The 57,671-nt window shown below is 69.3% G+C and carries 36 protein-coding genes (1 of these 36 running past the window's edge); 6 read left to right on the plus strand and 30 right to left on the minus strand.

Translation table 11 applies throughout. The features are described from left to right. Positions 1 to 322: 322 nt before the first annotated feature. Positions 323 to 754 (minus strand): Lrp/AsnC family transcriptional regulator, encoded by a 432-nt coding sequence (locus VDQ83_RS15200; RefSeq protein ID WP_263397930.1) that lies wholly within the window; start codon positions 752 to 754, stop codon positions 323 to 325. Between the two features lie 128 nt (positions 755 to 882). On the opposite strand from VDQ83_RS15200, the gene VDQ83_RS15205 reads away from it, so the two are divergent. Beyond that, positions 883 to 2,379 carry an aminotransferase class III-fold pyridoxal phosphate-dependent enzyme gene (locus tag VDQ83_RS15205; protein ID WP_455435575.1) on the plus strand — a complete coding sequence of 499 codons (1,497 nt, stop codon included), beginning with the start codon at positions 883 to 885 and terminating at the stop codon, positions 2,377 to 2,379. Positions 2,380 to 2,386: 7 nt separating this feature from the next. Continuing rightward, positions 2,387 to 2,686 carry a hypothetical protein gene (locus tag VDQ83_RS15210; RefSeq protein ID WP_455435576.1) on the plus strand — a complete coding sequence of 100 codons (300 nt, stop codon included), beginning with the start codon at positions 2,387 to 2,389 and terminating at the stop codon, positions 2,684 to 2,686. Between the two features lie 43 nt (positions 2,687 to 2,729). On the opposite strand, the gene VDQ83_RS15215 is transcribed toward VDQ83_RS15210, so the two are convergent. Together VDQ83_RS15215 and VDQ83_RS15220 are read right to left on the minus strand one after the other, a co-directional pair. Then, positions 2,730 to 3,878 carry a phytase gene (locus tag VDQ83_RS15215; RefSeq protein WP_455435577.1) on the minus strand — a complete coding sequence of 383 codons (1,149 nt, stop codon included), beginning with the start codon at positions 3,876 to 3,878 and terminating at the stop codon, positions 2,730 to 2,732. Then, positions 3,875 to 6,394 (minus strand): TonB-dependent receptor, encoded by a 2,520-nt coding sequence (locus VDQ83_RS15220; protein WP_455435578.1) that lies wholly within the window; start codon positions 6,392 to 6,394, stop codon positions 3,875 to 3,877. Before VDQ83_RS15220 ends, VDQ83_RS15215 begins: the two co-directional genes overlap by 4 nt. 137 nt (positions 6,395 to 6,531) lie before the next feature. On the opposite strand from VDQ83_RS15220, the gene upp reads away from it, so the two are divergent. Then, positions 6,532 to 7,164, plus strand: coding sequence for a uracil phosphoribosyltransferase (upp, locus tag VDQ83_RS15225; RefSeq protein ID WP_263397926.1), 633 nt, complete (start codon positions 6,532 to 6,534; stop codon positions 7,162 to 7,164). A gap of 558 nt (positions 7,165 to 7,722) precedes the next feature. Here upp and VDQ83_RS15230 read toward each other — a convergent pair. The 7 genes from VDQ83_RS15230 to rsmD form a co-directional block, all read right to left on the minus strand. Further along, positions 7,723 to 9,456: a glycoside hydrolase family 9 protein gene (locus tag VDQ83_RS15230; RefSeq protein ID WP_455435579.1), complete on the minus strand. Its 1,734-nt coding sequence runs from the start codon at positions 9,454 to 9,456 to the stop codon at positions 7,723 to 7,725. Positions 9,457 to 9,789: 333 nt separating this feature from the next. Then, positions 9,790 to 10,680 carry an MBL fold metallo-hydrolase gene (locus tag VDQ83_RS15235; RefSeq protein WP_455435580.1) on the minus strand — a complete coding sequence of 297 codons (891 nt, stop codon included), beginning with the start codon at positions 10,678 to 10,680 and terminating at the stop codon, positions 9,790 to 9,792. Between the two features lie 97 nt (positions 10,681 to 10,777). Further along, positions 10,778 to 12,517: a gamma-glutamyltransferase gene (gene ggt / locus VDQ83_RS15240; RefSeq protein WP_455435581.1), complete on the minus strand. Its 1,740-nt coding sequence runs from the start codon at positions 12,515 to 12,517 to the stop codon at positions 10,778 to 10,780. Then, positions 12,514 to 12,798 (minus strand): YfhL family 4Fe-4S dicluster ferredoxin, encoded by a 285-nt coding sequence (locus tag VDQ83_RS15245; RefSeq protein ID WP_455435582.1) that lies wholly within the window; start codon positions 12,796 to 12,798, stop codon positions 12,514 to 12,516. The genes ggt and VDQ83_RS15245 overlap by 4 nt, the downstream gene beginning before the upstream one ends. 350 nt (positions 12,799 to 13,148) lie before the next feature. Further along, positions 13,149 to 13,643 (minus strand): hypothetical protein, encoded by a 495-nt coding sequence (locus tag VDQ83_RS15250; RefSeq protein WP_263397923.1) that lies wholly within the window; start codon positions 13,641 to 13,643, stop codon positions 13,149 to 13,151. A gap of 36 nt (positions 13,644 to 13,679) precedes the next feature. Then, positions 13,680 to 14,186, minus strand: coding sequence for a pantetheine-phosphate adenylyltransferase (coaD, locus tag VDQ83_RS15255; RefSeq protein ID WP_184411109.1), 507 nt, complete (start codon positions 14,184 to 14,186; stop codon positions 13,680 to 13,682). Further along, complete coding sequence (gene rsmD, locus VDQ83_RS15260; protein WP_455435583.1) at positions 14,183 to 14,788, minus strand: 16S rRNA (guanine(966)-N(2))-methyltransferase RsmD; 606 nt, start codon at positions 14,786 to 14,788, stop codon at positions 14,183 to 14,185. Before rsmD ends, coaD begins: the two co-directional genes overlap by 4 nt. A 202-nt stretch (positions 14,789 to 14,990) precedes the next feature. On the opposite strand from rsmD, the gene htpG reads away from it, so the two are divergent. Next, positions 14,991 to 16,895, plus strand: coding sequence for a molecular chaperone HtpG (htpG, locus tag VDQ83_RS15265; RefSeq protein WP_455435584.1), 1,905 nt, complete (start codon positions 14,991 to 14,993; stop codon positions 16,893 to 16,895). Between the two features lie 169 nt (positions 16,896 to 17,064). On the opposite strand, the gene VDQ83_RS15270 is transcribed toward htpG, so the two are convergent. Both VDQ83_RS15270 and VDQ83_RS15275 read right to left on the minus strand, forming a co-directional pair. Continuing rightward, entirely contained in the window at positions 17,065 to 17,412 is a 348-nt protein-coding gene (locus VDQ83_RS15270) for a hypothetical protein (RefSeq protein WP_455435585.1), read from the minus strand. Next, entirely contained in the window at positions 17,409 to 17,687 is a 279-nt protein-coding gene (locus tag VDQ83_RS15275) for a hypothetical protein (protein ID WP_455435586.1), read from the minus strand. Before VDQ83_RS15275 ends, VDQ83_RS15270 begins: the two co-directional genes overlap by 4 nt. 344 nt (positions 17,688 to 18,031) lie before the next feature. Between VDQ83_RS15275 and VDQ83_RS15280 the strand changes: the two genes are divergently transcribed. Then, positions 18,032 to 19,057, plus strand: a complete 1,026-nt coding sequence (locus VDQ83_RS15280) for an Ldh family oxidoreductase (protein ID WP_455435587.1) — start codon at positions 18,032 to 18,034, stop codon at positions 19,055 to 19,057. Between the two features lie 415 nt (positions 19,058 to 19,472). Here VDQ83_RS15280 and VDQ83_RS15285 read toward each other — a convergent pair whose 3' ends face one another. The 10 genes from VDQ83_RS15285 to VDQ83_RS15330 form a co-directional block, all read right to left on the minus strand. Beyond that, positions 19,473 to 22,361, minus strand: a complete 2,889-nt coding sequence (locus VDQ83_RS15285; RefSeq protein WP_455435588.1) for a TonB-dependent receptor — start codon at positions 22,359 to 22,361, stop codon at positions 19,473 to 19,475. Positions 22,362 to 22,996: 635 nt separating this feature from the next. Beyond that, positions 22,997 to 24,583: a glycoside hydrolase family 27 protein gene (locus VDQ83_RS15290; protein ID WP_455435589.1), complete on the minus strand. Its 1,587-nt coding sequence runs from the start codon at positions 24,581 to 24,583 to the stop codon at positions 22,997 to 22,999. A 56-nt stretch (positions 24,584 to 24,639) separates the two neighbouring features. Beyond that, a complete protein-coding gene (locus tag VDQ83_RS15295) occupies positions 24,640 to 27,057 on the minus strand; it encodes a beta-L-arabinofuranosidase domain-containing protein (protein ID WP_455435590.1) in 2,418 nt (805 codons plus the stop codon). A 216-nt stretch (positions 27,058 to 27,273) separates the two neighbouring features. Then, positions 27,274 to 30,183 (minus strand): TonB-dependent receptor plug domain-containing protein, encoded by a 2,910-nt coding sequence (locus VDQ83_RS15300; RefSeq protein ID WP_455435591.1) that lies wholly within the window; start codon positions 30,181 to 30,183, stop codon positions 27,274 to 27,276. A gap of 381 nt (positions 30,184 to 30,564) precedes the next feature. Then, entirely contained in the window at positions 30,565 to 32,904 is a 2,340-nt protein-coding gene (locus tag VDQ83_RS15305) for a prolyl oligopeptidase family serine peptidase (protein WP_455435592.1), read from the minus strand. 14 nt (positions 32,905 to 32,918) lie between these two features. Continuing rightward, positions 32,919 to 34,508: a family 43 glycosylhydrolase gene (locus VDQ83_RS15310; RefSeq protein ID WP_455435593.1), complete on the minus strand. Its 1,590-nt coding sequence runs from the start codon at positions 34,506 to 34,508 to the stop codon at positions 32,919 to 32,921. Beyond that, a complete protein-coding gene (locus tag VDQ83_RS15315; protein ID WP_455435594.1) occupies positions 34,505 to 38,836 on the minus strand; it encodes an Ig-like domain-containing protein in 4,332 nt (1,443 codons plus the stop codon). Before VDQ83_RS15315 ends, VDQ83_RS15310 begins: the two co-directional genes overlap by 4 nt. Continuing rightward, positions 38,833 to 41,667 carry a TonB-dependent receptor domain-containing protein gene (locus VDQ83_RS15320; RefSeq protein WP_455435595.1) on the minus strand — a complete coding sequence of 945 codons (2,835 nt, stop codon included), beginning with the start codon at positions 41,665 to 41,667 and terminating at the stop codon, positions 38,833 to 38,835. The genes VDQ83_RS15315 and VDQ83_RS15320 overlap by 4 nt, the downstream gene beginning before the upstream one ends. A gap of 333 nt (positions 41,668 to 42,000) precedes the next feature. After that, positions 42,001 to 44,370 carry a Tat pathway signal protein gene (locus VDQ83_RS15325; protein ID WP_455435596.1) on the minus strand — a complete coding sequence of 790 codons (2,370 nt, stop codon included), beginning with the start codon at positions 44,368 to 44,370 and terminating at the stop codon, positions 42,001 to 42,003. Positions 44,371 to 44,629: 259 nt separating this feature from the next. Further along, a complete protein-coding gene (locus VDQ83_RS15330; protein ID WP_455435597.1) occupies positions 44,630 to 44,935 on the minus strand; it encodes a hypothetical protein in 306 nt (101 codons plus the stop codon). Between the two features lie 152 nt (positions 44,936 to 45,087). Between VDQ83_RS15330 and VDQ83_RS15335 the strand changes: the two genes are divergently transcribed. Further along, positions 45,088 to 45,345, plus strand: coding sequence for a hypothetical protein (locus tag VDQ83_RS15335; protein ID WP_455435598.1), 258 nt, complete (start codon positions 45,088 to 45,090; stop codon positions 45,343 to 45,345). Positions 45,346 to 45,482: 137 nt separating this feature from the next. On the opposite strand, the gene VDQ83_RS15340 is transcribed toward VDQ83_RS15335, so the two are convergent. The 8 genes from VDQ83_RS15340 to VDQ83_RS15375 form a co-directional block, all read right to left on the minus strand. After that, the gene (locus VDQ83_RS15340; protein WP_455435599.1) at positions 45,483 to 47,816 is read right to left on the minus strand and encodes a DPP IV N-terminal domain-containing protein; all 2,334 of its coding nucleotides are present in this window, start codon (positions 47,814 to 47,816) and stop codon (positions 45,483 to 45,485) included. Between the two features lie 132 nt (positions 47,817 to 47,948). Continuing rightward, positions 47,949 to 49,520: an APC family permease gene (locus VDQ83_RS15345; protein ID WP_455435600.1), complete on the minus strand. Its 1,572-nt coding sequence runs from the start codon at positions 49,518 to 49,520 to the stop codon at positions 47,949 to 47,951. A 444-nt stretch (positions 49,521 to 49,964) separates the two neighbouring features. Continuing rightward, positions 49,965 to 51,788 carry a DUF885 domain-containing protein gene (locus VDQ83_RS15350; protein WP_455435601.1) on the minus strand — a complete coding sequence of 608 codons (1,824 nt, stop codon included), beginning with the start codon at positions 51,786 to 51,788 and terminating at the stop codon, positions 49,965 to 49,967. Then, positions 51,785 to 53,611: a DUF885 domain-containing protein gene (locus VDQ83_RS15355; protein ID WP_455435602.1), complete on the minus strand. Its 1,827-nt coding sequence runs from the start codon at positions 53,609 to 53,611 to the stop codon at positions 51,785 to 51,787. Before VDQ83_RS15355 ends, VDQ83_RS15350 begins: the two co-directional genes overlap by 4 nt. Positions 53,612 to 53,690: 79 nt before the next feature. Beyond that, positions 53,691 to 54,896, minus strand: a complete 1,206-nt coding sequence (locus tag VDQ83_RS15360; RefSeq protein ID WP_455435603.1) for a M24 family metallopeptidase — start codon at positions 54,894 to 54,896, stop codon at positions 53,691 to 53,693. Then, positions 54,893 to 56,485, minus strand: a complete 1,593-nt coding sequence (locus VDQ83_RS15365; RefSeq protein ID WP_455435604.1) for an aldehyde dehydrogenase family protein — start codon at positions 56,483 to 56,485, stop codon at positions 54,893 to 54,895. Before VDQ83_RS15365 ends, VDQ83_RS15360 begins: the two co-directional genes overlap by 4 nt. A gap of 1 nt (position 56,486) precedes the next feature. Next, complete coding sequence (locus VDQ83_RS15370) at positions 56,487 to 57,392, minus strand: dihydrodipicolinate synthase family protein (RefSeq protein WP_185813247.1); 906 nt, start codon at positions 57,390 to 57,392, stop codon at positions 56,487 to 56,489. 4 nt (positions 57,393 to 57,396) lie between these two features. Further along, positions 57,397 to 57,671: the 3' portion of an FAD-dependent oxidoreductase gene (locus VDQ83_RS15375; protein ID WP_455435605.1), read on the minus strand. It continues 1,066 nt past the right edge of the window; only the last 275 of its 1,341 coding nucleotides appear in the window; its start codon lies off the right edge, out of view — the gene reads right to left on this strand; its stop codon occupies positions 57,397 to 57,399.

Below are 57,671 nucleotides of genomic sequence, written 5' to 3' on the forward strand. Positions count from 1 at the left end.
CGGGACTCGGGACTCGGGACTCGGGACTCGGGACTCGGGACTCGGGACTCGGGACTCGGGACTCGGGACTCGGGACTGCAGGATGATGTTCCGGGGCAAATCGCTGTCAAGCGATTTGATGAAAAAAGCGCGTTTTTTTGCACAAAAAGTGGCTTTTTGCGGCTCCGGCGTAACCGCTTTTCTGTGGGAGGGGCTTCAGCCCCGACGCATTATCGGTAAAGCGTCGCGGCTGAAGCCCCTCCCACAGAAAGCGCAAATGCGCCGAACTCGCGAAATCCCGAGTCCCGAGTCCCGAGTCCCGAGTCCCCAGTCCCGCCCCCCCTCACCTCTCGAACTTCGTCGAAAGAATGATCGACGAGGTCGTGCGCTCCACGCCGTCCACCGCGCCGATACGGTCGGTCAGCACGTCCATGTCGTTGACGCCCGGCACCACGCCCAGCGCGATCAGGTCGTAGGAGCCGCTGACCGAATGCAGCACGCGGACCTCGTCGATCTCGCGCAGCGCCTTGACCACCGAGGTCATCTTCTTCGGCAGCACGGTGATCAGGATGTGCGCGCGCAGATGGCCCTGCTCGAAGTCGTCGCGGGTGCGCACCGTGTAGCCGCAGATCACGCCCTCACGCTCCAGCCGCTCGATCCGGCTCTGCACGGTGGTGCGCGACAGGCCGAGCTTGCGCGCGATCTGCGCGGTGGAGGCGCGGGCGTCCTCGCGCAGCAGCGAGAGCAGGCGTTCGTCGGAGGGGGTGATCTTCATGCGCGGCCGGATTTCGTCGAATCGACGAAATTATCCGATTTCCTGCACAAATCAACTCTGCCAATCGACGATCCGGTCCCGATAATAGAAGGTCTATCGCTGAACGACCCGCCTCCAGGAGATCCCGCATGACCGTACTCGGCCCCCTCGCCCCGCTGCGCGCCCATGCCGGCGACCGCCTGACCGCCGGTCTGGACGATGCCAGCATCGAGCGCCTGGCCGCCTCGCACCCGCAGCTGGGCGCCGCGATCGACGCCGCCGCGGCCGAGCATGCGCGCCTGGCGCAGGAGTTCGCCGAGCTGCTGGAGCTGGACGAGGCCGAGCAGATCCGCACGCTGCAGGCCGGCTTCGTCAATTTCTACGCCGACGACGCGGTGACCCCGTACGTGGCGCTGGCCGCGCGCGGCCCGTGGGTGGTGACGCTGAAGGGCGCGGTGCTATACGACGCCGGCGGCTACGGCATGCTCGGCTTCGGCCACACCCCGGACGCGGTGCTGGAGGCTATGGCGCGGCCGCAGGCGATGGCCAACGTGATGACCCCGAGCGTGTCGCAGCTGCGCTTCGACCGCGCGCTGCGCGCCGAGATCGGTCAGCGCCGCGGCGGCTGCCCGTACAGCAAGTTCATGTGCCTCAACTCCGGCTCCGAAGCGGTGGGCCTGGCCGCGCGCATCGCCGACATCAACGCCAAGCTGCAGACCGACCCGGGCGCGCGCCATGCCGGCGCGAAGATCAAGCGCCTGGTGGTCAAGGGCAGCTTCCACGGCCGCACCGACCGTCCCGGGCTGTATTCCGATTCCAGCCGCAAGGCGTACGTGCAGCACCTGGCCAGCTATCGCGGCGAGGACTCGGTGATCGCGATCGCGCCCTACGACGTGGATGCGTTGCGGCGCGCGTTCGCCGAGGCCGAGCAGCACGGCTGGTTCATCGAGGCGGTGTTCCTGGAGCCGGTGATGGGCGAAGGCGACCCGGGCCGCGCGCTGCCGCCGGCGTTCTACGCCGCCGCGCGCGAACTCACCCGCGCCCACGGCAGCCTGCTGCTGGTCGATTCGATCCAGGCCGGCCTGCGCGCCCACGGCGTGCTGTCGGTGGTCGACTACCCCGGCTTCGAGCAGCTCGATCCGCCGGACATGGAAACCTATTCCAAGGCGCTCAACGCCGCGCAGTACCCGCTGTCGCTGCTGGCGGTGACCGAGCACGCCGCGCAGCTGTACCGCAAGGGCACCTACGGCAACACCATGACCAGCAACCCGCGCGCGCTGGACGTGGCCAGCGCCACGCTGGCGCAGCTGACCCCGCAGGTGCGCGACAACATCCGCGCGCGCGGCGCCGAGGCGGTGCAGAAACTGGAGAAGCTCAAGGCCGAACTCGGCGGGCTGATCACCCAGGTGCAGGGCACCGGCCTGCTGTTCTCCTGCGCGCTGGCGCCGCAGTTCAAGTGCTACGGCGCAGGTTCCACCGAGGAATGGCTGCGCCAGCACGGGGTCAATGTGATCCACGGCGGCGAGAACTCGCTGCGCTTCACGCCGCATTTCGGCATGGACAGCGACGAGCTGGACCTGCTGGTCGGACTGATCGGCCGTGCGCTACGCGAGGGTCCCCGGCTGGCGCAGGCCGCGGCGGCCTGACCGAGGCATGCTGCAAGCACTGGCCGAGGCGATCGCCCGGCCGCTGTTCGAACTCGTTGCGCAAGTGTTCGGCTACTGGAGCGGCCGGCTGTTGCTGCCGGTGCTGTCGCTGGGCTGGATCCGTGCCGAGACCCGGCGCGACCAGCCACGGCGCCCGCCCGGCAAGCGCCATCACGACAACCCGCTGTTCTACCGCAACGCCAGCGGCAGCCTGGTCGCCAGCGACGATGCGGTGATGGCGCTGGGCCTGGGCTGCTGGGCGTTGCTGGCGCTGGCGGTGTTCCTGCTCTACCGCTTGGCGTCCTGAGTCCGTGCCGGCGCGAGGCGCTACCCTGCGCCGGCATCGCCGCTCACCGCGCGCACTCCTTCAAGCGCAGGCTGCGCGCGATGTCGCGCCAATCGAACGCGGCCACCGCCTGATCGTCGTGCAGGGCGTAGAACACGCCCTGCGGGAAGCGCGCGTCGCCGCGCTGATCCAGCCACACACCGTCGGTGTTGGCGGTGACCTTGCCGGCGAAGGCGCCGACGTGCGCCAGCGTCTGCCGGTCGTACACGTGGAACAGGCTGCGGTCCTTGAACTGGTCGGTGCCGATCCAGTAGCCGCTGCCGTCGGCGCAGCTCAGCAAGGCGATGCCCTCGGCCTGCGCCTTGTACAGGTCCGCGCCGATGTCGCGCCCGCGATACCTGCCGTCGGCCAAGCCGTATTCGCGCAGGCGGGTGCCCGTGGCTACGTCTTCCTCGGCCAGCAGCAGGCGGTCGTGCGCCGGATCGGCGAACACCGATTCGGCGATGCGGATCGCGCCGGCGGCCGAGGTCTCGCCGAAGGTCTGGATCAGCGTCGCGCTCCAGATGCCGCCTTGCTTGCGCAACTGGTAGCGGCGGAAGCGCTGCCCCAGTTCGGCCAGCGGCGGCACGGTTTCCTCGTCGGCGCCGAGCATGTAGTTGTCGCTGACGATGACCTCGATACCGCCGTCCTTCGGCCGCGCCCACAGCCCATACGGCTTCTTCAGGTACTCGGCGCCGAACAGCGCGACGGAGGCGAAACCGGGCAACGCGAACGCCTGTACGCGATGGTTGTCGCGCTCGACCACCAGCGCCAGATCGCCGACCACGGCGATGCCGTTGGGCCGGTCCATCTGCCCCGGCGCGACGCCCTGGCCGCCCACGGTGCGCAGGCGCTGCCCGCTGGCGCCATCGAACACCACCAGCTCGCCGCTCTTCTTGGCGGTGGTGATGACCCAACGCTGGCCCTGCGGCGTGGTCCAGCTGGCCGGCGAATCGAGGTTGTCGGCCGGGGTGGACGCGGTGAGGAAGGCTTCGGCAATCACGGTGTGCGGCAAATTGGCCGCGCTCAGCAACGGGTCGTGTTGCGCGCCCTCGTCCGGCTCGCGGTCGGCCGCCGGCGCGGTGCCGGCCGGCGGCGTATTGGCGCAGGCCGCGACCAGCCCGCAGATCAGCGCGATCGCCGCCAGGCGCAGCGTCGGCTGCGCGCCCGTCACAGCTTCACCCGCAGGCCGACGGCGAAGGTGCGGCCGTATTCCTCGTACTGCTGGGTATGCGTGCGCGTGCCCTGGTAGCGTTCCAGCGGCTTGTCGAGCAGGTTGGAGGCGTCGAAGTACAGCTGCACGGTGTCGGTCACCTGATAGTCGAGACTGAAGTCGAGCTGGGTGTTGGGGGCCACGAAGATATCGTAGTCGCGGGCCTTGCCCAGTTCGTCGAGGTATTCGCTGCGGTACACCGCCGAGAGCCTAGTCGAGAAGCCGTCGCGTTCGTAGCCGAGGAAGGCGCTGTAGACGTTCTTGGAGGCGCGCGGCAGCGCGAAGTCCTCGCCCTGCCGATCCTCCAGGCCCGGATCGAACTCGGTATGCAGCCAGGTGCCGCTGACCCCGCCGAGCAGCCCGTTCCAGCCGTCCGGCAGGAACGCGAACTGCTGCTGCCAGTTGAACTCGGCGCCGTAGACCTTGGCGCTCTTGCCGTTGATCGCCATCGCGACGTCGTAGCCGGCGAAGGCAGGATCGTCGTCGATCACCGTGTCCACGATGTAGCCATCGATCGACTTGTGGAACAGGCCCAGCGAGACGATGCCGGTCTTGCCCAGGTAGCGCTCGAACGACAGGTCGAGGTTGGTCGATTCGTAGGGATCCAGGTTCGGATTGCCCAACTCCACTTCCTCGTCGTCGTTGTTGATCGTCGCGTGCGGCGCGATCTGGCCGAAGCCGGGGCGCGAGACGGTCTTGTTGAGCGCCGCGCGCAGCGACCAGTCGTCGCCGCCGTTCCAGCGCAGGTGCAGGCCCGGCAACACGTTGGTGTAGCTGCTGCTGGCCTGCAATGCGCTGGCCGCGAACGATTCGCCGTCGTCGGCGAGGTCGACCTGGTTGCCGCTGGCCTTGAACTGGGTGTTCTCCACGCGCACGCCGGCGATCACCCGCACCGCGCCGATGTCCCAGGTGCCCATCGCGTAGGCGGCCAGCACGTCTTCCTTGGCGACGTAATCCTCCGCCAGCGCGCCAACCGCGTTGCTGCCGACATCGCCATCGTCGGCGCTGTACTGGCTGCCGTCCTGCGCCCAGTAGCGGCGCAGCGCCGAGGAACTCAGCGCTTGGCCCAGGCTGTTGCGCCGGTGTTGCGGCGGCGCCACGGTCCAGTCGGCCAGGTCGATGGCGGGTCCCTCGGACAGCTCGCGCTCGTCCTTGTCGACGTCGCGGTCGCGCCAGCGCCCGAGCAGGCCGAATTTGTAGCTGGCGTTGTCGCCGTCGAAGCGCACGTTGAGCTTGGCGCTGTACTCGTCGTCGTCGGTGCGGCCGGGCGAGAGCACGAACTTGTCGAAGGCGTAGTCGTCGTTGGACACCCAGTCGTCGCTGGACAAGCCGATGGCGGGCATCCGCTTGTTCTGGTCGATGGTCGCGTCGAGATCGTCGCCGTCGTACTCGAAGCGCGCTTCCTTCTCGTCGTTCACCCGCTCGCGGGTCTTGGTGTAGCCGGCCTGGTAGTCCAGCACCGCGCCGCTCAGGCGGTTCTCGCCGCCGAAACTCGCCGCCAGCGTGTCCTGTTGCTTGGTGCGGTAGCGCACCCGCTTGGAGATCTCGTCGACCGGCGCCGCGTAGGTGCCGTCGCCGTTGCCCTGGATGTCGTCGGCATCGAAGGCGATCACCGTGTTCTGCCGGGTCTCGGCGTCCTCGAAGCTGCTGAACAGCGTGCGCAGGTAGTAGCGGTTGTCCTGGTCCGGATGCCAGTCCAGATTGAGGTTGGCGCCGATGCGCTTGCGGTCGATGTGGTACTTGCGGCGCTGCTGCTCGACCATGACCAGGTCGCCGCCGTCGATCGCGTCGTACTCGCCTTCGGTGTTGTCGGACTGGAACTGGCGGTCCTGGTAGTTCAGCCCCAGCGCCAGGCCGAACGTGTCGTCGGCGAACAGGTCGCTGTAGTTGAACGAGGCCTTGGGGCTGGTCTTGTCGCTGAGCTGCTGGTGGTTGGCCTCGAGCTTGGCGCGGATGCTGCGGCCGTCGCGGTCGAACGCCGAGGCCGACTCGACCAGGATCGCGCCGCCGATCGCATCGCCCGGCATGTCCGGAGTCGGCGACTTGACCACCTTCAGCCGCTCGGTGGATTCGGACGGGATCACGTCCATCGGCGCGGCGCGGTTATCGCTCTCCGGCGTGCCGATGGCGATGCCGTCGACGCTGACGCTGTTGAGCGCGGCGTCCAGCCCGCGCACCACCACGAAGCGGCCTTCGCCCTGGTCGCGGGTGACGCTGACCCCGGGCAGGCGCTGCAGCGACTCGGCCACGTTCTGGTCCGGATAGTCGCCGACCTCGTCGGCCGAGACCGCGTCCAGGATCGCATCGGACTCGCGCTTGAGGTCCACCGCGCGGGCCTGGGCCTCCAGTTGCGGGCGGACCTCGACCCGATCGAGGTCGGTCGCCGCATCGGCGGCGGCGGCCTGTGCGCCGGGAGCGGCGCAGGCCGCGCTGAGGCCGAACGCGATCGCCACGAACAGCGGAGTCTTGGTATGCACGGAAGCCGATCCCCATTTCACGTTAAGAATGGGGAAACAACATATTTCCGACACGTTGCGTGCTAGTGACACGCAGCCGCTGGCGGCCGCCAAGCCCGCTGCGGCACACTGTGCGCAACCCCGTCGCGAGCGCCCCCATGAAGATCGTCGAAGTCCGCCATCCCCTGGTGCAGCACAAGATCGGCCTGCTGCGCGACGCCGCGCTGAGCACCAAGGGCTTCCGCGAACTGGTCACCGAGCTGGGCACCCTGCTCGGCTACGAGGCCACCGCCGACCTGGAGACGGAGACGCATACCATGGAGGGCTGGGCCGGCCCCACCCAGGTGCAGCGCATCGCCGGCGCCAAGATCACCCTGGTGCCGATCCTGCGCGCAGGGCTGGGCATGCTGCCCGGCGTGCTGGCGCTGATCCCGGCGGCGCGGGTCAGCGTGGTCGGCCTGCAGCGCGACGAGGAGACGCTGCAGCCGGTGCCGTACTTCGAACGCCTCACCGGCCGCCTGGAGGAACGCGACGCGCTGATCCTGGACCCGATGCTGGCCACCGGCGGCACCCTGATCGCCACCGTGGACATGCTCAAGCGCGCCGGCGCGCGGCGGATCAAGGGCATCTTCCTGGTCGCCGCGCCGGAAGGGCTGAAGGCGCTGGAGGCGGCGCACCCGGACGTGGAGGTCTACACCGCCGCGATCGACGACCACCTCAACGACAAGGGCTACATCCTGCCCGGCCTGGGCGACGCCGGCGACCGCATCTTCGGCACCCGGGTGGGCTGAGCTCGGGCGGTCGCGCCCGGGACCAAGTGCGGGCGCTTCTGCATTGGCGTTGGCGTTGGCGCGGCATGGCGTGCCGGACCTACTGTGGGAGGGACCCCTGTGGGAGGGACTTCAGTCCCGACTGCAAAATGCCGTTCGAATAGTCAGCTGGCGCACTGTAGGAGGGGCTTCAGCCCCGACGGTTTCCGAAGCCGGGAAGATCGTCGCTTCGCTCGTCGCGACTGAAGTCGCTCCTACAAGGACCTTCGGATAGCTGATTGAGTGCTGCAGGTGGGCTTCAGCCTCGGCGGTTTCCACAGCCGGAAGATCACTGCTTCGCTCGTCGCGACTGAAGTCGCTCCCACAACGACCTTCGGATAGCCAGCCGGTGCACTGTGGGAGGGGCTTCAGCCCCGACTGCTTCCGAAGCCGGGAAGATCGCCGCTTCGCTTGTCGCGACTGAAGTCGCTCCTACAGATACTCCGACAACCGTAGCGAGCTGAATCGAATGCGCTTGCGGACCCGGCCGCGGCAGCTGCGGCGCGCAGCCGCCAGCCAGGCCGATGACCGCGCACGCACTCAGCGCTGCAGCACCTGCAGCGCCGCGCTCACGTACACCAGCGGCGCGTTCCAGTTGATGGCCACTTCGTTGGTCGCGTAGCTGCACTCGGCGTCCAGGTAGGACAGCGCCGGCAGCGACGAGGCATAGGCGTGCTTGCACTCCTTGGCGTCCTGCTGGCCCGGCTGCGGACCGCCGACCAGCAGGCCCGGCACCGGCATGGCGACGCCGTCGGCGATGGAGATGCGATGGTGGATGTGCAGCGGCGAACGCGCGCCGATGCCGGTGACGAAGGACATGCCCAGCGGGTTGCGCCCGAGCACGTAGTCCAGCTGCGACTGCGCGGCCTGCAGGTACTCCGGCTTGCGCTCCAGCTGGTACGCCTGCAACAGCAGCATCGCCTGGTTCAGCGCGGTGCTGTTGCTGCCCCAGTGGAAGTCGGCCGGGGCCATCGCCACCTTCCATGCCGACCCCTGCCAGGCATGCAGCAGGTGCGTGGCCACGCCGTCGATCTCGCGGGCGATGCGCGCCTGGTCCGCGTGTGGCGTCAGCCGCGCGCGGTGCTGCGCCAGCGACATCCACGCCAGTCCGCCCACCGAGCCCCAGTTCGGCACGCTGGCCGGCACATTGCGCGCCATCGCCGCGTCGTAGAACGCGTCCTCGCCGGTGGCCAGGTACAACTCGGTGGCCGCCCAGGCGAACTCGTCGTCGAGCTTGGCGTCGTCGTAGCCGCCGGTGTGCACGTCCGCCGGCTGCCGGTAGACCGCGTCCGGATGCGCCTGCGCCCAGGCCCAGGCGCGGCGCGAGGCCTGCAGCATGCGCTTGGACACGCCGCCGAAGCGGTCGTCGAACGGTGCGTAGATGCGGCTGGCCTGGGCCATCACCGCGGCGAAATCGAGCGTGGCCGCGGCGCTCTTCTGCACCACGTAGCGCGGCGCGTTGGCCTGGTCGGGCATCTTCATGCCGTCGAAGTCCAGGTTGGTCAGCTTGTGGTACACGCCGCCGTCGCCGGGATCCTGCATCGCCAGCAGCCACTGCAGGTTCCAGTCGACCTCGCGCAGGATGTCCGGCACGCCGCCGTCGCTGTCGGGAATGCCCTCCTTGTGCGCGGCGAAATAGGCCGGGAACTGTTCGTATGCGGCCAGCAACGTGTACACGGTGATGCCGGAATTGACCACGTACTTGTTGTAGTCGCCGGCGTCGTACCAGCCCTTCGGCGCGGAGATCGCGGTGCCGGCCGGACGCCCGGGCGAGGCCGCCGAGGCGTGGACCAGGACATGCGTATCCGGATGCCCTTCCGCGCGCGCGTGGCGGCCGGCGTACTCGCCGGGCAGCGCGGTGCTGGCGCGGTTGAAGTAGTAGGCCTTCAGCGCCGCGCGCGTCACCGCCTCGTAGGCGTCGGCGCCGATGGCGAAGCTGTCCGACGGCGGCAGCCCGTCCACGCGCACGCGATAGCGGCCCGGCGCGCGCAGCGTGGAGAAGTCGGCGATGCGCACCGTCTGCTGTGCCGGCGCCCAGGTCGCCGCGGCGCCGAGCGTGCCGCGCAACACCACCTTGCCAGAGTCGGCGCGTTCGACCGCGAATGCCTCGCCGTGGCCATCGGGCACCACCGCGAGCTTGCTGGCGGCCGGCAGGTAGCCGACCTGGTTGAGCCGGATCGGCGGCATGGTGGCGTCCTCGGAGCGCGAGGCGCAGCCGCCGACGATCAGGCAGGCGAGAAGCAGGCAACGCAAGGCGGCAGGCAGGTTGTTCATGTGGCGATACTGGCCGGCCGCGATGACGGCTGCAAGCGCTGCGCGGCGGGCTTTCAGCCGCCAGCGGGAATGCGCTGCGCGTGGGGCCGATCGACGCGATCGGGATGGGCCGCGCCGCGATGCTGGGGCGCGTACGCGCAAGACAGGGCGAGGGAACGCATGCCGATAGGCGACCAGGCGCTGATGCCGTCCGTACACGCCCAGGCGCGGCCCTGCGAGTCGGCGTGTGCGCACCAAGCGACCGCGTGCGGCTTGTGACTGGCAACCAGTTCGCGCGCGGCTGCCTGAGCGCCAGGCACGGCAACGTGGCCTGCGCCAATCGTGGCAACCGCCCTAGCCCGCCAGCGACCTCGCCTGCAGCGTCGCCAGTTCGTGGGTGGTGACGAACCGACCCTTGGCGTCGCGCGCCAGTTGCGCCAGCGCGCAGTCCGGATCATGGGTAAAGAACAGGTGCACGTTGCGCGCCAGCGCGTCCTCCAGGAACGCGCGCTTCTCGTCGATCAGCAGTTCGGCGTTGCGGTCGTAGCCCATCGTGATCGGCACGTGCACCCACGAGCGTCCCGGGATCAGGTCGGCGCAGAACGCGACGCCGCCATGCGTCAGGCCATCGGCCTGCTGCACGCCGACGATCTCGGCGAGCATCAGCCCCGGGGTATGCCCGTCGCTGAAACGGAAGCGCACCGCCTCGCCCAACGCACTTGAATATTCGCCATCGACCAGCTCCAGGCGGCCGCTGGCCTCGAGCAGGCCGGGCAACTCGGGAATGAAACTGGCGCGGTCGCGCGGATGCGGCTGCAACGCGCGTCGCCAGTGCGCCGCGCCGACCAGGAAGCGCGCGTTCGGGAACAGCAGCTCCGGCGCCGCGCCTTCGCGCCACGGCGCCAGCAATCCGCCGGCGTGGTCGAAGTGCAGATGGCTCAGCACTACCACGTCGATGTCGGTATGCGCCACGCCGGCCTCGCGCAGCGAATCCAGCAGCACGTGACGCTCTTCCTGGACCCCGTAGCGCTCGCGCAGCGCCGGCGCGAAGAACGCGCCGATGCCGGTCTCGAACAGCACCGTCTTGCCGGCCAGCGGCCGCGCCAGCAGCGCGCGGCAGGCCAGCGCGATGCGGTTGCCGTCATCGGGCGCGGCCCACTGCTGCCACATCGCCTTGGGCGCGTTGCCGAACATCGCGCCGCCGTCGAGTTTCTGGGAGTTGCCTTGGATGGACCAGAGTTTCATTTTTGGGGACCGGGGACCGGGGACCAGGGACCGGGAAAAGCCCGCGGGCCCACGTGACAGCGGCCAGCGGACTGCGCGAAGGCGACTGCGTGGCGACTCACCGCGCCGGCGTCGTCAGTTGCACCTCGGCCTTGCCGACTTCGTTGCGCGGGTCGCTGCCGCCGCTGAGCGTGTTGCTGCGCTTGTCCCATTCCACCGTCTGCAGGTTGCCCCACACGTGGCTGGAACCGCGCCCGCCTTCGGCGCTGTCGCCTGGCAGCTTGAGCGTGTGGCCCATCGCCTGCAGGCCCTGCACGGTGGCCGCGTCGAAGGTGCCGGTCTCGGCCTCGATCACGTCCGGCAGCCACTGGTGGTGGTAGCGCGGCAACGCGGCGACCTGCTGCGCGCTCAGGCCATCGTCGTAGCCGAGGATGCCGAGCAACACCATGGTGATGATGCGACTGCCGCCCGGGGTGCCGAGCACGATGGTCTTGTCGGCGTTCTCCATGAAGGTCGGCGTCATCGAGCTGAGCGGGCGCTTGCCTGGCTTGGGCGCGTTGGCCGCGTAACCCATCACCCCGAATGCGTTGGGCGTGCCGGGCTTGAGCGCGAAGTCGTCCATCTCGTCGTTGAGCAACACGCCGGTGCCCTTGGGAATCAGCCCGGAGCCGAACAGCAGGTTCACCGTCTGGGTCGCACCAACGCGGTTGCCCTCGCCGTCGATGATCGAGAAGTGGGTGGTCTCGTCATCCTCCAGCGGGGTCGGCTGACCCGACAGCAGGTCGCTGGGGGTGGCCTTCTCCGGGTTGATCGTCGAGCGCAGGCCGATCGCGTAGTCCTTGCTCAGCAGCACACGCTGCGGCACCGCGGTGAAATCCGGATCGCCCAGGAAGAAGGTGCGGTCGCGGTAGGCGCGGCGCATCGCCTCCACCACCAGGTGGGTGCGGTGCGCCGGGTCCATCGCCTTCAGGTCGTAGCCTTCCAGGATCTGCAGCATGCTGGCCAGTGCGATGCCGCCGGAAGACGGCGGCGGCGCGGTGGTGACGGTCCAGCCCTTGTACTCGAACTGGATCGGCGTGCGCTGCTTGACCGTGTAGCCGGCCAGTTCCGCCGCGGTCCAGTGGCCGCCGGCCTGCTTGACCCCGGCTAGCAGCTTCTTGGCGGTGACGCCGCGGTAGAAGCCGTCGAAGCCCTTTGCCCCCAGCAACTGCAGGGTGTCGGCCAGTTCCGGCTGCTTGAACAGGTCGCCTTCGGTGATCGGCTTGCCGTTGCGCAGGTACACCTCGCGGGTGCCGGGATAGCGCTCCATCACCTTGCGTCGGGCCTGGTAGCCCTCGGCCATGCGCCGGTACACCGGGAAGCCGTCGCGGGCGATGCGGATCGCCGGCGCCAGCGACTGCTGCAGCGGCAGTTTGCCGTGCTTGGTGGCCAGCTCGACCAGCGCCGCCGGCAGGCCAGGAATGCCGGCCGACCATGGGCCGTTGACCGAGCGGTCGCGGTCCAGCGCGCCCTTGGCATCGAGGAACTTGTCCGGCGTGGCCGATTCCGGCGCGTATTCGCGCGCGTCCAGCATCGTGTCCTTGCCGGTCTTGGCGTCGTGCAGCAGGAAGAACCCGCCGCCGCCCAGCCCGGAGCTGATCGGCTCGACCACCGCCAGCGTCGAGGACACCGCCACCGCCGCGTCGAACGCGTTGCCGCCCTCGCGCAGGATCTGCAGGCCGGCGTCGGTGGCCAGGCCGTGGCCGCTGGCGACCGCGGCGCCGGGCGGATGCGCGGCGGCGGCGGCCGGCGCTTCGGCCCACGCCGGCGGCGCCAGGACCAGGGCGAGCAGCAGGACACGGCGGACGAGCGTTCTCATGCGGCGGGGGGCTCCTGTGGGTACAACTCGGGATGATCGCGCTGCAATTGCAGCAGCTTGGCCAGCAGTTGCGCATGGCTCTCCGGGATGGCCGGATCCGGGTCGATGCATTCGACCGGGCACACCACCACGCATTGCGGCTCGTCGAAATGGCCGACGCATTCGGTGCAGCGGGCCGGATCGATCACGTAGATCGTCTCGCCCATCGCGATGGCCTGGTTCGGGCAGGCCGGCTCGCAGACGTCGCAGTTGACGCAGAGCTCGTTGATCTTGAGGGACATTTCGCAGACTTCGGCACTAACCCGGGCATCTTACCGGATCGGGCGTGGAGGACCCGGCGCGCGGGATCTTGCCTGGTGGGACGCTGCATCGCGCAGGCGGTCGGGTGCAGCAGCGCTGTCACAGGAACGGGGCGCATCGTGTGTGCGCATCGGTGGCGATTGGGGGCGCTACAGGAACGTGGCGCTATAAGCGCTGGCGGGCCGCGCTTGATCCGACATCACACTCTAAATGGCCGCGGTGCCGGCTGCCGCAAGCAGCGACCGGCCGTCGGTCGCGGCGATGGCAAGGGAGGCATCTCCCTGCCAAGCAATGCGTCCGGCGCGCCCAGGCGGGCGCGCCGGACGTCGCATCACTTCGCTTCGACGAAGATGTACTCGGCGCCGGTCGGCTGGATCACGGTCTGCACGCGGGCATTGTCGGCGGCGGCGCCGATGTAGACCACGCGCACGCCCTTCATCGTGTTCGGCTCGACCTTGGCGAACGCCGCGGCGATCAGGTCGGCCATCTTGGCCGAGGCCGAGGAACCGAACGCCAGCATGTTGCCCGGCTGGATGCCGCGGCCGATGGCGGTGGTGGCGCTTTCGACCTGGCGCTCGTACTTGGCCTGGAACTCCGGATCCGACTCCGGCGGCAGGTAGTACAGGAACGGGCTGTTGGTGACGTTGCCCATGTTCTGGATCGCCACTTCCTGCAGGTACTTCTTCCAGCCGGCATCGTCGTCCTTGGACGGCGCGGTCAGCGCCGCCTGCGCGTCGGCGGCGGGCGCGGCGGGCTCTTCCTTCTTGCAGGCGGTGAAGCCCAGTGCCAGCGAGGCGATCAGCAGCACGCGTACGGTGTTCTTCATGGATGGCTCCCTTGTTGTCTGTGAATGGCGGACGGCTCAGCGCTGCGCCGCGGCCTGGCGGGCCTGGACCAGCGCCTGCACCACCGACGGCGGCACGAAGCCGGACACGTCCCCGCCCAGCCGCGCGATCTCGCGCACCAGCGACGACGAAATGAAACTGTGTTGCTCGGCCGGGGTGAGGAACAGCGTCTCCACCTCCGGGATCAGATGCCGGTTCATGCTCGCCATCTGGAACTCGTATTCGAAATCCGACACCGCGCGCAGGCCGCGCAGCAGCACCCCGCCGCCGACCGAGCGCACGAAATGCGCCAGCAGCGTATCGAAGCCGATCACCTCGACGTTGCGGTGCCCGGCCAGCGCCTCGCGGGCCAGGTTCACGCGCAGCTCCAGCGGCAGCGTCGGTCCCTTGGATGGGCTCTGCGCCACACCCACCACCACCTGTTCGAACAGCGGCGCGGCCCGGTTGACCAGGTCGATGTGCCCGTTGGTGATCGGATCGAAGGTCCCGGGGTAGACGGCGATGCGGCTGTGGGCCACGGTCATGCGTTGGATACCGCGTGAAGGTCGCCGGGAAGTGTAGCAGCGGTGCGCCGGTACAGGGCAGCGCGGACCTCGCGGCTGCCACCCTCGCGGTACAGCGCCCACTGCGCCGGCAGCGCTGGCGCGTGCCCGGCCGGCGATTCCAGGTACAGCCAGGCATCAGCGGCCAGCCGCGCCGGCAGCCGCTGCAGCACCGCGTCCCACAGCCCGGCGGCGAACGGCGGGTCGACGAAGGCGATGTCGGCCGGGGCCTCGGCGCCCGGCGCGGCCAGCCAGCGCAGCGCGTCGTCCTGCACTACCTGCACCTGGTCCTGCGCCTGCAGCTTGGCGACCGTGGCGCGCAGCTGCGCGGCCAGCGCCGGATCGCGCTCGACCAGGCAGGCCGAGGCCGCGCCGCGCGACACCGCCTCCAGACCGAGCGCGCCGCTGCCGGCGAACAGGTCCAGCACGCGCGCGCCGGGCAGCGCCGGCAGCAGCCAGTTGAACAGGGTCTCGCGGACCCGGTCGGAACTCGGGCGCAGGCCCGGCAGGTCCGGCACCGGCAGCCGGGTATTGCGCCAGCGCCCGCCGATGATGCGCACCTGGCCCACGCCGGCGCGGCTCATCGGCCGCCTCGCACTGGCCGGGACTGGAAGGGAAACGGGCGCGGGCTCGGCATCGACGGCGGCGGCACGGAACGGGGCCCGGATGATAGACCAGCGCCGCGGCCACCGCTCGCGCTTGAAGCCGGGCCCGGCCGCCACCATGTCCGCTGGCAGAGTCGCGCCCTCCTCCGCGCGGCCAGCCATCACCATGGAGCAAGCACCGATGAGCGTGGAAACCCAAAAAGAAACCCTGGGCTTTCAGACCGAGGTCAAGCAGCTGTTGCAGCTGATGATCCACTCCCTGTATTCCAACAAGGAGATCTTCCTGCGCGAGCTGATCTCCAATGCCTCCGACGCGGCCGACAAGCTGCGCTTCGAGGCGCTGGTCAAGCCCGAGCTGCTGGACGGCGACGCGCAGTTGCGCATCCGCATCGGCTTCGACAAGGACGCCGGCACCGTCACCATCGACGACAACGGCATCGGCATGAGCCGCGAGGAGATCGTCTCGCACCTGGGCACCATCGCCAAGTCCGGCACTTCCGACTTCCTCAAGCACCTGTCCGGCGACCAGAAGAAGGACTCGCACTTGATCGGCCAGTTCGGCGTGGGCTTCTACAGCGCCTTCATCGTCGCCGACCAGGTCGACGTGTACAGCCGCCGCGCCGGGTTGCCGGCCAGCGAGGGCGTGCACTGGTCCTCGCGCGGCGAAGGCGAGTTCGAGGTCGCCACCATCGACAAGCCCGAGCGCGGCACCCGCATCGTGCTGCAGCTGAAGGACGGCGAAGATAGCTTCGCGGACGGCTGGAAGCTGCGCGGCATCGTGCGCAAGTATTCCGACCACATCGCCCTGCCGATCGAACTGCCGAAGGAACACATCGGCGAGGACAAGGACAAGCCGGAAGCTCCCGAATGGGAGACCGTCAACCGCGCCAGCGCGCTGTGGACGCGGCCGCGCACCGAGATCAAGGACGAGGAATACAAGGAGCTGTACAAGCACATCGCGCACGACCACGAGGACCCGGTAGCGTGGAGCCACAACAAGGTCGAGGGCAAGCTCGACTACACCTCCTTGCTGTACGTGCCCGGCCGCGCGCCGTTCGACCTGTACCAGCGCGACGCCTCGCGCGGGCTCAAGCTGTACGTGCAGCGCGTCTTCATCATGGACCAGGCTGAGCAGTTCCTGCCGCTGTACCTGCGCTTCGTCAAGGGCATCGTCGATTCCAGCGACCTGCCGCTGAACGTATCGCGCGAGATCCTGCAGTCCGGCCCGGTGATCGACTCGATGAAGTCGGCGCTGAGCAAGCGCGCGCTGGACATGCTGGAGAAACTGGCCAAGGACGAACCCGAGCGCTACAAGAGCGTGTGGAAGAACTTCGGCCAGGTGCTGAAGGAAGGCCCGGCCGAGGATTTCGGCAACCGCGAGAAGGTCGCCGGCCTGCTGCGCTTCGCCTCCACCCACAGCGGCGACGCCGAGCAGAGCGTGGCGCTGGCCGACTACGTGGCGCGGATGAAGGACGGCCAGGACAAGCTGTACTACCTGACCGGCGAGAGCTACGCGCAGATCAAGGACAGCCCGCACCTGGAAGTGTTCCGCAAGAAGGGCATCGAAGTGCTGCTGCTCACCGACCGCATCGACGAGTGGCTGATGAGCTACCTCACCGAGTTCGACGGCAAGTCCTTCGTCGACGTCGCCCGCGGCGACTTGGACCTGGGCAAGCTCGACAGCGAGGAAGAGAAGCAGGCCATGGAAGAAGCGGCCAAGGCCAAGCAGGGCCTGGTCGAGCGCATCCAGCAGGCGCTGGGCGAGGACGTGTCGGAAGTGCGCGTGTCGCACCGCCTGACCGACTCACCGGCGATCCTGGCCATCGGCCAGGGCGACCTGGGCCTGCAGATGCGGCAGATCCTGGAAGCCAGCGGACAGAAACTGCCGGAGAGCAAGCCGGTGTTCGAGTTCAACCCGGCGCACCCGCTGATCGAGAAGCTGGACGCGGAAGCCGACGGCGAGCGCTTCGGCGATTTGGCGCGGGTGCTGTTCGACCAGGCTGCGCTGGCCGCCGGCGACAGCCTGAAGGATCCGGCGGCGTATGTGCGGCGGCTCAACAAGCTGTTGTTGGAGTTGTCGGCGTAAGCCTTGGCATCCACCCGTGTATACGAACGAAGCCGGCGCCTTGCCGGCTTCGTGTGCAATTACGCTAGGCGCTCGCTGCTGCGAGCAGGCCGTGGGCGACCATCATCAGCGTCTTCCCGTGCAATCAACAACTGAACGAAGTTTCTCCATATACAAGCCCCACCAGTGCTTACTTTTTACATACAGAGAGGTCTCCAGCCATGAAAACCGAGCTCCCAAAACCAGGGTAATGGACAAATACCCGAAGCAATGGCGGATTACTTGGCAATACACCCTCCCCCAGCATTTCCGTTAATTTTTTAGCTATTAACCTGTCAAGAACATAATTTTTAGAGCTATTTTTAATCGAAAATTTTTTATTTTCCAGAGAAGCTTCGACGCAACTTTCTTTTGGCCAATCTCCGGCAGGGCCTCTATGCAGACCGACTTCAAAAGCTTGACCCCCATTGCTTTCCAATGTAGATGCTGCGCACAAAACCTGAAAAAATACGACAACCAATAAGAAAATATTTTTCATGATTTCACTCCACGGGATGACCAGGATAAGATGTCGTCCTTCAGCGGACCGACGACCTGCGCGGCCTTGATCTTCTTTTCGTACTCCTCGTAGGGCGCCAACTCATTCGCCGCATCCGCACGCGCACACAGGCACAGCAGCACATGCCGATCACCAGCCGTATCCCGACCATCGTTTACCTCTTCCTTTTCAGCCCGTTGCGGGCCGAATTCCCTGAATGACCGCGAGCTCCCAGCGGCGAGGATCGCGATAACGAAAATCGCAGAAAAACGCAATGCAAACCTATCGCGCCAAGGCGCGAGGCAATCGATCGAACGGAGAATCCCCTGTCGGCCGGATCCCGGCCTCATCGAATTATTTGACTAATTCAGGGATGGCTGTCAAGAAAATTTTCAAGCGACCGATGAGCGGCTTCGTCTTGAAAGTTCGACGCCTTCAGCTTGTCGCTATGCAATTCGCGTACAGCCGATTCATTACAACGTCATCCAGTGTGCGGCGTTGTGTGGCGCGACGTAACTGGCCCGCAGGTCAAGCCGCTCGGTGCCGGCTGGCAGCCCGAGGTTTTCACAAAGCGCGACGTGAGTGAGAATCCCGGCTCCTCCCTTCCGCGCTTTTTTCGATGAACGCAAGCGATACCGTCGCACTATCCTTGGACCAAGCCACCGCGTTGGTCGATCGCATCCTGCGCCATGCCGGCTTCGGCCCTGCGCATGTGCAGACCCTCACCGCCACGATCGTCGCGGGCGAACGCGACGGCTGCGCGTCGCATGGGCTCTACCGCACCCTGGGATGCGTGGCGACGCTGCGCAATGGCAAGGTCGTGGGCGATGCCGAGCCGGTCGTGCGCGATCAGGCACCCGGGATCGTCCGCGTCGATGCACGCGGCGGCTTTTCGCTGTTGGCATTCGAGCGCGGTCTGCCGTCGCTGATCGAAAAGGCGCGCGGCAACGGGCTGGCGGCGCTGGCGATCAACCATTGCGTGCATTTCTCCGCGCTATGGCCGGAAGTCGAACGCATCACCAAGGCCGGGCTGGTCGCGCTGATCTGCAATCCCAGCCATGCCTGGGTCACGCCGGCCGGCGGTCATACACCCCTACTGGGAACCAATCCGCTCGCGTTCGGCTGGCCACGCGGGGACGCGCTTCCCTTCGTGTTCGATTTCGCCACCAGCGCGGTGGCGCGCGGCGAGATCGAACTGCACCGCCGCGCCGGTCTGCCGATTCCCGAAGGCTGGGGGGTGGACGCCGCCGGCAGGCCGACCACCGATCCGAACGTGGTCGCCGGCGGCGGTGGCGCGATGCTGACCTTCGGCGGACACAAGGGGTCGGCGCTTTCCGCCATGATCGAACTGATCGCCGGGCCGCTGATCGGCGACCTCACCAGCGCCGAATCGCTGGCGCATGACGCCGGCGCCGGCGCTTCCCCGTACCACGGCGAATTGATCATCGCCTTGGACCCGGTGCGGTTCCTTGGCGCGGAGTGGGCGACGCACATGGCACGCGCCGAGGCGTTCTTCGCCGCCTACCAGGACACCGGTGCGCGGCTGCCATCGCAACGCCGCTATAAGGCACGCGAGCGCAGCATCCGCGAAGGTGTGCGGATTCCGCACGACCTGCACCGGGACCTGCTGAAGTTGCTGGAGTAAGCCGGCGCGGCGCGGCTGTGCGGCACGAGCGCCAAGTGCGCCCGACGTCACGGCTGCGCAGGAAACAAGGCGCCGCACCAATCGATCCGAAAGCCTAGCCGTCCAGCGTCGACGGCAACCGGACATAACACGCATCGAGGGAAGTGCCGGATTCCTGCGGTCGCCGATTTACCGGCAGTCTGGTACTCGCCGTATCAGTCATCGGCGCCGTCACAGTCGCGCAGTAGGCCGGCGTCATGGGCGCTGATCGCCACGCCTTGGCGATCGTTCCACAGCACCCCAGGATCTGTCCGCCCCGGCGGCAGCCATGTACGGGCTGCCGCCAGGATCGCGCACTACGACATCGAAGCCCGCGTGCAGACGCCGACCGGGAACGGCGTCCGCACGTCCTGGTTCGGACTGGACGACAGCAGGCCTAGAACTTCACCGTCGCCCGCGCCCAGTAGTAGCGGCCGAGCAGGTCGTAGGTGGCGACGTCGGTGTTGGCGTTGCCGACGTTGTTGGCGTAGTACAGCGGCGGCTGCTTGTCGGTGAGGTTGTCCACGCCGAGTTCGACGCGGGTGCGCCACTGCGCGAACTGGTAACCCACTTGTGCGCTGTGATAGACGTAGGCGCCGATGCCGCGCACCACGCCGGGCTCGCCGACGTCGGCCGACAGGTTCTGCCGCGCGTCGGCGCTGCCGATCTCGGTGGCTCCGATGTAGCGCATGCGGTAGTTGGCGCTCCAGTTGCCGAGATTCCAGCCCAGGGTGCCGAGCGCGCGCCAGCGCGGGAAGTTGCCGTAGGCCTGGGTGTACTTGCCGGCGTTGTGGATGGTGACGGTGTTGGGGTCGGTGCTGTCCGGGTTGACGTCGTAGCGGATGGTGTAGGTGCCGTTGAGGCCGGCGTTGAAGCTGCCCCAGGCGGTGTCCGGCAGGCGGTAGTTGAGGCTGAAGTCGGCGCCGCGCGCCCACAGCTTGCCGAGGTTGACCGTGGGCTCGGCGACGTAGTTGATGGTGCCGTTGTCGTTGCGGTGGATCAGCGCGCAGAACGCGCTGCCCGAGTTGGCGTAGCACTGGTTGAACACGGTCTGCGCCGACACGGTGGTGATGGTGTCGTTGAGATCGATGCGCCATACGTCGGCGCTGATCGACAGCCCGTCCAGCCAACCCGGATCGTAGACCACGCCGAAATCGTAGGACTTGCCGGTCTCCGGCTTGAGCTGGTAGCCGGCCACCACCGCACCGGAGGCCTTGGCCCCGATCTGGTTGTCCGCCTGCTGGTAGCTGCCGTCGGTGGGCACGTTGGCGCAGGCGCCCTCGTGGCCGCCGGTGTAGCCGTTGCAGGGATCGTTGACCGTGGCCGAATCGCCGACCACGCCGGAATACAGTTCGTTGATGTTGGGCGCGCGGAACACCTGCGAGACGGTGCCGCGCAACAGCAGGTTCTCGATCGGGCGCCATTCCAGCGCGACCTTGCTGTTGGTCTTGCTGCCGACCGAGTCGTAGTCGGAGAAGCGGCTGCCCACGGTCAGGTTCAGCGAATGCACCAGCGGCAGTTCCGACAGCAGCGGGAACAGCGCTTCGGCATAGGCCTCCTTGACGCTGAAACTGCCGCCGAGCACGGTGGCGCAGTATTCGATCACGCCGCACAGGCCGTTCTCATCGCCGGTCCACAGCGCGTCGGCGGCGGTGGAGGTGCTCTCCTTGCGGTAGGACACGCCGGCGGCCAGGCTCACGGTGCCGGCCGGCAGCTCGAACAGGTTGCCGTTGGCGTTGGCCTCGAACTGCTTGACCCGGTACACGCTGGTGACGATCGGGTTGACCACCAATGCCTGCAGCGCGGCCAGGTTGTTGGGGCTGTTGAGGTTGAAGATGTCGATCGGGGTACAGCCGGCGATCGCCGCGCCGGCGCTGCCGCACTTGACCGTGCCGTCGCTGTCCAGGAACGAGGGACCGACCGCGGCGTTGAATCCGGCGTAGTCGAGGAACCCGTTGTTGATCGATTTCTGCTTGACCTTGCCGTAGTTGATGCTGGCGTCCCACTGCCACGAGCTGTCGCCGAAGCTGCCGCGCAGGCCCGGATTGATCTGGAAATTGTAAGTGTTGTACTCGTAGCGGCGATTGCCGAGCACGGTGGCGCGGCTGTTGAAGTCGTTGTACGACTGGCCGGCGCTGCGGTCGGTGCCGAAGTTCAGCCCGAACGGGTTGTAGTAGCTGGCCGAGGACACCAGGAAGTTGTCGCCGTTGGAGAAGATCGGGATCGGCGCGATGATCGAGGCCGAGCTGGTCTTGCTGAAGTAGCTGTTGACGTAACCTTCCAGGTGATCGTTGAAGCGGAAGCTGCCGATCACGAAGGCGTTGGTGCGCTCCTGCGGGGTCTGCAGCAGGTTGTACGGCTGGTAGTTGTAGGAATCGGTGGAGGCGACGTAGCAGTGGTACTGGCTGGGGTTGGTCGGGCTGCTGCCGCCACCGTTGAAGGTGACGCGCGAGCAGCCATTGCTGGCCGCCAGCGCCCTGGCCTGGGCCGAGCCGTCGTTGAAGCTGATGCTGCCGGTCGGCGTGGCCGAGGAACCCTGCTTGACCGGCACGCCGCCGATCAGCGACAGCGCATCCTTGGAGTAGCCGCGCGCGCCGGCCGAGACCGGATCGATGTCGTGATAGGAGACGCCGGCGATCACGCTGCCGCGGTCCCAGGTCTTGCCGGCGGTCAGCGAGAAGTTGCGGCGGTTGCCGTCGCTGCGCGAGCTGGTGCCGAAATCGGTGCTGGCCTCGATGCCGTCGAAGCTCTTGCGCAGGATGAAGTTGACCACGCCACCGATCGCGTCGGAGCCGTACACCGCCGAGGCGCCGTCGCTGAGCACTTCCACCCGCTCGATCATCGTCGCCGGGATCGCGTTGACGTCGTTGCTGGCCAGGCGCGTGCCGTTGACCAGGATCAGTGTGCGCTTGTCGCCGAGGCCGCGCAGCGAGATGGTCGAGGCGCCGGTACCGCCGCCGTTGTTGGTATTGGGATTGGTCGCGTTGCCGGCGATCGAGGGCAGTTCCTGCACCAGATCGCCGAGCGTGGCCTTGCCGGTGGCCTCGATCTGCGCGCGGCTGATGGTCACCACCGGATTGGCGGTTTCGGTGTCGACGCGGCGCAGGCGCGAGCCGGTGACCACGATGCTGTCCAGGGTCTGGGTCTTGCCGCCGTCCGCGTCCGCCTCTTGCGCCAGCGCCGACCACGACGCGCCCAGCGACAGCGCGGCGATCACCGCCAGCGCCAGCGGCTGCGGCACCGGTGCGTTGCGATGCAAGGAAGGGTTTGCGTGCGGAAACGACATGGGAATCTCCTGAGCGATGGCGACACGGGGCATGGACGAAACGAATGGCCGAACGGATCCGCGCCGGCTCTGCGCCAGCGGACGGTTGATGCAACGAGCGCGACGCTTCACCAGCGTCGCCAGCACTGCGTTTCCCGCGCCCGACCTATGCAAGACCGGGCGCAACGGCGGGGATGCTCGATGTCCTTCGCGCAATGCGGTGCGCGCGGATCCCCGGTATTGCAGATGGAGGCGGACGGCAGCGGCGGATCCTGTCCCGCACGCCAGCGTGTCGGCCGAAGAAACAGCTAGGTCATCACGATTTAACGACGTGGTCACAATGTGCCCGGAAGTGGGGCCTGCGTCTTGTCGCAATTAGCGGCTCTGCATGCGGAATAATGCATGGTCGTGGCCATCCGGCGCGTCGATTGCTTGCCCGCCGCGCATGCAGGCTGCTGCGCACGCGACATGATGGTTGTGCGCGGCAGGGCTTTGCTTGATGCAACTCGGCATAGCGCCAATCACCCTGCAGCGTTGCGATGCGCGCGGCGGACTTTCGGCATCGGACCAGATGGCGATCGAAGCGCAAGCGTGGTCTCACGCGCGGCGGGCGCCACGCGCCGCCACGCGCGCCGCCGTTCGTGCGCTCAGTGCGCTCAGTGCGCGCGTGCGGCCGGCGGCGGCGACAACCGCAGCAACACCACGCCATGCGCGGCGACCTGCACGCTGCGCAGTCGCTCGGCCGCCTGCGAGCGGCCGCGCCACAGATCGCGCCAACGGCGTCCGTGCAACGCGGTGCCGGCGTCGTCGGCCGTCAACGTCACCCGCTGCGGCTGCGTATCGCGGTTGAATACGCCCAGCGCGACGCCGCCGTCGGCCAGCGGCTTGCGCCAGATCTCGATCGCGCCGACCTTGCGCACCACCCTGCCCTGCACGCCCAGCGCATCCTGGTCGATCGCCAGCACCTCGCGGTTGCGCAGGATCGCCAGCGTCGCCGGCGTCATCTGCCGCAGGTCATTGCCCAGCAGCAGCGGCGCCGCCGACAGCGCCCACAACGCCATGTGCGTGCGGTACTCGTCCACGCTCATGCCGCCGTTGCCGACCTCGAGCATGTCCGGATCGTTCCAGCCGCCCGGCCCCGCGTCGGCGGGATCGCCGTTGCGGTCGAAGCCGATCGAGGCCATCTTCGCGTAGCTGTCCTCGATGTCGCCGGTGGTCCGCCACAGATGGCCGCCGACCTCGCGCCCCCACTGGCCGACGTGGTCGCGTCCGTACTGGCACAGGCTGTAGACGATCGGCCGTCCGGTCGCGCGCAGCGCCTGGCCCATCTGCAGGTAGGCGCGGCGCACCTGCTGCGGATCGCGGAAGATGCCTTCGCCCGAGCACAAGTCGTACTTGACGTAGTCGATGCCCCAGCCGGCCCAGGTGCGTGCGTCCTGTTCGACGTGGCCGTAGCTGCCGGCATAGCCGGCGCAGGTCTTCGGCCCGGGCGAACTGTACAGGCCGAGCTTGAGGCCTTTGCCGTGCACGTAGTCGGCCAGTGCGCGCATGTCGGGGAAGCGCGCGTTCGGCTGCAGCACGCCGTCGCGGTCGCGCTCGCCCTGCCAGCCGTCGTCGATGTTGACGTACACGTAGCCGGCGTCGCGCAGGCCGGACGCGACCATCGCGTCGGCGATCTGGCGCACGATCGCGTCGTCGATATGTTCGGCGAACCGGTTCCAGCTGCTCCAGCCCAGCGGCGGAGTCCGCGCCAGGCCGTCGCTCGGCAACGCCGCGTAGTCCGGCAGCGGGGCGACGGGAAACGCCAGCCGCGTTGCATCGGCCTCGCTGCCGCGGCGCGCGCGCACGTCGACCTGCTCGTCCCAGATGCGGCCGGCCACGTGCAGTCGGCCGTCCTCCAGGGTCGCGGTCCACGGCTGCGCCGGCAGCCGCGGATTGCCGTTGTCGATCTGGAAATGGGCCACGCCGCCGTCGATGCGCAACTGCTGCATCGGCACGTCGCCGTACCAGTCGGTGGTGATGCTGCCGTGCGGTTGGCCATCGCGCTCGGCGATGCGCAGGTAGCGCGGGCCGGGGAACGATGGGCCCTGGTCGATCACCCAGACGCCCTGCAGCGGGCTCGCCGAATGCGAGGCCGCGGCCTGGGACGGCGCATGTGCGCAGCCGCCGCTGCCGACGGCGGCGAGTGCGAGCAGGCCGTGCCACAGCCAGCGGCGAGCGGAGGAAGCGGAGCGCGCGGCCATCGCCGGTTCCTGGCGGGGAGCCAGGCCAGCGCCGCGCGCGTGCGCTGCGGCCGCGGTCATGCGCTTGCGGCCGGGATCAACCAGCCGCCGAACAACGGCCCGGCGGTGTCGCCGTGCTGCGGCTCGATGCGCAGCGTCAGCTGCGCCGCATCGCGGGTCAGCGCCGGCGGCAGCGGATAGTCGCGGTCGACGAAGTCGATCACCTGCCCGCGCTCCACCTGCACCTCCACCGCCAGCTTGCCGTTGACCAGGATGTTGAAGCGGCCCTTGTCGCTGCCCCAGAAGCGCAGGCGCAACGCCAGCGGCTGCGCGCTGCCGCGCATCTGGAATTCGACGAAGCCCTTGCCGCGCACGTCGCGGCATTGCTGGCGGCGGTAGGCGCCGCCGAAGGAGGTGTCGCTGCGCAGCTTGTGCGCCTGCTCGGAGGCCTCGTCGCCGAACTGGATCATGTCCACCGCACTGGCCTGCAGCGCCGCGCGCTCGGCCTGCTGGCGGGTGCGCCGCGCCGCCTCCTGCGCCCACTGCGTCGGTGCCATGCGCTTGAAGTACAGCGCGCTGCGGCGTTCGTACTGCGCATAGAACGGCACGAAGGTCAGCCCCTGCGGCTGCGTGCTGCTGGCCAGGAAATGCCCGGACTGCGGCAGTTCGGCGAAGCCGGCCAGCGGGTCCGCGGTCGCCACCAGCGCCGGGTCCGGCGCATCGTAGGGTTCGGCGACCGGGCCGAGGTCGGCCGCCAGCGCCAGCGGGCCGCGCATCACCACCACCGTGTCGGCATCGCCGGCGGCGTGCTCCAGGCGCAGCGGCGTGGCCAGGTCCAGTTCGATCACGTCGCCGCTGCGCCAGTCGCGCTCCAGCGCCAGATAGCCGTCGGCGAGCGTAGCGCGCTGGGCCTTGCCGTTGAGACGCACGGTATAGCGGCCCTGGCACCAGGCCGGCAGCCGCAGCAGCAGGCGCCGCGGCGTGCGCGCGCCGGCGCGGCGCAGCTGCAGCCGCACCTTGCCGTTGTCCGGCACGCCGCTGTCCAGTTCCAGCGCCAGGTCGCGCTCGGGCCAGTCCAGGGTGGAAGGGATGTACAGGTTGACGTACAGCGCGGAAGCGTCCTGCCAGTAGATCGAATCGCCGAACTGCGCGTGCGCTTCCATGCCGCTGCCGACGCAGCACCAGAACGAGTCGAACTTGTCGGAGAAGCCGCGCTCGCCGCCGCTGATCATCGGCGTCATATAGGTGAACATGCCCGTGCCCGGATGCTGCGCGGCCATGACGTGGTTGTGCAGGGTGCGTTCGTAGTAGTCGAAGTAGCGCGCCTGCGGCGTCCACTGGTACAGGTGCCGGGTCAGCTTGAGCATGTTGTAGCTGTTGCAGTGCTCGCAGGTCTGCTCGGTCAGGAACGCGGCGATGGTGTCCGGTTCCTGGAAGTACTCGCGGTCGGCGTTGCCGCCGATCACGTAGCTGTAGTGCGCGGTCACGGTTTCCCAGAAGAAGCGCGCCGCGGCGGCGGCATCGGCATCGCCGGCGACCTCGAACTGGCGCGCCTCGCCGATGAACTTGGGCACCTGGGTATTGGCATGGATGTGCGGCAGCGCGTCGCGGCCGGCCGCCGCCGGGTCGATCACCTTCTCGTGGCGCAGGCGCTTGCCGATCGCGATCCAGCGTGCGTCGCCGGTGCGCGCGCCCAGTTCGATGTAGGACTCGTTGAGGCCGCCGAACTCGGTGTCCAGCAAGGTCTGCATCTGCGCATGGTCGAGCGCGTCGAACACGCCGGCGAAATAGCCGGCCATCGGCACCAGCACCGCCAGCGCCTGGGCGTTGCCGGCCAGCGCATGCGCATCGAGCAGGCCGGCGAACAGCTTGTGCTGGGTGTACAGCGGCGACCAGCTGCCGTTGAGGTTGAACTTGCTGCCCTTGATGATGCCGCGGCGCACGTCCTCCATGACCGCCTTGCCGCCCTCGATCTCGCCCTTGTCGTTCTTGCGGGTGAAGCCGCCGACGTAGCCGTCCGCGTCCTTCGCCTGCGCACGCGCCAGTTCGCCGACGATGTAGTCGATGCGCTTGCGCAGTTCCGCGTCGCGGGTCTGCGCATGCATCTTGGCCAGCGCGCTGAGGTAGTGGCCCAGGGTGTGGCCGGCGATGGTGTCGCCTTCCCAGCCGCCGTAGACCGCGCCCTTCGGCGGCAGCCCCGCGTACTGCAGGAAATTGTGCAGCAGCCGGTCCGGCTCGAGCTCCATCAGGTAGCGGCGATTGGTCTGCAGCGAATCCAGGAACAGCGAGGGCTTGAGCGTGACCTGCTGCAGCGGCAACGCCTGCACGCGCCCGGCGCTGGACGCGGCCGCATCCAGCGGGAAGCGCAGCAACCCGGCGGCCATCGCCAGCGCGCTCCATTGCAGGAAGCGGCGGCGCGACGGATCCAGCGCCGCCGCATCGGCGGCGGCGTGCGCGCACTGCGCCGAATGGACATGACCCGAACCCGGACTCATCGGGCACCGCTCTGCTGGACGGCCTCGGGACGCGGCGAGAAAACATGGCAATACATAGCGCTTGCTCCTTTGCACGTGGCGGCGGCAGGCAGGCCCGGCCGCGGCCACAACAGGACGGGTTGTCGCCACTGTGTCATCGATACGTCATCGCGTCTTGTCGCCACGGCTGCGCAGACATGCGGATTTGTGCCGAATGGCGCGGGCGGCAGTCGGTCGTCACAGTGCCAGGCGGATCCCGCCGTAGTACATCCGCCCGATCACGTCGTACACGCCGGCGTGGTAGCCGAGTTCGAAATTCGCGCCGCCGGCCTCCGCGCCCGGCACCCGCGGCGGCGCGCGGTCGAACGCGTTGGTGATGCCGCCGAACAGTTCCAGCCCCGACTTGAGCCGGTAGTAGCCGGACACGTCGCTGTAGAACACGTTGCCGGTCCAGACTTTCTGGTAGTCGGTGTCGGTGATCTGGGTGCTGGTGCGCATCTTGGCGATGTGCCGCAGCGACCAGGTCGCGCCGGCATGCTGGTTGGACCAGGTGCTGCGCAGCACGCCCTTCCACTGCGGCGAGCCGAACACGCCGGCGAAGCGGGTGACGTCTTCCGGCTGGTCCGGATCCAGGGTGTAGTCCTGGCGGATCAGGCGCGTGTAGTTCAGGTCGAACGACAGCGCGCCGGCGTTCTGGCCCCAGAGCCCAGCCAGGTCGTAGCGGTACTGCGCGGCGAAATCGACGCCGCGGGTCAGGTAGCGCGACAGGTTCAGTTTCTGCGTGATCACGTCGAGCAGATTGCCGCCGGCGTCGCGGCCGACGAAGGAACAGAACTGGTTGTCCAGGGTCGGCGCGTCGACGCACTTGTTGATGATGGTCTGCGCCGGGAACGAATCGATCGCGCCGCGCAGGTCGATGTTGTAGTAGTCCACCGACAGCGAGAAATCCTCCAGGAAGCGCGGCCGCAGCACCACGCCGACGGTGCGGGTCTTGGCGGTCTCGTTGCCCAGGTCCAGGTTGCCCTTGGTGATGATGTCGCGATACAGCCAGTAGGTGTCCTTGTCGGACGGGTTGAGCTGCGCGCAGTTGGCCGCGGCGTACTGGCTGCGGTCGGTGCGATAGCGCAGGTTGTAGGTGTTGCACGGGTCGGTGATCCACATGCCGCCGATGCTGCTGGCGGTGTACAGCTCGCCGATGTTGGGCGCGCGCACCGCCTTGCCGTAGGTGCCGCGCAGGGTGATGTCGCGGATCGGCGACCAGTCGATGCCGAACTTGTTGGTGACGGTGCGGCCGGCGGTGTTGTAGTCGGACACGCGCACCGCCGCGTCCACGCCCAGCCGCTCGGCGAACGGCTTGCCGGCCAGCAGCGGCAGGTGCAGTTCGCTGTACAGCTCCTTGACGTCGTACTGCCCGCGCAACGGCAGCTGGGTGGTGCCGAGGGTGGCGTCGTAGGCCGGGTTGGCGGGGTCGTACTGGGCGATCGCGCCGATGTCGTTGCGCTCCTTGCGGTACTCGCCGCCGAACACGATCTGCGCCTCGCCGCCGGGCAGGTCGAAAATGCCGCCGGAGGCATAGGCCGACAGCACCTGCTGGGTCATGGTGGTGGTGGCCCAGTCCGAGTCGTAGCGCAGGTAGCCGATCTCCTCGGCGGTCAGCCGCTTGAACGGGTTCAACGGTACGCAGCCGTTGCCCGGGTCGTCGAGCGTACTGCGGCAGATCGCGCTGCCGTCGGCGGCGGTGGTGGAATCGACCGCCAGGTAGTAGCGGTCGTAGGCCACCGTGTCGATGTCGCGGTTGCGCTGCCGGGTGCGGCCGTAGGAATAGTACGCCGCGTAGTTCCACGCCCGCCCGCCCAGGCTGAAGTCGCCCTCCAGCCCGACCACGCCCTGGAACAGCCGGCGCCGGTATTCGCTGCCGCCCTGCCCCAGTTCGTCGTCGAAGTGCCGCGCGAAGTAGACGCCGTCGGTGATCGTGCCGCCGTTGGCCGCGCGCATCTCGTCGGTGATGAACGGGCTGTCGGCCGGCACCGCCTCGCTGCCGAACGCGCTCAGCGCGCGCCATGCCGAGCGCGAACTGTTCTGCGAATAGCCGACGTTGGCGAACAGGCGCAGGCTGTCGCTGAAATCGAAATTGAACGTGGCGCGGCTGGAGAAGCGGTCCGACGGCACCGACAGGTACCACGAGTCGTAGCGGCCGCCGTACTCGCCGCCGTCGGTGAGCAGGCTGCCCAGCGCGTCGACCGGATTGGCCAGGCTCAGCGGTGCGGCGTTGACGTAGCCGCCCGGCCCCAGCACCGGCGCGCGCAGGCGCCCGTCGGCGGTCATCGCATAGTGGCGCCCGCCCAGGATCAGCTGCGCATCCTCGGCGTTGTTGATGTTGCGGTTGTTGTCGGAGATCCAGTAGCGCTGGTTGCGGTTGTTGCGCGTGTACATCGGATAGCCCATCGCGGTCCACGGCCGGTCCTGGCCGGACACCGAATCGGGCTCGCGTTCGTAGAAGCCGTACACGGTGACGTTGCCGCGGTTGTCGGCGAAGTTGCGGCCGAACAGCGCATCGATGCTGGTGCTGCGCATGTCGCCGCGGCTGGACGCGCCATAGCGGGCGCTGGCGTCCACGCCCTGGAAGTCCTTCTTCAGGATGAAGTTGGCCACGCCGGTGACCGCGTCGGCGCCGTACAGCGCCGAGGCGCCGCCGGTGATGACCTCCACGCGTTCGACCAGGCTGGAGGGGATGTTGCTGACGTCCACCGCCGAGGTGCCGGGAATCGCCGGCACCTGGCGGCGGCCGTCGACCAGCACCAGCGTGCGTTGCGTGCCCATGCCGCGCAGGTCCAGCGCGTTGATGCCGGGATTGCCGGCCAGGTTGCCGGTCTGGCTGGTCTGGGTCAGCGCCAGGCTCGGCAACTGGTTCACCACGTCGGCGATCTCGGTATAGCCGGCGGCGCGGATCTGCTCGGCGCCGATCACGGTCAGCGGCGTCGGGCCGTCCAGCGCATCGTTGCGGCGGATGCGCGAGCCGGTGACGACCACGCTGTCCAGGGTCTTGGCGTCGGCGGCGGTGTCGCCGCCATCGGCGGCAGCGGTTGCCTTATCGGGCGCCTTGGCAGCGTCCTGCGCCGCGGCGGGTAGCGCCACCAGCAAGGCCATGGCGATCGCGCCGCACAACAGGCTGCGCCCTTGCCCGCGGCGATCGCGACAGGAAGAGGCTGGACGGAGGGAAGGCAAGCGAACCTGGCACATGGCGTGTCTCTCGGTTGGTCGGCGTGCACGAAAAATCCAGGCCGCACGACGCCACGTCCCCGTGGCCCAAGGCGGCGGGAACCTGCATCGATCGATGGAGGCCGTGCTTCCCCGCACGGCGCAGAATGCGTTGCGCGTCACTGCGCAGCGCACTTGCAGGGTTTCACGCTTGCAGGCGCAGCGTCTTGTGGAAAAACGTCGCCTTTGATGTGGAAATTTGTCGATATGTCGCAACCGATGGCGGCCGTCGCCACGCCGCGCGCGCCGCCTGCCGCATGCGCGCCACCGTCAGTGCGCGACCGCTGCCGGCGCCGCCGCCTGGCGGTTCCAGTCCGGCGTCGGTGCCTGCTGCAACCAGCGCACGAAGAAATCCAGCAGCCGGCGCTGGCCGTATGCGCCGCCGGCACCGTGGTCGCCGCCCGGCACCACCAACAGATCGAAATCCTTGCCGGCCTTGATCAGGCGATCGGCGACCTGGAAGGTGCTGGCCGGATCCACGTTCTGATCCATGTCGCCGGTCACCAGCAGCAGATGCCCTTGCAGGCGCCAGGCGTTGTCGACGTTGGACGAGGCCGAATACCACGGCCCGACCGGCCAGCCCATCCACTGCTCGTTCCACCAGATCTTGTCCATGCGGTTGTCGTGGCAGCCGGAATTGGCCACTGCGGCGGCATAGAACTCGGGATGGAACAGCAACGCGCCGAGCGCGCTCTGGCCGCCGGCGGAGGTGCCGTAGATGCCCACGCCCTGCTCGATCGCGTACCACGGATACTGCGCCGCGGCGGCGCGATGCCAGGCGATGCGATCGGGGAAACCGGCGTCCTTGAGATTGCGCCAGGCCACGTCGTGGAACGCGCGCGAGCGGTTGTTGGTGCCCATGCCGTCGATCTGCGCCACGGCGAAGCCGAGCGCGGTCAACGCCGGCACGCGCGCGCTGAAGCGCTTGGGCACGAACGCGCCGTGCGGGCCGGCATAGATGTTCTCGACCACGCGGTAGCGGCGCCGCGGATCCAGCCCCTGCGGACGGTGGATCACGCCCCAGATCTCGGTCTTGCCGTCGCGGCCGGGCGCATGCAGCGGCAGCGGCGGCACCCAGCCGGCGGCGAGCAGCCGCGACAGGTCGGTGCGCTCGACCTGCCGCACCAGCGCGCCGTCGTCGCTGCGGCGCAGTTCCAGCACCGGCCCCAGGTCCACGCGCGAATACAGGTCGAGCAGCCAGCGTCCGTCGGGCGAATAGACCACCTGGTGATCGGCCGGCGCCGGGGTCAGCGCGGTCAGGCCGCTGCCGTCCAGGCCGATGCGATAGGCGTGCTGGTAGTACGGGTCCTCGCCCGGGAGCATGCCGGAGGCGGTGAAGTACACCTGCTGCGCGGCCTCGTCGACGCGATCGACCTTGCGCACCACCCACTCGCCGCGGGTGACCTGGCGCGGCGCGGCGTCGCTGCGCGTGTCGTACAGGTACAGATGCTCCCAGCCGTCGCGCTCGGACGCCCACAGGGTGTGCGCGCCGTCGGCGAAGTCGTGCCGGTAGTACTTGCCGCCGTCGCCGCTGAGCGCGCTGTACTCGATGAAGGTCGGCGAGGTTTCCTCGATCAGCGTGCGCGCCTGCGCGCTGCGCCCGTCCGCCTCGATGACCCGGTAGCGCTGATGGCCGCGTTCGTTGTACTCGAAGGTGAAGCCGCTGCCGTCGCGGCGCCACTGCGGCCAGCCCAGGGTGAACGCATTCGGGAACAGCGTCGCCGGCACCGCCTGCGCGCGACGTGTGGCCAGGTCGAACAGCACCGGCCGCAGCACCGGTAGCGGATCGCCGGGCTTGGCATAGGCCTGCTGGTGCAGCTTCGGCTGCAGTTGGTCGGAGGGCGCCGACTCGATGTAGTACACCGTGCGCGGCGGCGCCGGCGTGACCCGGTAGGCGACCAGCCGGGTCGAGTCCGGCGACCAGGCGAAGCTGTCCACCGCGTAGTACCCGGCCGCGCTGCCGTCGTGGCTGAGCGCAAAGGGCGCGCCGCCGGCCGTCGCCGCGACCACCACGTTGCCGGCCTCGACCCAGGCCCGCCACTTGCCGTTCGGCGAGGCCTGCGCATGTGCCGGGCCCTGCTTCAGCGGAATGCTCATGTCGTAGGAATCGGCTTCGCGCGCGCCCAGGTCGCTGCGCGTGCAGCGGTAGTCCGGCAAGGCGCAGCGCCAGCGCACGCGATCGCGCTCGAAGTCCAACTGGTGCTCGCCCAGCGTCACCTCGGACAACTGCAATGCCGTCGCATCGACCGGCTGCCCGCCGCTTGCGGACAGCGCCGCCGCCAGCCGCACGTGGTCGAAGGCGAGTTCGTTGCTGCCGCTGTCGACGGCCGCGCGCCGGTATTCGATCGCCGGTGCGGCGCCGGCGCGCGCGAGCGAACGCCGATACAGGAAATGCCCGGCGTCCAGCCACACCGGTTGCGACGGTTCGCGATCGACCAGCGCCTCGTAGCGGCGACTCAGTGCCTGCGCACGCTGGTAGTCGTCCGCGCCCGGCGCCGCCAGCGCGCACGGCGCCAGCGCGAGCGCCAGCAGCAGCGCTGCCACCGCACGCGGCGGCGCGCCCAGCAGCCACGCCTGTCGCCCGACGCGATACCCGCGACCCCTCTGCATTGCCGCGCTCCTTTTCAACGATCGTCGCACTGTTGCGCAGCCGCCGCGTCGGCCGGCGCCAGGCGCTGCGCGCGCGTGGCCCACATTTCCCATTCCTGCACCGCCACGGCGGCGTAGCGGCCGTCGGCGCCGGACGCATCGAACACCGCGCGCACGCAGCGCGTGGTCACCGGCGCGAAGCGCAGCGTCTGCACACGGTCGGCGACCGGCGCGTGCGCCGCCTGCGCCAACGGCAGCCACTGTCCGTCCTTGCGGTATTCCAGGCGCCAGCGCGCCGGCGGCGCCACGCCTTCGTTGGCGCCGGGCGCGTGGTCGGCCCAGAACACGATGCGGCTGCGCTCCAGCGTCACCGGCTGCGCCCAGCTGTACTGGATCCACTGCTGCGGCGGATTGTGCGCGCTCCAGCTGCCCCACATCTGCGGCGGCAACGGGTTGCGCTTGACCACGCCGTCGTTGAGCGCGGCGATCCAGTACTGGTGCGGGATGTCCGGGCCGTTGGAGGCGCTGGCCTGGGCGAAACGGGCCACGTTGCGCTGCAACGGCAGCGGCGGCTGCGCCCTGCGCGTGGCCTGCACCGGACGGATCCGCGCCGGCCGCTGGCTGTCGTCCCACTGCAGCCGGTCGATCGCCACGCTGCGCCGGAAGTGGCCGCCGCCCTTGGCGTCGGCGGTGTGGTAGACCAGATACCACTGGCCCTTGAAGTCGACGATGCCCGGATGCGAGGTGGTGGAGGACACCGGCGGCAGGATCACCCCGCGGTAGGTCCACGGCCCCAGCGGCGACGGCGCCGTGCCGTAGGCGATGCAGGCGTGGTAGAGCGTCGGCGTGCAATCCGAATCCGGCCCGGCGCGGTTGCCGGCATAGGCCAGGTAGTAGGTGCCGTTGCGCTTGAACAGCCATGGCGCTTCGAAATAGCCGTCCAGCGTGGTAACCGCCACCGCCTCGCCCTTGGGCGTGACCATGTCGCGTTCCAGTTCGATGCCGAACAGTTTGCCGAAGGTGCCCCAGTACAGATACACGCGGCCGTCGTCGTCGACCAGCACGGTCGGGTCGATGTTCTGGATGGTGTTCCTGACCGGCAGCGACTGCGACAGGATCGGTCCTTGCGGATGCGCGTCGCGCCACGGCCCCAGCGGACTGTCGGCGACCGCCACGCCGATCGCGAACGGATCGGCGTTGGGCGAATGCTTCTCGTGGACCGGTGCGTACAGGTAGTAGCGCCGGTCCGGCCCCTGCACGATCTGCGCAGCGTAGGCGCGGCCGGCCACGGCCCAGGCGAATACCTGCTCGGGGCGCAGCAGCGACGGATAGTGGGTCCAGCGGCCGCTGCCGACGTCGTCGGTGGCCAGCAACTGCCAGCGGCGCATCACGAAGTCGTTGACGTCCGGTGGCGCCTCGTCGCGGCCGGCAAGGATGTACAGCTTGCCGTCGGCGACCAGCGGCGCCGGATCGGCGGAATAGTCGCGGCCGTCGGCCAGGATCGGATTGCCGGCGGCGTGCACGCTGCGCGCGTCCGCCGGCGCCGCCTGTGCGCTGGCGGCGTACGCCAAGCAGGCGGCCAGCAACAGCCGCGTCCAGCCGAACCCAACATGGCGCAGGTTCATGGCGCCACCGCCGCATCGACCACGATCTGCAGCCGCACCGGCAGTTGCCCGCTGCCGCCGCGCCCTTGCGCGCTGCCGACGATGCTGGCGTTGCCCGGCGCGGCGGACGCGGCCGGCGCCAGCGGCGGCCAATGCACCGGCACGCGTTCGCGCGAGCCATCGTTGTACTGCACGCTGACGTACTCCGGCAGCGCCGGCACCTGCCCGGCCCGCACATGCAGCGGCGGCGGCGCCTGCACGGTGTTGATCTGCCCCGGCGCGCTGGCGCGCACCCAGATGCTGGCGGCGACCGGCACGCCGCCGTCGGCCAGGCCCTGCAACTGCACGCGGCCTTCGCCGGCCAGCGCGGCCGGTTCGAGCTGCGGCCAGCGCACGCCCAACCACGCCCAGCTGCCGTCGGCGAAATAGCCGGCGATGCGTTGCGGCAACGCGGGCATCTGCCCGGGCGCCACGCGCACGTCGACCGGCTCGGTGCTGTCGGCGCGTTCGGCGAACACCTGCCATTCGTCGAGACCGACCGCGGCGTGGCCGTCGCCCTGCGCGGCGGTGTCCAGCACTGCACGCAAGGCGGTGGTGGTCACCGGCGCGAACGCCACGCGGCTGGGTGCGCCGTGCGCGGCGAGCGGATAGCCGCCGCGCACCGCGATGTCGCGCCACTGCTCACCGTCGCGGTACTGCAGCTTCCACGCGCGCGGCGGCGCCACCCCGCCCTGCGGCTGGTCGTCCCAGAAGTACAGCGCCGCCGCGTTGAGCCGCTGCGGTTGCCGCCATTGGTACTGCACCCACACCGAGGCCGGTTGCGCGCGGCCCCAGCTGCCCCAGCGCCGGTCCGGCGCCGGCGCCTGGCCAGGCTCGGGCAGCAGCCCGTCGTTGAGCGCCTGCAGCCGGTGATGGCCGGCGGTGACCTGCGCGCTGGCCTCGGCCTCGCCCTGCACCTGCAACCCCTGCCCGGCGGGCAACGCCGCGGCGACCACGGCCACGTCGGCATGGCCCTGCAACGCGCCGTCGTCGGCCTGCAGCCGCAGCGTATAGGCGCCGGGCGCGGTGAAGCGCACGCTGGTGCTCGCCGCCTGCGGGTCCTCGAAGATCGCCGCGCCCCCAGGCGCTGCTTGCAGTACGCGCCAGTGCAGCGCCAGCGTGCCGTTCGGCAACGCGTCGTCGCCGACCCGGCCGACCAGGCGCAGCGCACCGCCGCCGGCGCCGTCCTCCTGCCAGGCCTCGACCTGCGGCGCCTGGTTGGCGCGGGTCGTCGGCAGCGTCGCGCCACTGGCGTAGGCCTGGATTTCCTTGATGCCGGTGCGCAGCGCGCCGGCATGCATGACCAGCACCCGCAGCCGCTGCACGCGCAGCGCCGGGAAGCGCACGCGGTTGCGGTTGCCCTGCGCGATCGGCGCATCGCGCACCTGGCCGGGCACGGTCTTCCACTCGCGACCATCGAAATACTGCAGCACATACAGCCACGGCGGCGCGTAGCCGGCGCGGGTGCCGGAGGGGAAGCCATGCTGCTCGCCGGGCGGCGAGGAGCTGCGGTAGAAATACAGGCGCACGTCGTCCAGCAGTTGCGGCCGGCCCAGGTCGAGTTCGATCCAGTCGCTGCGCGACGGCGAGCCGGCGCTGCCCCAGAACGGTTCATTGGCGGTGCTGCCGTCCACCGCCGCAATGGCCGGGAAGCCGTCGGCGGCGTAGCTGGCGCTCACCGTCGCGCCCTGCGCTAGGTTGCGCGCCGAAGCCGGCAATGCCGTGTCCACGCCGGCGTCGGCCAGCACCGCGCCGATGCGCGCATCGGCGGCGAAGCGCACCTGCTCCGGCGTCTGCAGCGCACGCGCGTGCGCGGCCAGCACCCGCACCTGCGCGGCATCGGCATTGACCGCGTCCGGCGCCGCCTGTACCTGGCCGCTGGCCGGGTCGTAGATCACATGCGCCAGGCGATCGACGGTGAACGCGAGCTTCCCGTCCAGATACACCGAATAGCCTTTGGGCACCGCGCCACCGTAGTGGCGGCCGTCGCGATCCCAGACGATGCTCAGGTCGCGGTCGCGGTAACGCAGCGCGTCGGCGGCGAAGTGATCCCAGCCGATGTCGATCGGAAACAGTTCGATCCTGCCGTCGCCGCGCGGGCGCAGGCCCATCGCGTCCTCGATCACAGTGAAGTTGGTCGCTCCGAGCTGGGTATGGTGGATCCACGAGCGGTAACCGATGCGGCCGCCGTCGGCGGCGCTGCCCTGGGCCCAGAACTCGTTCTGGTCCGGATAGCGGTTGTCGCCGTCGATGTAGTGCGCCCAGGCGTTCCAGTACAGCAGCTTGCGGTAGCTGCTCGCGTCCAGATACGGGCTGGGATAGTCGCGCAAGGCGCTGCCCAGCAGTCGGAACGCCACGGTGGAATTGATCACCGAGAAGTTGTTGCTGCCGCCGTCGCCGCGCGCCTGCTGGTCGGCCTGGTTGGCGGTGTAGAACGGGAACAGCGGGTACTGCCGCGCGTCGGCGAACAGGCGCAGCGCGCGGACGTACTTCGGGTCGTAGTCGGCCTCGCCCTGCTTCGGCATCAGGCCGACGCTGAACGGGTAGTAGTTGTTGGTCTCCTTCCAGTCCACCGGCAACCGCGCGCCGTCGGCCTGGCGCTGCTTGAGCAGGTCGCCGTGCAGGCCCATGCCGTCGGCGCCCGCGCTGCGGTCCTGCCACAGCACGGCGAGCACGGCGCTGCGGATCTTCGTCGCCAGCGCCTGCATCCGCGTCGCGGTGGCGCTGTCGCCGGCCAGTTGCGCGGCCTGCGCCGCGGCCAGCGCATTGGCGTAGACGTAGGCGCTTTCGCTGCGGTCCATGCGTACCTGGCCGTGCTGCTTGGCCCAGTCGAAGGACACCGCGTCGGCGTCGTTGCCGGTCATCGCCGCCCAGTCGTACTCGATCAGGCCGTTGCCGTTGCGGTCGTAGGCGCGCAGCAGCGCGTCCACGTCGGCGCTGGCGTAGCGCGCCAGTTGCGCGGCCACCGCCGGCGGCCCGCCGTGCAGTTGGTAGGCGCGCCAGGCGGCGGCGCTGAGGTATTGGGCGTAGGAATTGGACCAGTTCTCCGGCGCGCCGGGATTGTCCACGTACTTGCCGCCGCCGGCGGTCTCGCCGGCGCCCAGCCAGGAGCCGTAGGCATAGCTGGGATCGCGCAGGTACTTGAGGTCGTCGATGAACATGCCGGTGGTCAGCACGATCGCGTTGTCGTAGCCGAGCACGCCTTCGATCGCCACCGGGAACTGGTAGTCGTTGCCGGGCACCGCGGCGTCGAGGAAATTGAAGCGCAGCAGCCACCAGCGGTAGAACAACGTCTTGTCGATGTTGTCCTCGGGGGTGTCCAGGTACGGCAGGTTGTCGGCCCACCAGCGGTTGTAGGCGACGACGTGTTCGCGGTAGGCCTGCTGCGGCGACTGCGCGGCGATGCGCCGGTATTCCTGCAGCGATGCCGGCAGCTCGCGCGTGACCAGCCCCAGCTGCACCTTCAGCGTGGCCGCCTCGCTGCGCGCCGGCACTGTCACGCGGCGCGCGATGGAACCGCCGTCGACCGCGAAGCCGTCGCCGGACAGGCGCGGGAACACCGTGGTGATCGCGTTGTGGGTGACGAACGCGCCGGTGAGTTCGGCGCCGTCGGCATGCGTGGCCATCGGCGAGGTCGCGCGCAGGGTCAGCGTCCGCGCCACGCCGTCGCTGCTGGACAGCGTGGCCTCGGCCACGGCCACGTTCTGCTCGCTGATGAACTTGACCAGGCGCAGCCGCACGCCCGCAGCGGCATCGGCATAGACGCTGCTGAAGTAGCTCGGCGTCTGCCGCCGCTGCGCGCTGTCCTCGACCAGCTGCAATGGCGTGCCGTCGCGTTCGAGCTGCAGCCGGAACAACGCATCGTGGCCGGTCTTGTGCGCGTAGGCGACGTCGCCGACGAAGCCCGGCTGCTGCGGCGCGTGCGTGTACATGTACGCGGCGCGGCCGCGGCTGAACAGCCAGTTGTTGCTGTCGTCGAAGCCGCCGCCGGTGCCGCTGCGCGCGAGCATGCGGTCGATCCAGAAATCCTTGCCGGGCGCGCTGCCGGCGCCGGCCGCCAGGTCCGCGGCGAACACCCGTCGCAGATGGCCGCCCGGGGCGAAGGCCACGCCATTGTCCGGCAGTGGCTGCGCAGCGCCATTGAAGCGCGGATAGCCGAGCGCGGCGTTGCTGTCCTGCAATCCTTCGCCGTCGCTTGCCGCGGCCGCCACCGTGGCGACCGCGGCGCCGAACAGCGCCGCGGTCAGTGCCACCGCAGCGCGGCGCCGCCAGTCCGAGGCGGCCTTGCCGCCGCTTGCCGCCAGCCTCAAAACTCGGTCCTGAGCCGCGCCCAGAAATACCGCCCCAACGTGTCGTAGGTGAACGCGTCGGTGTTGGCCGCGCTGGCATAGCCGTAGTACTGCGGCGGCTTGCGGTCGCCGAGGTTGTTGACGCCGGCCGACAGCGTGGTGTGCAGGCTCTCGAACTTCCGGCTCAGCGAGGCGTCGTGGTAGGTCACCGTGCCGACGCGGAAGTACACGCAGCTGCCGTCGGCGGCGGTGTTCACGCAGAAGTCCTCGTAGGCACTGCCGACCGTGGTAGGGCCGAGCAGGCGCGTGTTCCAGCTGGCATGCCACGGCCCGTTGTCCCAGCCCAGGTTGAAGCTGGCGCGCCAGCGCGGCATGTTGCCGTAGCTGGAGGTCTCGCCGACGTAGTTGTGGTCGTCGCCGCTGAACTTGTAGCTGGACAGGAAGGTGGCGTCGACGCCGGCCTGGAAGCTGCCCCAGGCGGTGTCGCGCAGCGCGTACTTGATGCCGATGTCGTAGCCGCGGATATCGACCTTGCCGCTGTTGATCGCGAACGGCACGGTGACGCTGACCAGCTGCCCGCTGGCGTTGCGCTGGATCAGCGGGCAATACGCGCTCTGCCCGTCGTAGCAGTTCTGCAGCACCTGGTCCAGGCCGGAGCCGTTGATCATGTCGTCGAGCGTGACCCGCCAGCTGTCCAGGTTCAACGACAGGCCGTCCGCCCAACCCGGATCGTAGACCGCGCCGAGGTTGTAGGAACGGCCCTGCTCGGGCTTGATCTTGAAGCCGGCATTGGCCGAGCCGGTGGTCAGCACGGTGAACGAGGAGGTGTTGACGAAGCTGCCGTCGGTGGGCACGTTGGCGCAGGCCGCCGCATTGCCGCCGCCGGTGTAGCCGGCGCACGGATCGGTGAAGTCGCCGCTGGCGTCGATCACCGCGTTGAACGGCGAACCGTACAGGTCGCCCAGCGCCGGCGCGCGGAACACTTCCGAGCCGGTGGCGCGGATCAGCAGGTTGTCGATCGGCCGCCATTCCAGCGCGATCTTGCTGTTGGTGGTGTTGCCCCAGTAGTCGTACTTGGAATAGCGCGTGCCCAGGTTGAGGTTCAGCGCCTGTGCGCCGGGCAGATCCTTGAGCAGCGGGATCAGCACTTCGGCATAGGCCTCCTTGATGGTCTCGTCGTGGCCCTGGTTCATGATGCAGCCGTCGTTGTAGTCGCAGCTGCCACCCGCATCGGCGGCGGCGACCGGGTTGCTGGTGCCCTGCGAGAAATCGTTCTTGCGCAACGACAGCCCGAACGCGGCCTGCACCATTCCCGCCGGCATCTTGAACAGGTCGCCGTTGACGCTGGCCTCGGCGAACTTCATCGTGCTCTCGTCGATCAGGTCGACCGCGCTCTGGGTGGCCTTGATCCCGGCGATGGTGGCCGGATCGTCCGGGTTGAACACGTTGATCGGGGTACAGCCGGCGATCACGTTGCCGGGCGTGCCGCACTTGACCACGCCGTCGCTGTCCAGGAACGAGGCGCCGGCCGCGTTGTTCAGCGCCGAGGTGATCGAGAAGCCGTTGCGCACCAGGGTGTCCTTGTAGCGCGCATAACCGGCCGCCGCGTCCCACTGCCAGCTGCTGTCGGAGAACTTGCCGCGCAACCCGGCCACGATGTTGGTCTGGGTCATGGTCGAGGAATAGACGCGGGTGTTGGCCGGCACCGAGCGCAGCAGGTAACGCGACAGGTCGCTGCCGAACGGGTTGTAGTAGTTCTGCGCGGCGTTGGGCAGCTCCAGGCCGAAGGCGGTCAACTGCGAGGTGGTCTTGCTGCGGGTCCAGAACATGTCCAGGTAGCCCTGCACGTCCGGGGTGAAATCGAAGCTGGCGTGGGCGGAGAAATTGGTGCGCTCCACCGGGGTGATCAGGTACTGCCCGGTGTAGGAGTTGTAGCCCTCGACCGCCTGGCTGTAGGTGTGGAAGTCGCCGGCGTCGACCGCGCCGGGCGCCAGGTTGCTGTTCGGGGTCAGCACGCTGCCGTCGCTGAGGAAGGCGCGGGTGCCGTTGCCGCGGCGTTCCACCACCTGCCCGTTGAGGTAGTTCACCGCGGTCTTGGCGTAGCTGCGGTCTTCGTCGTACAGCGCGTTCATCGAGCTGCGGCTCAGGCCCAGGATCAGCCCGCCGCGCTCCCAGGTCTTGCCCCACTCCACGCCCAGCGTGCGGCGGTTGCCGTCGCCATGGGTGCTCTGGCCGTAGTCGACGGTCGCCGCGGCGCCGTCGTACTTGTCCTTGAGGATGATGTTGACCACGCCGGCGATGGCGTCGGAGCCGTACACCGAGGAGGCGCCGTCGGTCAGCACTTCGATGCGCTCAACCATCGCCGCCGGGATCGCGTTGATGTCCACGCCGGGCGCGGCGGAGACGCTGCTGGCCGGGCCGGCCATGCGGTGGCCGTTGACCAGCACCAGGGTGCGCTCGGCGCCGAGGTTGCGCAGCGACACCAGCGCGCGGCCGTGGCTGAAGCCGGAGTTGAGCGAGATGTTGGGCATGTTGCCGGCCATCGCCGGCAGCTGCTGCAGCAGTTGTCCGAGCGTGTTCTGGCCGCTGTCCTCGATCCGCTGCCGGTCGATGGTGATCACCGGGCTGGCGGTTTCCGCATCGACGCGGCGGATATGGCTGCCGGTCACGCTGACCCGTTCCAGCGTGGTCGCCGCCGGATCGGCGGCGGTGGCGTCCTGCGCCAGCGCGCACGGCGCCGCCGCGGCGACCGCCAGTACGCTGCAGATCGCCGCCGCCAGCGGACCTGGCCGCTGCACGCGGCGCCATGACGACGGGAAAAGCGGCGCAACGCGTTGGGACAAAGACGACATCGGAATCTCCTGGGCGGCGAGGCATGGCGATCGGCGAGGTCGGCGCCCATCCCCGGGCAGCCGTCCCCATCGCCAGTGGTCGGTGGCGGGTACGGAAAGGACGTGTCCGCGGGCGCGACGGCAGGTGGAGGGTCCCACCGCCGCGTCCGCGGCGACGCGTACGACGACGCGTTGCGTCCGGCTACTTCGTGCAGGAATCTCCCCCGGAGATTTCACTGCACGGCCACAATGTGCGCGTAGGGTGACGGCCCCGTCTTGTCGTATTTATCGGGAAAATGTGCGGAATATCGCACTGCGCGACGGGTTTCGGGACGTTTCCGACTTTTTCGCCACTCAGCCGTAGGCGGCCGAAATCGTCATCTGCCGCGCCGCGCCGGCCGGCACCTGAACGCGCTCGTTGCGCGGCCCGGACAGCGCCACCGCGCGCCCGTCGATCAGCACCTCGCGCAGTTGCGTGCCGGCCGGCACGCGCAGGGTCAGCCAGGTCCGTGCCGGCGCCTGCGCCGGCAGGGTCAGCGTGCCGTCGATGCGCTTGCGCGCCGGGTCGGCGCGCAGCGCCAGCGACACCGCGCCCCACCGGGTCGGCGCGGCCTCGATCGCGATCGCCTCGCCGCTGCCCAGCCAATCGCGCGGCAGCGCGCGCGCCAGGAACAGTTCCTCGCCGGCGCTGTCCTCGAACACCAGCATCCAGCGCAGCAGCAGCGGGATGGTCATCTGCGCCGGGATGCAGAACAGCGGCATGCCGCCGGTGATGCCGCTGACCTCGCCCGCGGTCCAGCTGCCGCGCGTGTGCACGTGGTAGCGGTGCGCGTACAGGAACAGCAGGTATTCCTCGATCCGGTCCAGGCGCAGCAGCTGCTGCGCGTAGCCGTAGGAAATGAAACCGAGCAGGTCGCGCCCTTCCGGCGTGGGCGGGGCGATGTTGCCGACCACGCCCAGGCTGGTGCCGCCATGGCCGCGCACGCAGTCGATGACCAGATGGGCGAGGTCGTCGGGCAGCACGTCGGCCTGCAGCAGTTCGGCGTAGACGCGGTGCGGCCAGCCCTGCTCGCTGGGTTTTTCCTGCTGCAGCGACTGGCGGAAGGTCAGCTTCACCCCCGGCAGCGGGCCGATGTAAGGCGGGGTCAGATCGCGGCGGATATTGCCGCGCAGGGTTTTGTGCAGCTGCGCGGTGAGTTGCTGCGCGCGCCGCCGCCACTGCGCCGCGGTGCCCTGCGCGCCCGGACCGGCGATGGTGGTCCACACCGCGGCGATGTCCTGCCAGCCGCGGATCGCCAGCGCGCTGTTGGCGTAGTACGGCTTCCACCACAGGGTCGGGTCCGGGAACAGGCAGGCGTCGGATTCGTTCCAGCCATGGATCAGGCCATGCCCGGGCGCCTTCGCCGGCAGCTGCAGGCTGGCGTCGTGCAGCTCCAGCAGGATCTGCGCGGTCGCGGCGATCTTGCCGCGGTGCTTGCGCAGCAGCGCCGCATCGCCGGTGTAGCGCAGGTAGCGCGCCAGCAGCGACAGGGTCAGGCCGAACTGGCCGGTCTCCGCGCCGCGCATGTTGACCATGCCGTCGTCCTGCACGAAGTCGCTGAAGTAGCCGTCCAGCACCGCCGCGGCCTGGGCGAAACGGCCCCACTCCAGGTTCGCGTACAGCGAGCTGGTGAAGGTGTCCTGGAAGCCGTCGTACTCGTTGCCGTAGTAGTCGCGGTCGACCGCGCCGTATTTCGGATAGGTGCCGCCGGGGCGCACCACCAGTTCGCGGGCGAAGGCGAAGCGCGCCATGTCGCTCCAGCTGGGATCGGGCAGCCGCGCCTGCACGGTGTCGGCCAGCAGCCCCTGCCAGTAGCCGGCGAAGGCCAGCAGGCCGCGGTAGAAGTCCTCGGCGCTGCGCGGGCCGCGCCGCGGCGGGTAGTCGGGATAGCTGTAGCCGTACACCACCTTGGTCACCTTGCCGTGCTCGACCAGCGCGCTGCGATGCCAGGTCTGCACGATGAAGCGGTCGGTGGCCAGCACGTCGGCGAACAGCAGCACGTCGTAGTAGCGGCCCTCGCCAGCCGGCACCACCTTGCGCACCGCCGGCATCCAGCCGCCGATCAGGCCTTCGTGGCGGCGCGCGACGAGGTCGGCCTTGCCCAGCTCCGGGAACGCGTGCAGCGCGCGATAGGCGCGGGTGCGTCCGTCCGGGTACACCGGCATGGTGTCGGCGCATTCGCGGGTACCGACGAAGGTGGTCCACGGCAGGCGGCCGTTGTAGTCCTTGGGATCCAGTTGCGAGGCCGGTGGCGGCGCCGCGTCGCGCACCTCGTCCGGGCGCGGATCGCCATCGCGCAGCAGGCGGTCGGCGAGCAGGTCGGCTTCGGCCATCGCCACGTCGGCCAGTTTCATGCCGAAGTACGGCGCCTGCGCGCTGGGATAGACCGCTTCGGTGCGCTTGCCGAGCACCAGCGCGCCGCCTGGGCCGAGCAGGGTCAGGTCGCCGTCGGCGCTGCGCAGGTCTTCGTACACCTGCCATTGCGCGCCGGCCTCGACGAAGCGGCATTGCAGGGTGTGGCCGGCGAGCGCATCGGCGGCCAGCGGCTGCAGGCGCAGCGGCGCAGGCGCAGACGGCGCTGCCGGCACCGCGTTGGCGGCCGCAGCGACGCTGCCGGCGAGTGCCTCGACCCCGGCCACCGCGCCGACCGCCAGCCCCTGACGCAGGAAATCTCTCCGATCCATGTCCCGTCCCCGATGAGCAATAGCGCATCATCGTGCGCCGCAGGTGGAGCTACGTCTTGTGCGCTGTGGCGCGGATCGGTGCGGAAGATTGCATAGCTGGGGCGGGGCGGCGACGGCGGGGCGAGGCTTCGCGCGTGCCATCGGAGGTTGTGCAAGACCAGCTGCACGAGGCTTCGCGCGTACCCTCATCCGCCTCTTCGGGGCACCTTCCCCCGAGAAGGGGGCCATGGTCCCGATGGGAGAAGGAGTGGCCGTGGCCTCAGGCCAGGACGTCGAGCAGGCTGCCGACCGTGTCGTCCGCCGCGCGCAGCACCCGCGCGTTGGCCTGGAATTCGTTGCGCGCGGACAGCCCGCCGACCATGTCGTCGACCAGGTCGCTGCCCTCGCCGCCCACCGCCTGCACCTGGCTGGTCACGCCGCCGGTTGCTTCCTGGTTCACCGTCACCTGGCGCTGGAAGCCCTCGGTGGCGGCGTTGGCGACGTTGTGCGCACGGGCCTGCAACCCGGACGCGGCGGCGCGCATGCCGGACAGGGCGATCGAGGACACCGAGGCGATGGAACTCATGCGCGTTTGCTCGTCGGGCGGCCGCAGTGCGGTCGCAAGTCGGTAGGTTGCCACAGTCTCCCGCAGCGCGTCGGGGCCATTGCGCAGCGCTTGCGGCCGCAGCCGGTCGCGTCGCCGCTCGACAGGCGTACGTACCGGCCACCGCCACGAAGGTGGCGGCCCTGCTCCAGGCGCAATGGTTGCCCGTTGTTGCCATCGGCACGATCGCCGACAACTTCACCCCGGGAACTGAAACCTGTGACCAGGGACACCTTCGACTGCCGTTTCCGACGCCGGCGCGTGCAGCAGGGCCAGCGCTGTGCGGATCGGCCGATGCCGGGATCCGCCTCTGCGAAGGCAACGATGTTCCGTCACCGCCCGACCCCAGCGCTGCCTTCCTGGCTCAACCTGCGGCCAAGGCGCAGGATTGACCGGGACCGCGGCGCCAGACGCTCGCCGCCGCTCCCTGTAGGAGCGGCTTCAGCCGCGACAGAGATTCCCCGACGCCGGGATCGTGCGACTCCGACGTCGCGGCCGAAGCCGCTCCTCAGCCGAAGCGACGAGTGCTTCAGTCACCGCGCCCGCCCGACGGCAGTGCATTCCAGCGCGGCGTCGGCGCATCCAGCAGATGCCGCACGAAGAAGTCGTACTGGCGCCGCTGCACGTAGTCGATCGGGCCGCTGGAACGGCCCACCGAATGCTCGCCGCCAGGCACGTTCAACAGGTCGAAATCCTTGCCGGCCTTGATCAGCGCATCCACCACCTGCGCGGTCGAGGCCGGGTCGACGTTGCTGTCCTGCTCGCCGACGATCAGCAGCAGCTCGCCGCGCAGCTTCGACGCGTTGTCCACGCCGGAGGCGGCGGCATAGCTGGCGTCTACCGGCCAGCCCATCCACTGCTCGTTCCAGCTGATCTTGTCCATGCGGTTGTCGTAGCAGCCGGCGAACGCCACGCCGACCTTGTAGAAGTCCGGATGCCGTTCCAGCGCGCCGAGCGTGCTCTGCCCGCCGGCCGAGGCGCCGTAGATGCCGACGCGGGAAATGTCGTAGGACGGGTCCTGCGCGGCCAGCGCCTTGTGCCAGGCGATGCGGTCGGGGAAGCCGGAATCGCCCAGGTTCTTCCAGGCCACGTCGTGGAACGCCTTGGAACGGTTGGCGGTGCCCATGCCGTCGATCATCACCACGATGAAACCCAGGTCGGCCTGCGCCTGCATGCCGATCTGCTTGTCGCCGCCGGAGTGGTAGCCGAACGGCCAGAAGGTCTTGGGCACGAAGCTGTCGTGCGGGCCGGCATAGATGTTCTCGATCACCGGGTATTTCTTGTGCGGATCGTAGTCGCGCGGGCGTACCACCATGCCCCAGATGTCGGTGCGGCCGTCGCGGCCCTTGGCGACGAAGGTCTGCGGCGCGCGCCAGCCCACGGCCTGCAGCTTGCCGATGTCGCCGCGCTCGACCACCTGCAGCAGCGTGCCGTCGATGGCGTGCAGTTCCATCACCGGCGGCAGGTCCGGGCGCGAATAGGTGTCCACGTAGTGGCGGCCGTCGCCGGCGATGGCCACGTCGTGGTCGGCATCGACCGTGCTCAACCGGGTCAGCCGGCCGCCGTCGAAATCCACCGCGAACAGTTGCCGGTAGTACGGATCCTTGCCCGCATCCATGCCGCTGGCGGAGAACCAGATGCGCCGCTGCGCATCGTCCACGCGCAGCACCTCGCGCACGATCCAGTCGCCCTTGGTGATCTGGCGCTTGACCTTGCCGCTGGCTCCGTCGAACAGGTACAGGTGGCGCCAGCCGTCGCGCTCGGAGATCCACAGGATCTCCTTGCCGAGCCCGTCCACGTCATGGCGGAAGCTGCGGTCGGCGTAGACGAAGGTCTTGGCATCCTCGCCCACCGCCACGTGCGCGCGGCCGCTGGCCGCATCCACCGCGATCGCGCGCATGCGCTGGAAGCCGCGCTGCACGTAGTCGAACACGAAGCTGCGGCCGTCCTTGCGCCACTGGATCGGCGACAGCTGGTAGGGATTGGCGAACAGCGCAGCGTCGATATCGATGCGGCGCGGGCCGGCGCCGGTGGACATGGCGCCGAGGTCGAACAGCACCGGCCGCTCGACATCCACCGCATCGCCGGGCTTGGGATACAGCTGGGTGCGCACGCGCGGCTGGCCGCCGCCCGGCGGCGCCGCCTCCACCCGCGTCACCCGCCGTGCGAATCCGGGCCGCACCCGGTACAGCGCCAGCCGCTGCGAATCCGGCGACCAGGCCAGCGTTTCCGGATCGTAGAACTCGTCGGCGCGGCCGTCCTCGCTCAGGCGCAGCACGTGGCCATCGGCGACGCTGCGCAGCACGATGTCGTGGCCGTCGGCGAACGCCTCCCAGCGCCCGTCCGGCGAACGCCGCGGCGTGTTGTCGGCGGCCACCGCTGGATCGCGGACCACGCCGAAGCCGCGCGGGCGCGGCTGCGGGCCGGCCTCGGCGCGCGCGCAGACATAATCGGCGAGCGTGCAGCGCCACGGCGCATAGTCGATCTGGAACACGATTGCGGCATTGGCGCGGCCGGCGTCGGCCGCATAGTCGAAGCGGTCGAACGGCAGGCGCAACGCCGGGTAGTCGGTGCCTGCCGCCTTGCTCAGCGCGCGCGCCAGCCGCGCCGCATCGAACGCCGGCTGCTTGCGCTGGCCGGCCACGTACTCGAGCACGAAAGCGAAACCGCCGGGCACCGTCTTGCGGTAGTAGAACGCACCGTCGTCGCGCCACTGCGCCGGCCATGCGACGTTCTCGGTCAAGGTCATCCACGCTTCGCGCAGGCCGAGCGAGCGCTGGTAGTCGGCGGCGCTAGGCGCGGCCTGGGCCTGGCCGGCGAAGGACGCCGCGGCCAGCACGATCGATGCAAGGAGTCTGTTCATTACGTTCCGATATCCCCTGAATTCCGGCTCTTCTGTAGGAGCGGCTCTACGTGGCCTCGGGCCATCAGCCGCGACAGGATGCTGCAGAGCGCCTGTCGCGGCTGAAGCCGCTCCTACAAAAAAGCGAGCAACCTATTCCCCGTCGTCCTCTTCCAGCGCCAGTTCGTCGCTGCGCAGTCCGGTGCGCGCGCCCCAGTGGTAGCAGCCGAACGCGATCACCGCCACGCTCAGCGTGTCCCAGGGATGCGCGATCCAGCCGATGCCGCCGAAGGTGCCCAGGTAGGACACCAGCAACACCAGCACGAAGAAGCCGATCAGCCACAAGGCGCCGCGCACCTGCTGCCACAGCAGCGCGCGTGCGGACGCGCGCGGCAGCCGGTACAGCACGTACAGCGCGAACATCGCGATCTGCAGGCCGAGCAGCCAGGACAAGGTTTTCCAGGTGGACCAGTACACGATCAGCGCGGCGACGATGAACGACAGCGGCCCGAGCAGCCCCATGCCGCGCAGCAGGAACGGCCGCGGCAGCTCCGGCGCGCTGCGCCGCAGCGCGGCCACGGTGACCGGCGCCACCGCATAGCTCAGCACCAGCGCCGCCGACACCACCTGGATCAGCGTCTCCCACGACGGGAACGGCAGGGTCCAGAACACCGACATCGCCAGGCTCAGCCACAGCGCCGGGCGCGGGATGCCGGACTTGGCGTCCACCTTGGTCAGCACCGGCAGGAAGCCGCCGCTGCGCGCCCAGCCATAGACCACGCGCGGGGTCGCGTTCATGTAGATGTTGCCGGTGCCGCTGGGCGAGATCATCGCGTCGCAGATCACCAGCGCCGCCAGCCAACCCAGGCCCAGCGCCAGCGCGATGTCGTGGTACGGCAGCGCGAACGCCTTGTCGATGCCGCCCCAGCCCTGCGCCAGATAGCTGCCCGGCACGCTACCCAGGAACGCCAGCTGCAGCAGCACGTAGATGACCGTGGACAGCGCCACCGACAGGATCAGCGCGATCGGGATGTTGCGCTGCGGATCGCGCACCTCGCTGGCCACCGACACGATCGGGGTCAGCCCGAGGTAGGCGAAGATGATGCCGCCGGCCGAGATCGCCGCTTCCACCCCGGCCGCGCCGAACGGCGCGAAGCCCTGCACGTGCAGGTTCTGCGGATTGAAGTGCGCCATCAGCAGCACGATGATCAACACCGGCACCAGGAACTTGAACACGCTGACGATGTTGTTGGCGGTGGCGAAGGTCTTGACGCTGAAGTAGTTGAGCAGGAAGAACACCAGCAGCAGCGCGAACTGCAGCAGCCACCCGGCGATGCTGGGATGGCTGCTGCCGGCCTGGTTCAGCGACGGGAACCACGCCGCGGCGTACTGCCGCGCGGCCTCGACCTCGATCGCGATCAGGCTGGAAAACGCGATCAGGGTGATGAAGCCCATCAGCCAGCCGAGCAGCGCGCCGTGCGAGTACTCCGGGTAGCGCACCACGCCGCCGGCACGCGGCAGCGCCGCGCCCAGTTCGCAGTACACCAGGCCCAGCAGCAGCACCGCCACGCCGCCGGCGATCCACGACACGATGCCGGCCGGACCGGCGATGGCCGACACGTGGCTGGCCGAGAACAGCCAACCGGAACCGAAGATCGAACCGAGCCCGATGAAGGTCAGGTCGGTCAGGCTCAGACGCTTGTGGAACTTGCCTTGTGTGGCCATGTTGCCCCCGCTGGAAAGTTGTAACCGGCTATTCCTAACTACCTGCAGTTGTTCCCTTCTCCCCCCGGGAGAAGGTGCCCCGCAGGGGCGGATGAGGGTACGGGCGAAGCCTCGTGTCGTTCCGACCGCAGGAGGCTTCGCGCCGTACCCTCACCCCAACCCCTCTCCCGGGGGGAGATGGGCTCAAAGCGACGCGCCCAGGTGCTTCCTGCTCCAATTGCAAGCTTCCCTGCCCCCCCCTTCTCCCCCCGGGACCATGGCCCCCTTCTCGGGGGAAGGTGCCCCGAAGGGGCGGATGAGGGTACGGGCGCAGCCTCGTGTCGTTTCGACCGCATGAGGCTTCGCGCCGTACCCTCACCCCACCCCCCGCTCCGCGCCCCGGCCCGCGCCAGTGACGGGCAAGCTGCGCTCCGTCGCCCGATGGGAGCGGGGCTTTGGTCATGTCTACTGTTTTGACGCCTCCTGTGCCCACGGCGACTTGCCGCCCTCGGCGATGAAACGGTCGATGCGCTGCTCCAGTACCGGCAGCGGCACCGAGCCGGTTTCCAGGATCGCGTCGTGGAAGGCGCGGATGTCGAACTTCTCGCCCAGCGCGGCCTCCGCCTTGCGCCGCAATTCGATGATCTTCAGCTCACCCAGGTAGTACGACAGCGCCTGCCCCGGCCAGGCGATGTAGCGGTCCACTTCGGTGGTGACCTCGTGTTCGCTCAACGCGGTGTTGTCGCGCAGGTAGGCTTGCGCCTGCTCGCGGGTCCAGCCCTTGTGGTGGATGCCGGTGTCGATCACCAGCCGGCAGGCGCGCCACATCTGGTAGGTCAGGTAGCCGAAGCGGTCGTACGCGGTGTCGTACATCCCCATCTCCTGCCCCAGGTATTCCGAGTACAGCGCCCAGCCCTCGCCGTAGGCGGAGATGTAGCCGTAGCGGCGGAAGTCCGGCAGGCCCTGCTGTTCGGCCGCCAGCGGCATCTGCAGCGCATGGCCGGGCGAGGATTCGTGCAGGGTCAACGCGGTCAGGTTGTACAGCGGCCGCGACGGCAGGTCGTAGGTGTTGACCAGGTAGATGCCCGGGCCGCCGCGGCCGCCGGTGTAGAACGGCGCCAGGTCCGCCGGCACCGGCTCGATCGCGAAGCGCTGCCGCGGCAGCCGGCCGATGTAGTCGCCGACCTTGGCGTCCACGCGCTTGGAGATCCACGCCGCCTGCTTGAGCAGCTCCTCCGGCGTCTTCGGATAGAACTGCGGATCGGTGCGCAGGAATTTCAGGAACGCCGGGAAGGTCGCCTGCCCCGGCGGCGCGACGAAGCCGCTGGCGACGATGGTCTGGTCCATGTCCTTGCGCAGCTTGGCCACTTCGCGCAGCCCGATCTGGTGGATCTGCTCAGGCGACAGGTCCAGCGTGGTGAACTCGCGGATCTGCGCGCGGTAATAGTCCTTGCCGTCCGGCAACGCCTCGCCGGCGAGCGTGCTGCGCGCCTTGGGCTGGTATTCCTCGCGCATGAAGCGCAGCAGGTCGGTGTAGGCCGGCACCACGCTGTGCGCGATCGCGTCCAGCGCCTGCTGCCGCAATTGCGCCTGCGCGTCGGCCGGGATGCTGGCCGGCATCTGCTTGAACGGGGTGTAGAACAGGTTGGCCTCGCCGCTGGCCGAGGCCACGTCGGCGATCGACTGGTCGCGGCCGGCCAACGTCACCTTCGGCTGGCTGAATCCGCGCGCCAGGCCGGCGCGCATGTTGACGATCTGCTCGTCGAAGTAGCGCGGGATGTCGGCCAGCACCTTCAGGTAGCGCTGGTAGTCGTCGCGAGTGCGCAGCGTGGCGCGCGCGCTGAAGCCGAGATTGCTCCAGAACGCGGTGTCGCTGTTGAACGGCATCTCCCAAGCGCGGAAGCGTTGCTGGTCCAGGAACACCGCGATCTGCTGGCGGTAGACCTGGTAGTTCACCTGGTCCTGCGCCGACAGCTGCGCCGGCGCGATCGCATCGAGCTCGCGCAGCACCTGCTGCCAATACGCGGTGCGCTGGTTCTGCGTGGCCAGGTCGACCTTGGGCAGATGGTCGGCCGCGGCGCCCTGGCTGTCCTCGTCGTCGGCGCCTGCGGACTGCTCCTGGCGCCATTTCCACTCGCGCAGGTACAACGCCTTGAAGCGCGCGCCGGTGTCGCTGGTGGTCGCTGCGGCGGCCTGCGCGGGTTCGGCCGCAGTGGCGGCGCCCTGCCCCGCAAGCGTGCAGATGATCGCCAGCAGCAGCGGCGCGCGAAGTCGGGAACTCAGGCTCATTGGGCTTTCTCCGGGGTGGCGATCGCAGCGGCCTTGACCTGCGCGATCCACGCGTCGATGCGCGCATCCAGCAGGTCCAGCGGCATCGCGCCGCCGCCGAGGATCTGGTCGTGGAAGGCGCGGATGTCGAAACCCGCGCCGAGTTCGCGCTTGGCCTTCTCGCGCAGCGCCAGGATGTCGAGTTCGCCGAGCTTGTAGCCCAGCGCCTGGCCCGGCCAGGCGATGTAGCGGTCGGTCTCGGCCTGGATGCTGGGTTCGTCGTCGGACGGATGCGCGTGGAAGAACGCGATCATCTGCTGCCGGGTCCAGCGCTTGTAGTGCACGCCGGTGTCCAGCACCAGCCGGTTGGCGCGCAGCAGCTCGCCGGCCAGGCGGCCGTAGTCGCTGTACGGGTCCTTGTAGAAGCCCACGTCCTTGCCCAGCCGCTCGGCGTACAGCGCCCAGCCTTCGACGTAGGCGTTGTAGCCGGACTGCTGGCGGAACGGCGGCAGCGGCAGGGTCTGCGCGAGCGAGATCTGCAGGTGATGGCCGGGCACGCCCTCGTGATACGCGGTGGCCTCGATGTTGACCAGGGTGCGCTGCGCGTAGTCGCTGGTGTTGACCATCACCAGCGCCGGCTTGCTGCCTTGCGCGTCGCTCTGCCAATACTCGGCGCCCGGCGCGGTGCTGCGGAACTCGGCCATCGCGCGCACTTCCAGCGGCGTCTTCGGCAAGGTGCCGAACAGCTTGGGCAGCTGCGGCTGCATCTGCGCGATGTCGTCGCGGTAGCGCTGCAGAATCTGCTCGCGCGAACTGGCGAAGAACCTGCGGTCGCGCGCCACCGCCTCGCGCAGCGCGGCCAGGTCGGCATAGCCGAGCTGTTTGGCGATCGCGCTCATCTCGCCCTCGATGCGCGCCACTTCGGCCAGGCCGATCTGGTGGATCTGCTCGGGCGACTTGTCGGTGGTGGTCTGGGTATGGATCGCGTAGCGGTAGCGGCGCTCGCCATCGGGCAGCGACCACAGCCCTTCGTGGGCGCGGCCCTGCGGTGCGTATTCGTCGGCGACGAAATCGGCCAGCTTGGCGTAGGCCGGACGCACCTGCTGGTCGATCGCCGCGAGCATCGCCGCACGCAGGCGCGCGCGCTCGGCCGCCGGCACCGCGTCGGGGAACGTCTGCAGCGGCAGCGCGAACGGGCTGTCGGCCCCGGCCGGCGCGGCGATCTCGCGCACCTGCGCCGGAATGCGCTCTAGCAGGTATTTGGGCTGCACCAGCCCGTCCTTGGCGCCGGCGCGCGACAGCGCCACCACCTGGTCGAGCAGGGCCGGGATCGCCTGCAGGCGCTTGATGTAGTCCTCGTAGTCCTTGACGCTGGCGAACGGGAACGCCTGCGCATAGCCCGGCAACGCCAGTTGGATGCCGCCGACCGGCTCCAGCGGCATCGCGTCGTTGTTCAGCGCGATCGCCTCCAGCCGATCGCGCAACTGGCGCAGCATCATCTGCAGGCTCAGCTGGTCCTGCGCCGACAGCGCCGTCGCATCCACCGCCTCGAAGCGCTTCAGGAACTCGGCGGTGGCCTGCCGCTCGGCCTGCAGCGCCGCTGGCGAATAATCGCTCCAGCGATCGTTGTAGCGCGTGTCGCCGATAATGCTGGCGAACTCCGGATGATGTTCGAGCTGGTACTGCCACTGCGCGTCGAGCAAGGCGGCGAAGGCTTCGTCGGGCTTCTGCAGCGGCGCCGCGGTAGCTGTGGCGGTGGCCGGCTGCGGTGGCGTGGCCGGCTGGCAGGCCACCAGCAACGCCGCGGCCAGCGCACCGGGGACGAACAGACGGACGCATCTCATCGGCGGACTCCGGCAAACAGGTGGAACGCGGGCGGCGGCACGCGCGAGCGGCGCAAGGCGCTGGCGGCCGCCGCGCGCATCAGGCGAACGGCCGATCGATCGCCGGCGACGGCGGCGTGAACCACTGCGCGCCGTGTTCGGTGACGTAGAAATGGTCTTCCAGGCGCACGCCGAACTCGCCCGGCACCACGATCATCGGTTCGTTGCTGCAGCACATGCCCGGCGCCAGCGGCAACGCATTGCCGCGCACCAGGTACGGCGCCTCGTGGATGCTCATGCCGCAGCCATGGCCGGTGCGGTGCGGCAGTCCCGGCAAGCGATAGTCGGGCCCCAGGCCCGCCGCCTGCAGCACCTCGCGCGCCGCCTGGTCCACCGCCGCGCAGCTCACACCCGGACGCACCGCGGCGAACGCGGCGGCCTGCGCATCGTGCTCCAGCTGCCAGATGCGCCGCTGCTTCTCGCTCGGTTCGCCGAAGATGTAGGTGCGGGTGATGTCGGAGTGGTAGCCGTGCACGGTGCAGCCGGTATCGATCAGCACCAGTTCGCCCGGCCGCAGCGCCTGCACCCCGGGGATGCCGTGCGGATAGGCGGTGGCATGGCCGAACTGCACGATGCAGAAGGTGGAGCCGTTGTCGGCGCCGAGCGCGCGGTGCGCCTGGTCGATGAAGCGCACCAGTTCGGCGGTGGTGATGCCTTCGTGGACCAGGCCCGCGGCCAGGCGCTGCACCTGCAGGGTCATGTCGCAGGCCTGCTGCATCAACGCCAGCTCCGCGGCCGACTTGCGCATGCGGCAGCCATCCACGATCGGTGTCGCGTCGCGGATCGCGACCCTGTCCAGCACCGCGCTCAACCCGCTGTGCACCGCGAAGGCGATGCCCGGATCCAACGCCAGCGCCTGCGCGCCGAGTTCGCTCAGCGCCTCGGCGACCAGCGCATGCGGATCTTCGTGTTCTTCCCACAGCCGCTTGCGCACCGGGATGCGCAGCACCGCGTCCAGCGAGCCTTCCTCGAACGCCGGGCAGATCAGCAGCGGATCGCCTTCGGCGGTCAGCAGCATCGCCACCAGGCGCTCGCTGGCACCCCACGGCACGCCGGTGAAATAGCGCAGCGAAGCGCCGGCGCCGATCAGCAGCGCATCGGCGCCGTGCGCGCGCAGCAAGGTGCGTGCCTGCGCCAGCCGCTGCTGGTATTCCTGCGGCTGGATCGGCGGCGCCGGGGTCGGCCACGGCGCCAGCTGCGCCTGCGCCATGGCCAGGCTCAGCCCGCCGATCTGCGCCGCGCTCATGTCGCCTGCCCCACGTCGGCGGTGCTCCAGTGGCCGTCGATCAGCCGCTGCACGGCGCCGGGATTGCGGTCGCGCAGCAGTGCCGGCAGCAGCGCATCGGGCAGCCCGTCGTAGCTGTGCAGCGCGGCGAAGCGGCGGATCGCGGCCGGCATGCCGACCGCGGTGAAGCCCGGATGGCCGGTGCTCGGGTACGGCCCGCCGTGATTCATCGCCGCGCTGACCGCCACGCCGGTCGGCATCTTGTTGCAGATCAGGCGCCCCACCCGCGGCCGCAGCGCCGCGGCCACCGCGGCGAACAGCACGTCGTCGCTGCCGTCGGCGGCACGGTACACGGTGCCGGTGAGGTTGCCCTCCAGGCTGTGCGCCAGCGCGGTCATTTCCGCCAGGCCGGCGACACGCACCACCAGGCTGACCGGGCCGAACGCCTCGGCCTGCAGCGCCTCGGGCTGTTGCAGGAAGGCCTGCGCCGAGACCTGCAGCAGGGTCGGCGCATGCCGGTAGCCCGGCGCCGCTGCCGCGTCGCCGCCGGCCAGCAGCGCGGCACCGGCGTCGCGCAGCGTGGCCACGCCGCGTTGCAGGTGCTCGAGCACGCCGCGCGAGAACAGCAGGCTCGGCGCGGCACCGGCGAAGTGCGCCGCGGCTGCGGCGACGAACGCATCGCCGGCCTCGCCCTCGGGCACCACCAGGATGCCGGGATTGGTGCAGAACTGGCCGCTGCCCATCGTGCACGAAGAGAAGAATTCCTGCGCCAGCGCCGTGCCGCGCTCGGCCAGCACGCCCGGCAGCAGGAACACCGGATTGACGCTGGACAGCTCGACGTAGGCCAGCACGCCGGCGCGGTCGGCCGCGGCCTTCAGCGCCAGCCCGCCGGCACGGCTGCCGGTGAAGCCGATCGCGCCCAGCCGCGGATCGCCGGCCAGCTCCAGGCCCAGCGCGTTGTCGAAGTGGTACAGCAGCTGCACCGCCGCGGCCGGCAGGCCGTTGTCCAGCAGTGCCTGGTGCGCGAGCTGCGCCAGGCGCTGGCTGGTGGCCGGGTGCGAGGGATGCGCCTTGGCGATGACCGGATTGCGCGCGGCGATCGCCGAGGCGAAATCGCTGCCGGCCACCGCATTGAACGCGAACGGGAAGTTGTTCGGGCCGAACACCAGCACCGGCTTGTGCAGCGGCCCCAGCTGCGCACGCAGCCCGGCCGCGGTGTCGATCACCGGCTGCGTCCAGCTATGACTGCGCACCGCCTGCGCGGCCTGGCGCAACTGGCCGCTGGCGCGCGGCAGTTCCACCTTGGCCAGGCGCGGCTCGACCGGCAGGCCGGTCTCGGCATGCGCCAGCGCGACCAGCTGCTCCACATCGGCCTCGATCGCCGCGGCGTAGCTGTCGAGGAAGCCGGCGATGCGCTCGGGCGACGCCGCGGCCAGCGCGTCGGCGACCAGCACCGCCGCGCTCAGCGCCGCTTCCAGGTCGGCGGCGCCGCTGACCGGGAACTCCGGGCCGAATGCGTTCCCGTCGCGCGGGTCCTCGGCGCGGAAGCTGCCGCGCAGTTCCAGCGAGGGCTGCCAGTGGCCGGCGAGCAACAGCGGCTGCATGCTCATCTCAGAGCCCGGGGTGGGTGGCGATGGCGTGGTCGATCACCTTCAGCGCCGCTTCGCGCTCGGCACCGTCGACGACTAGGCGCGGCGCGCGCACGCGCTCGCTGCCCAGGCCGACCTTCTCCTGCACCAGCTTGATCAGCTGCACGAACTTGGGCACGGTGTCCAGGCGCAGCAGCGGCAGGAACCAGTCGTACAGCGCCTTGGCCGCCGGATAGCCGCCGTCGCGGGCCAGCTCGAACAGCTTCACCGACTCCTTCGGATACGCGTTGACCAGGCCGGCGATCCAGCCCTTGGCGCCCATGCTGAGGCCTTCGACGATCGCATCGTCCATGCCCACCAGCAGCACCAGGCGGTCGTTGAGCAGCTCGCCCAGCGCGGCGAAGCGGCGCACGTCGCCGGAGGATTCCTTGACCGCTTGCAGGTTCGGGAATTCGGCGGCCAGTTCGGCGATCTGCGCCGGGCTGAAATCGGTCTTGTAGGCCACCGGGTTGTTGTACAGGATCACCGGCAGGTCGGTGGCGGCGATCACCGCACGCGCATGCGCGCCCATCTCGCGCCAGTCGGTGGAGTACACGTACGGCGGCAGCACCATGATCCCGCCGCAGCCGACCTGCTTGGCGGCCTGCGCCAGGCGCACGGCCTCGTCGGTGGACAGCGCGGCGATGCCCGGCACCACCGGGATGCGGCCGTCCAGCGCCTGCACCAGGGTCTTCAGGACCGCGACCTTGTCGTCGAAGCTGAGCGTGGCCGCTTCGCCGAGCGAACCCAGCGGCACGATCGCGGTGCAGCCGGCGTCGACCATGACCTGCGCATGCTTGGCCAGGAACGCGTGGTCGATGCTGCCGTCGGCATTGAACGGAGTGGTGATGGCCGGCAGCACGCCGTACCAGAAGGAAGCCTTGCTCATGGGATTACACCTTGTCGAGGGTTGGGAAGGAGTGGTCGGGAGGGGAAGCGCTGGGCAGGCAATCGGCCAGCGCGGCCAGCCGCACCGGGAACAGCGGCGGCCGGCGGCCGTCGTCGGAGAAATCGTCGTGCCGCGGCGCCAGCCCCAGCTCGGTCAGCGCGCTGCCGCAGATGCGGCCCTGGCAGGCGCCCATGCCGCAACGCGTGGCCAGCTTGGCGTCGCGCAGATCGTCGTAGCCGCGCAGCGCCGACAGCGGCACGTCCTCGCAGCGGCACACCA

This window comes from Xanthomonas sp. WHRI 7945 (genome assembly GCF_035026585.1).

What these genes read in the sequence shown, in the direction of transcription:
- VDQ83_RS15200 (WP_263397930.1), bottom strand. Translation starts at nt 754, where the DNA reads ATGAAGATCACCCCCTCCGACGAACGCCTGCTCTCGCTGCTGCGCGAG.
- VDQ83_RS15205 (WP_455435575.1), top strand. Translation starts at nt 883, where the DNA reads ATGACCGTACTCGGCCCCCTCGCCCCGCTGCGCGCCCATGCCGGCGAC.
- VDQ83_RS15210 (WP_455435576.1), top strand. Translation starts at nt 2,387, where the DNA reads ATGCTGCAAGCACTGGCCGAGGCGATCGCCCGGCCGCTGTTCGAACTC.
- upp (WP_263397926.1), top strand. Translation starts at nt 6,532, where the DNA reads ATGAAGATCGTCGAAGTCCGCCATCCCCTGGTGCAGCACAAGATCGGC.
- VDQ83_RS15230 (WP_455435579.1), bottom strand. Translation starts at nt 9,456, where the DNA reads ATGAACAACCTGCCTGCCGCCTTGCGTTGCCTGCTTCTCGCCTGCCTG.
- VDQ83_RS15235 (WP_455435580.1), bottom strand. Translation starts at nt 10,680, where the DNA reads ATGAAACTCTGGTCCATCCAAGGCAACTCCCAGAAACTCGACGGCGGC.
- ggt (WP_455435581.1), bottom strand. Translation starts at nt 12,517, where the DNA reads ATGAGAACGCTCGTCCGCCGTGTCCTGCTGCTCGCCCTGGTCCTGGCG.
- VDQ83_RS15245 (WP_455435582.1), bottom strand. Translation starts at nt 12,798, where the DNA reads ATGTCCCTCAAGATCAACGAGCTCTGCGTCAACTGCGACGTCTGCGAG.
- VDQ83_RS15250 (WP_263397923.1), bottom strand. Translation starts at nt 13,643, where the DNA reads ATGAAGAACACCGTACGCGTGCTGCTGATCGCCTCGCTGGCACTGGGC.
- coaD (WP_184411109.1), bottom strand. Translation starts at nt 14,186, where the DNA reads ATGACCGTGGCCCACAGCCGCATCGCCGTCTACCCCGGGACCTTCGAT.
- rsmD (WP_455435583.1), bottom strand. Translation starts at nt 14,788, where the DNA reads ATGAGCCGCGCCGGCGTGGGCCAGGTGCGCATCATCGGCGGGCGCTGG.
- htpG (WP_455435584.1), top strand. Translation starts at nt 14,991, where the DNA reads ATGAGCGTGGAAACCCAAAAAGAAACCCTGGGCTTTCAGACCGAGGTC.
- VDQ83_RS15270 (WP_455435585.1), bottom strand. Translation starts at nt 17,412, where the DNA reads ATGAAAAATATTTTCTTATTGGTTGTCGTATTTTTTCAGGTTTTGTGC.
- VDQ83_RS15280 (WP_455435587.1), top strand. Translation starts at nt 18,032, where the DNA reads ATGAACGCAAGCGATACCGTCGCACTATCCTTGGACCAAGCCACCGCG.
- VDQ83_RS15285 (WP_455435588.1), bottom strand. Translation starts at nt 22,361, where the DNA reads ATGTCGTTTCCGCACGCAAACCCTTCCTTGCATCGCAACGCACCGGTG.
- VDQ83_RS15290 (WP_455435589.1), bottom strand. Translation starts at nt 24,583, where the DNA reads ATGGCCGCGCGCTCCGCTTCCTCCGCTCGCCGCTGGCTGTGGCACGGC.
- VDQ83_RS15295 (WP_455435590.1), bottom strand. Translation starts at nt 27,057, where the DNA reads ATGAGTCCGGGTTCGGGTCATGTCCATTCGGCGCAGTGCGCGCACGCC.
- VDQ83_RS15300 (WP_455435591.1), bottom strand. Translation starts at nt 30,183, where the DNA reads ATGGCCTTGCTGGTGGCGCTACCCGCCGCGGCGCAGGACGCTGCCAAG.
- VDQ83_RS15305 (WP_455435592.1), bottom strand. Translation starts at nt 32,904, where the DNA reads ATGCAGAGGGGTCGCGGGTATCGCGTCGGGCGACAGGCGTGGCTGCTG.
- VDQ83_RS15310 (WP_455435593.1), bottom strand. Translation starts at nt 34,508, where the DNA reads ATGAACCTGCGCCATGTTGGGTTCGGCTGGACGCGGCTGTTGCTGGCC.
- VDQ83_RS15320 (WP_455435595.1), bottom strand. Translation starts at nt 41,667, where the DNA reads ATGTCGTCTTTGTCCCAACGCGTTGCGCCGCTTTTCCCGTCGTCATGG.
- VDQ83_RS15325 (WP_455435596.1), bottom strand. Translation starts at nt 44,370, where the DNA reads ATGGATCGGAGAGATTTCCTGCGTCAGGGGCTGGCGGTCGGCGCGGTG.
- VDQ83_RS15330 (WP_455435597.1), bottom strand. Translation starts at nt 44,935, where the DNA reads ATGAGTTCCATCGCCTCGGTGTCCTCGATCGCCCTGTCCGGCATGCGC.
- VDQ83_RS15340 (WP_455435599.1), bottom strand. Translation starts at nt 47,816, where the DNA reads ATGAACAGACTCCTTGCATCGATCGTGCTGGCCGCGGCGTCCTTCGCC.
- VDQ83_RS15345 (WP_455435600.1), bottom strand. Translation starts at nt 49,520, where the DNA reads ATGGCCACACAAGGCAAGTTCCACAAGCGTCTGAGCCTGACCGACCTG.
- VDQ83_RS15350 (WP_455435601.1), bottom strand. Translation starts at nt 51,788, where the DNA reads ATGAGCCTGAGTTCCCGACTTCGCGCGCCGCTGCTGCTGGCGATCATC.
- VDQ83_RS15355 (WP_455435602.1), bottom strand. Translation starts at nt 53,611, where the DNA reads ATGAGATGCGTCCGTCTGTTCGTCCCCGGTGCGCTGGCCGCGGCGTTG.
- VDQ83_RS15360 (WP_455435603.1), bottom strand. Translation starts at nt 54,896, where the DNA reads ATGAGCGCGGCGCAGATCGGCGGGCTGAGCCTGGCCATGGCGCAGGCG.
- VDQ83_RS15365 (WP_455435604.1), bottom strand. Translation starts at nt 56,485, where the DNA reads ATGAGCATGCAGCCGCTGTTGCTCGCCGGCCACTGGCAGCCCTCGCTG.
- VDQ83_RS15370 (WP_185813247.1), bottom strand. Translation starts at nt 57,392, where the DNA reads ATGAGCAAGGCTTCCTTCTGGTACGGCGTGCTGCCGGCCATCACCACT.